This window comes from Proteus sp. G2675, assembly GCF_963886535.1.
GTDB classification, from domain to species: domain Bacteria; phylum Pseudomonadota; class Gammaproteobacteria; order Enterobacterales; family Enterobacteriaceae; genus Proteus; species Proteus mirabilis.
Window position 1 is genome coordinate 1 of the sequence record NZ_CAWPCB010000009.1, and the last position, 57,671, is coordinate 57,671.

General features: G+C 37.7%; 51 protein-coding genes, 1 tRNA gene and 1 pseudogene (1 of these 53 running past the window's edge). 28 read left to right on the top strand and 25 right to left on the bottom strand.

Features of this window, described 5'->3' with window-relative positions:
* Positions 1-481: RNA-guided endonuclease InsQ/TnpB family protein (locus AACQ49_RS01650; RefSeq protein WP_161778855.1), on the top strand; the 481-nt coding region annotated here is incomplete at its 5' end.
* A gap of 13 nt (positions 482-494) precedes the next feature.
* Here the strand turns inward: AACQ49_RS01650 and AACQ49_RS01655 are convergent.
* The 4 genes from AACQ49_RS01655 to acs all read right to left on the bottom strand — a co-directional run bounded on the left by AACQ49_RS01655 (position 495) and on the right by acs (position 6,535).
* The gene (locus AACQ49_RS01655; RefSeq protein WP_012368601.1) at positions 495-2,126 is read right to left on the bottom strand and encodes a phosphoethanolamine transferase; all 1,632 of its coding nucleotides are present in this window, start codon (positions 2,124-2,126) and stop codon (positions 495-497) included.
* A 322-nt stretch (positions 2,127-2,448) separates the two neighbouring features.
* Positions 2,449-4,104 carry a cation acetate symporter gene (locus AACQ49_RS01660; RefSeq protein WP_004246620.1) on the bottom strand — a complete coding sequence of 552 codons (1,656 nt, stop codon included), beginning with the start codon at positions 4,102-4,104 and terminating at the stop codon, positions 2,449-2,451.
* Positions 4,101-4,412, bottom strand: a complete 312-nt coding sequence (locus AACQ49_RS01665) for a DUF485 domain-containing protein (protein WP_004246621.1) — start codon at positions 4,410-4,412, stop codon at positions 4,101-4,103. Before AACQ49_RS01665 ends, AACQ49_RS01660 begins: the two co-directional genes overlap by 4 nt.
* A gap of 164 nt (positions 4,413-4,576) precedes the next feature.
* Entirely contained in the window at positions 4,577-6,535 is a 1,959-nt protein-coding gene (gene acs / locus AACQ49_RS01670; RefSeq protein ID WP_049218761.1) for an acetate--CoA ligase, read from the bottom strand.
* Between the two features lie 367 nt (positions 6,536-6,902).
* Here acs and sodA point away from each other — a divergent pair, with 367 nt between their 5' ends.
* Positions 6,903-7,526: a superoxide dismutase [Mn] gene (gene sodA, locus AACQ49_RS01675; protein ID WP_004249861.1), complete on the top strand. Its 624-nt coding sequence runs from the start codon at positions 6,903-6,905 to the stop codon at positions 7,524-7,526.
* A 117-nt stretch (positions 7,527-7,643) separates the two neighbouring features.
* Positions 7,644-8,318 (top strand): 6-hydroxyaminopurine reductase, encoded by a 675-nt coding sequence (yiiM, locus tag AACQ49_RS01680; RefSeq protein ID WP_004246625.1) that lies wholly within the window; start codon positions 7,644-7,646, stop codon positions 8,316-8,318.
* Positions 8,319-8,358: 40 nt separating this feature from the next.
* On the opposite strand, the gene trpS is transcribed toward yiiM, so the two are convergent.
* From trpS to AACQ49_RS01735, 11 genes are all read right to left on the bottom strand, one after another.
* Positions 8,359-9,387: a tryptophan--tRNA ligase gene (trpS, locus tag AACQ49_RS01685; RefSeq protein ID WP_161778856.1), complete on the bottom strand. Its 1,029-nt coding sequence runs from the start codon at positions 9,385-9,387 to the stop codon at positions 8,359-8,361.
* Between the two features lies 1 nt (position 9,388).
* Entirely contained in the window at positions 9,389-10,099 is a 711-nt protein-coding gene (locus tag AACQ49_RS01690) for a phosphoglycolate phosphatase (RefSeq protein WP_004249859.1), read from the bottom strand.
* Positions 10,096-10,770: a ribulose-phosphate 3-epimerase gene (gene rpe, locus AACQ49_RS01695; RefSeq protein WP_004246629.1), complete on the bottom strand. Its 675-nt coding sequence runs from the start codon at positions 10,768-10,770 to the stop codon at positions 10,096-10,098. Before rpe ends, AACQ49_RS01690 begins: the two co-directional genes overlap by 4 nt.
* Before the next feature lie 44 nt (positions 10,771-10,814).
* Entirely contained in the window at positions 10,815-11,630 is an 816-nt protein-coding gene (gene dam / locus AACQ49_RS01700; protein ID WP_004249858.1) for an adenine-specific DNA-methyltransferase, read from the bottom strand.
* 81 nt (positions 11,631-11,711) lie between these two features.
* Complete coding sequence (locus AACQ49_RS01705) at positions 11,712-12,656, bottom strand: SPOR domain-containing protein (protein WP_004246636.1); 945 nt, start codon at positions 12,654-12,656, stop codon at positions 11,712-11,714.
* A gap of 154 nt (positions 12,657-12,810) precedes the next feature.
* The gene (aroB, locus tag AACQ49_RS01710; protein WP_004249857.1) at positions 12,811-13,905 is read right to left on the bottom strand and encodes a 3-dehydroquinate synthase; all 1,095 of its coding nucleotides are present in this window, start codon (positions 13,903-13,905) and stop codon (positions 12,811-12,813) included.
* 52 nt (positions 13,906-13,957) lie between these two features.
* Positions 13,958-14,479, bottom strand: coding sequence for a shikimate kinase AroK (gene aroK, locus AACQ49_RS01715; protein WP_012368596.1), 522 nt, complete (start codon positions 14,477-14,479; stop codon positions 13,958-13,960).
* Positions 14,480-15,059: 580 nt separating this feature from the next.
* Positions 15,060-16,175 carry a secretin N-terminal domain-containing protein gene (locus AACQ49_RS01720; protein ID WP_004246639.1) on the bottom strand — a complete coding sequence of 372 codons (1,116 nt, stop codon included), beginning with the start codon at positions 16,173-16,175 and terminating at the stop codon, positions 15,060-15,062.
* Positions 16,176-16,181: 6 nt separating this feature from the next.
* A complete protein-coding gene (locus AACQ49_RS01725; protein WP_036919372.1) occupies positions 16,182-16,715 on the bottom strand; it encodes a hypothetical protein in 534 nt (177 codons plus the stop codon).
* A complete protein-coding gene (locus AACQ49_RS01730; RefSeq protein WP_049203841.1) occupies positions 16,699-17,298 on the bottom strand; it encodes a PilN domain-containing protein in 600 nt (199 codons plus the stop codon). The genes AACQ49_RS01725 and AACQ49_RS01730 overlap by 17 nt, the downstream gene beginning before the upstream one ends.
* On the bottom strand, positions 17,286-18,110 hold the full coding sequence (locus tag AACQ49_RS01735; protein ID WP_124725335.1) for a hypothetical protein: 825 nt from the start codon (positions 18,108-18,110) through the stop codon (positions 17,286-17,288). Before AACQ49_RS01735 ends, AACQ49_RS01730 begins: the two co-directional genes overlap by 13 nt.
* A 116-nt stretch (positions 18,111-18,226) precedes the next feature.
* On the opposite strand from AACQ49_RS01735, the gene mrcA reads away from it, so the two are divergent.
* Complete coding sequence (gene mrcA / locus AACQ49_RS01740; protein WP_049210494.1) at positions 18,227-20,761, top strand: peptidoglycan glycosyltransferase/peptidoglycan DD-transpeptidase MrcA; 2,535 nt, start codon at positions 18,227-18,229, stop codon at positions 20,759-20,761.
* Positions 20,762-21,094: 333 nt separating this feature from the next.
* Complete coding sequence (locus tag AACQ49_RS01745; protein WP_135092234.1) at positions 21,095-21,898, top strand: MetQ/NlpA family ABC transporter substrate-binding protein; 804 nt, start codon at positions 21,095-21,097, stop codon at positions 21,896-21,898.
* A gap of 89 nt (positions 21,899-21,987) precedes the next feature.
* On the opposite strand, the gene nudE is transcribed toward AACQ49_RS01745, so the two are convergent.
* Positions 21,988-22,545 (bottom strand): ADP compounds hydrolase NudE, encoded by a 558-nt coding sequence (nudE, locus tag AACQ49_RS01750; protein ID WP_004246647.1) that lies wholly within the window; start codon positions 22,543-22,545, stop codon positions 21,988-21,990.
* 355 nt (positions 22,546-22,900) lie between these two features.
* On the opposite strand from nudE, the gene umoB reads away from it, so the two are divergent.
* From umoB to pckA, 4 genes are all read left to right on the top strand, one after another.
* Positions 22,901-25,009 (top strand): flagellar biogenesis regulator UmoB, encoded by a 2,109-nt coding sequence (umoB, locus tag AACQ49_RS01755; RefSeq protein WP_036970523.1) that lies wholly within the window; start codon positions 22,901-22,903, stop codon positions 25,007-25,009.
* Positions 25,010-25,082: 73 nt separating this feature from the next.
* Positions 25,083-25,496 carry a ribosome-associated heat shock protein Hsp15 gene (gene hslR, locus AACQ49_RS01760; RefSeq protein WP_004246651.1) on the top strand — a complete coding sequence of 138 codons (414 nt, stop codon included), beginning with the start codon at positions 25,083-25,085 and terminating at the stop codon, positions 25,494-25,496.
* A gap of 27 nt (positions 25,497-25,523) precedes the next feature.
* Positions 25,524-26,408, top strand: coding sequence for an Hsp33 family molecular chaperone HslO (gene hslO, locus AACQ49_RS01765; RefSeq protein ID WP_161778857.1), 885 nt, complete (start codon positions 25,524-25,526; stop codon positions 26,406-26,408).
* A 204-nt stretch (positions 26,409-26,612) separates the two neighbouring features.
* Positions 26,613-28,232 carry a phosphoenolpyruvate carboxykinase (ATP) gene (gene pckA / locus AACQ49_RS01770; protein ID WP_004246655.1) on the top strand — a complete coding sequence of 540 codons (1,620 nt, stop codon included), beginning with the start codon at positions 26,613-26,615 and terminating at the stop codon, positions 28,230-28,232.
* Between the two features lie 115 nt (positions 28,233-28,347).
* Here pckA and AACQ49_RS01775 read toward each other — a convergent pair whose 3' ends face one another.
* Both AACQ49_RS01775 and AACQ49_RS01780 read right to left on the bottom strand, forming a co-directional pair.
* Positions 28,348-29,049: a pirin family protein gene (locus AACQ49_RS01775; protein ID WP_004246656.1), complete on the bottom strand. Its 702-nt coding sequence runs from the start codon at positions 29,047-29,049 to the stop codon at positions 28,348-28,350.
* Between the two features lie 412 nt (positions 29,050-29,461).
* Positions 29,462-30,667: an NAD(P)/FAD-dependent oxidoreductase gene (locus AACQ49_RS01780; RefSeq protein ID WP_049237146.1), complete on the bottom strand. Its 1,206-nt coding sequence runs from the start codon at positions 30,665-30,667 to the stop codon at positions 29,462-29,464.
* A gap of 308 nt (positions 30,668-30,975) precedes the next feature.
* On the opposite strand from AACQ49_RS01780, the gene pitA reads away from it, so the two are divergent.
* On the top strand, positions 30,976-32,475 hold the full coding sequence (gene pitA, locus AACQ49_RS01785) for an inorganic phosphate transporter PitA (protein ID WP_004246659.1): 1,500 nt from the start codon (positions 30,976-30,978) through the stop codon (positions 32,473-32,475).
* A 71-nt stretch (positions 32,476-32,546) separates the two neighbouring features.
* On the opposite strand, the gene uspB is transcribed toward pitA, so the two are convergent.
* Positions 32,547-32,879: a universal stress protein UspB gene (gene uspB / locus AACQ49_RS01790; protein ID WP_004246660.1), complete on the bottom strand. Its 333-nt coding sequence runs from the start codon at positions 32,877-32,879 to the stop codon at positions 32,547-32,549.
* 413 nt (positions 32,880-33,292) lie between these two features.
* On the opposite strand from uspB, the gene uspA reads away from it, so the two are divergent.
* The 3 genes from uspA (at position 33,293) to AACQ49_RS01805 (ending at position 36,199) form a co-directional block, all read left to right on the top strand.
* Positions 33,293-33,727, top strand: coding sequence for a universal stress protein UspA (uspA, locus tag AACQ49_RS01795; protein WP_004246661.1), 435 nt, complete (start codon positions 33,293-33,295; stop codon positions 33,725-33,727).
* A gap of 253 nt (positions 33,728-33,980) precedes the next feature.
* On the top strand, positions 33,981-35,321 hold the full coding sequence (gene gdhA / locus AACQ49_RS01800) for an NADP-specific glutamate dehydrogenase (protein ID WP_004246662.1): 1,341 nt from the start codon (positions 33,981-33,983) through the stop codon (positions 35,319-35,321).
* 128 nt (positions 35,322-35,449) lie between these two features.
* Complete coding sequence (locus AACQ49_RS01805; RefSeq protein WP_012368589.1) at positions 35,450-36,199, top strand: SDR family oxidoreductase; 750 nt, start codon at positions 35,450-35,452, stop codon at positions 36,197-36,199.
* Between the two features lie 70 nt (positions 36,200-36,269).
* Here the strand turns inward: AACQ49_RS01805 and rsmJ are convergent, their stop codons facing one another.
* On the bottom strand, positions 36,270-37,016 hold the full coding sequence (gene rsmJ, locus AACQ49_RS01810; protein ID WP_161778858.1) for a 16S rRNA (guanine(1516)-N(2))-methyltransferase RsmJ: 747 nt from the start codon (positions 37,014-37,016) through the stop codon (positions 36,270-36,272).
* A 3-nt stretch (positions 37,017-37,019) separates the two neighbouring features.
* A complete protein-coding gene (gene prlC / locus AACQ49_RS01815; RefSeq protein WP_155290079.1) occupies positions 37,020-39,062 on the bottom strand; it encodes an oligopeptidase A in 2,043 nt (680 codons plus the stop codon).
* 240 nt (positions 39,063-39,302) lie between these two features.
* Between prlC and AACQ49_RS01820 the strand changes: the two genes are divergently transcribed.
* Positions 39,303-39,397 (top strand) — tRNA-Sec (locus AACQ49_RS01820).
* Between the two features lie 152 nt (positions 39,398-39,549).
* Here AACQ49_RS01820 and AACQ49_RS01825 read toward each other — a convergent pair.
* Positions 39,550-40,443, bottom strand: a complete 894-nt coding sequence (locus AACQ49_RS01825) for a hypothetical protein (RefSeq protein ID WP_161778859.1) — start codon at positions 40,441-40,443, stop codon at positions 39,550-39,552.
* A complete protein-coding gene (locus AACQ49_RS01830) occupies positions 40,443-42,134 on the bottom strand; it encodes a zinc ribbon domain-containing protein (protein ID WP_161778860.1) in 1,692 nt (563 codons plus the stop codon). The genes AACQ49_RS01825 and AACQ49_RS01830 overlap by 1 nt, the downstream gene beginning before the upstream one ends.
* Before the next feature lie 78 nt (positions 42,135-42,212).
* Between AACQ49_RS01830 and AACQ49_RS01835 the strand changes: the two genes are divergently transcribed.
* The 10 genes and pseudogenes from AACQ49_RS01835 to AACQ49_RS01880 all read left to right on the top strand — a co-directional run bounded on the left by AACQ49_RS01835 (position 42,213) and on the right by AACQ49_RS01880 (position 52,362).
* Positions 42,213-43,349, top strand: a complete 1,137-nt coding sequence (locus tag AACQ49_RS01835; protein WP_161778861.1) for an N-6 DNA methylase — start codon at positions 42,213-42,215, stop codon at positions 43,347-43,349.
* A gap of 413 nt (positions 43,350-43,762) precedes the next feature.
* Entirely contained in the window at positions 43,763-44,035 is a 273-nt protein-coding gene (locus AACQ49_RS01840) for a transposase (RefSeq protein WP_161778862.1), read from the top strand.
* 73 nt (positions 44,036-44,108) lie between these two features.
* Entirely contained in the window at positions 44,109-44,360 is a 252-nt protein-coding gene (locus AACQ49_RS01845) for an IS3 family transposase (protein ID WP_161778863.1), read from the top strand.
* 229 nt (positions 44,361-44,589) lie between these two features.
* Positions 44,590-44,733 (top strand): annotated as a pseudogene (rhuM, locus tag AACQ49_RS01850) (RhuM family protein); the annotation flags it as partial.
* Positions 44,734-45,596: 863 nt separating this feature from the next.
* Positions 45,597-45,917 carry a helix-turn-helix domain-containing protein gene (locus AACQ49_RS01855; RefSeq protein WP_004246668.1) on the top strand — a complete coding sequence of 107 codons (321 nt, stop codon included), beginning with the start codon at positions 45,597-45,599 and terminating at the stop codon, positions 45,915-45,917.
* 139 nt (positions 45,918-46,056) lie between these two features.
* Positions 46,057-46,680, top strand: coding sequence for a common pilus major fimbrillin subunit EcpA (gene ecpA, locus AACQ49_RS01860; protein ID WP_004246669.1), 624 nt, complete (start codon positions 46,057-46,059; stop codon positions 46,678-46,680).
* A gap of 89 nt (positions 46,681-46,769) precedes the next feature.
* Entirely contained in the window at positions 46,770-47,453 is a 684-nt protein-coding gene (locus tag AACQ49_RS01865; protein ID WP_004246670.1) for an EcpB family pilus assembly chaperone, read from the top strand.
* A gap of 22 nt (positions 47,454-47,475) precedes the next feature.
* Entirely contained in the window at positions 47,476-49,971 is a 2,496-nt protein-coding gene (locus tag AACQ49_RS01870; protein ID WP_113976825.1) for a TcfC E-set like domain-containing protein, read from the top strand.
* 13 nt (positions 49,972-49,984) lie between these two features.
* Complete coding sequence (locus AACQ49_RS01875; RefSeq protein WP_046335148.1) at positions 49,985-51,592, top strand: hypothetical protein; 1,608 nt, start codon at positions 49,985-49,987, stop codon at positions 51,590-51,592.
* A 92-nt stretch (positions 51,593-51,684) separates the two neighbouring features.
* Positions 51,685-52,362, top strand: coding sequence for a hypothetical protein (locus AACQ49_RS01880; RefSeq protein WP_017827148.1), 678 nt, complete (start codon positions 51,685-51,687; stop codon positions 52,360-52,362).
* Positions 52,363-52,760: 398 nt separating this feature from the next.
* Here the strand turns inward: AACQ49_RS01880 and yajD are convergent, their stop codons facing one another.
* Positions 52,761-53,108 carry an HNH nuclease YajD gene (yajD, locus tag AACQ49_RS01885; protein WP_004246674.1) on the bottom strand — a complete coding sequence of 116 codons (348 nt, stop codon included), beginning with the start codon at positions 53,106-53,108 and terminating at the stop codon, positions 52,761-52,763.
* Between the two features lie 224 nt (positions 53,109-53,332).
* Here yajD and AACQ49_RS01890 point away from each other — a divergent pair, with 224 nt between their 5' ends.
* Positions 53,333-53,872 (top strand): DUF2058 domain-containing protein, encoded by a 540-nt coding sequence (locus AACQ49_RS01890; protein ID WP_004246675.1) that lies wholly within the window; start codon positions 53,333-53,335, stop codon positions 53,870-53,872.
* Positions 53,873-53,891: 19 nt separating this feature from the next.
* Here AACQ49_RS01890 and AACQ49_RS01895 read toward each other — a convergent pair whose 3' ends face one another.
* The gene (locus tag AACQ49_RS01895; RefSeq protein ID WP_110229599.1) at positions 53,892-54,590 is read right to left on the bottom strand and encodes an RluA family pseudouridine synthase; all 699 of its coding nucleotides are present in this window, start codon (positions 54,588-54,590) and stop codon (positions 53,892-53,894) included.
* A gap of 186 nt (positions 54,591-54,776) precedes the next feature.
* Between AACQ49_RS01895 and AACQ49_RS01900 the strand changes: the two genes are divergently transcribed.
* The 3 genes from AACQ49_RS01900 to AACQ49_RS01910 form a co-directional block, all read left to right on the top strand.
* Positions 54,777-55,253 carry a cold-shock protein gene (locus AACQ49_RS01900; protein ID WP_004249014.1) on the top strand — a complete coding sequence of 159 codons (477 nt, stop codon included), beginning with the start codon at positions 54,777-54,779 and terminating at the stop codon, positions 55,251-55,253.
* Between the two features lie 131 nt (positions 55,254-55,384).
* Positions 55,385-56,125, top strand: a complete 741-nt coding sequence (locus tag AACQ49_RS01905) for a MurR/RpiR family transcriptional regulator (protein ID WP_004246678.1) — start codon at positions 55,385-55,387, stop codon at positions 56,123-56,125.
* Positions 56,126-56,476: 351 nt separating this feature from the next.
* Positions 56,477-57,671 carry the 5' portion of a PTS transporter subunit EIIC gene (locus AACQ49_RS01910; RefSeq protein WP_004246679.1) on the top strand. 362 nt of this gene lie beyond the right edge of the window, so only the first 1,195 of its 1,557 coding nucleotides appear in the window; its start codon is at positions 56,477-56,479; the stop codon falls past the right edge of the window.

Sequence of the window (57,671 nt, forward strand, 5' to 3'; positions counted from 1 at the left end):
AGTCACCAGTGAAATCAGCAAAAACCACGCAATGATTGTCATTGAGGACTTAAAGGTCAGTAATATGTCTAAATCGGCAAAAGGTACGACAGAACGGCATGGACGGAACGTAAAAGCTAAATCTGGTTTAAACCGCTCAATACTGGAGCAGGGCTGGTATGAAATGCGCCGTCAGCTTGAGTACAAGCAGCTCTGGCGAGGAGGTCAGGTACTGGCAATACCCCCAGCCTACACCAGTCAGAAGTGCGCTTGCTGTGGACATACAGCAAAGGAAAACCGCCAGTCACAAAGTCAATTCGAGTGCCTTGAATGTGGATATACAGCGAATGCTGATATCAACGGGGCACGTAACATTTTAGCGGCAGGACATGCCGTGCTTGCCTGTGGAGGGAGGGTGCAGTCAGACCGCCCGTCGAAGCAGGAACCCGCCGAGGTGATTCCAGACATCAGTCTGAACGCAGTAGGGATCCACGTCCTTTAGGGCGTGGAGGATGTCAATGAGGCGCTTGCTCTTCTGATTCTAATAGTGCGTAGTTTAATAACTTCTTATTACCATCGATGACCATCATTGACGTTTTTGTTTGATAGCATTCGCTTAAAGGTGAGTAACATTTTTTCGCTGAGTTATGTTCAATACCTAGCCATTGGCTTAATAGCCAATAATTATCTGCGGTAGAAAAAGGTTTATTCAAATTTTCTTCATTGATATTTGGTCGCGTTGCAGATGCGCTATACCAAATAAAGAGCGGTATATTATAAGCTTCTTGGCGAGGACTGTTCACGCCATGGTGATAACGTACTTCTCTATTTTTATCTAATCGTTGTAATGCGTGATCTGAAAAATAGAGTATAGATGCGGGTTTATCTTGTATTTTTTCAATAATTTGGCTGATAAGTTTGTCAGTATAAGCGATAGAGCTATCGTAGCAGTTATCATCTTCTTGTTGGGAAAAGGTTTTAAGGTAAGTGCTAGGAAAACGATTACATGCTGGCTCATGACTACCATAAGTATGTAGGACAATGAGCTTTTTATTTGATGAGTTATCATTAAGCGCATTATCTAAAAATGGCAATAATTCTTCATCATAGCCAATAAATTCATTCCATTTTTTATGTTGGGCCATATTGGCAATAACAGAAATCACACTCGTTTTTGGATTTCCTTTACCTTGGTTACTTAACCAATATGTTTTGAAGCCAGCATGATTGGCAAGAGAAATGATATTATCAGCGTAGTGTTTCTTATCATATAACTCTGTTAGGTTGATATTAGAAAGGGATATGGGTACTGATAATATGGTCACAGGCGCAGGAGAATAAGCTTGCTTAAATAATAAAATATTATTTTTTTCTTTCTCTAAATTAGGGGTAGTATCGTACGGATACCCATAAATTCCTAAATGATCACGTCGTACTGATTCACCAATCAAAAGAATATAAATTTCTGTTTTTTGATCCACTTTATCATAGTTAAAATTAACTTTTTCTGATGTGATCTTTTTGATTTGTCTATTTTCGTGGAAAGTCCGCACTAAAGCTGCTGCATTGTAAAAAGGGGTATTAAGTAGATAATACTCAGCAAGTAATTGGGTTTTACTCTCTGATCTTATTGCTAAGTTTTTGTATAGAGAAATAAGAATTATTAATATAAAAATAGCAATTAAACATCTTTTATTAGTTTTGTTATTTAAATAACGGGCGCTAATATGTATTAAATAGAAAAAACTGGTAAATATAACAATATAAAAGAGTACATAATATTTATTATAAGAGAGCATACCAACAGTTTCACTTCCATTAGTATTAATGAAAGTTTCTGCTATTGATGATGAAAAGGGAATATCATGTTCACGATAAAAAAACAGTGAGATGGAGAGGTTTAAAGACCATAAAGCTGCAACAATAAAAGTAATCACTTTTCCTATAGTAAACCGATAGATACCTGCGCAGAGCAACATCAGGAGCCAACCGATAATCACCATAGAGAACTTTTGTTCAATATGCAGGGTTGAACCCGCTAATAGTGCAGGTACTATAGATAAAATAAATAAAAGAGAAAAGTTTATTACTTGAGACATGCTTTTATCATTATCACCTTTTTCCATATAGAATAAAAAGTTAACCATTTAGCATTTCATAATACAAGTCTTGTTTAGCTAAAACGAGTCTGAAATTGATATTTCAGTACTTATCTTATCTTTTATTGACTTATTATACTGTTACTTATAGTTATATTTACACTTTTAATTATTGTTATAATAATTTTAATTAATTGATCTTGCTTGAAATTTTCCAATAGACTTAAAATTAAACCACATTAGTTAATAGTAATTTAAAATATCGTATAGATATGTATTTTTAAACCGATATTAATTTAATTAAGTAAAGAGTAAAAAAAAGTGCCAACATTGTTGGCACTTTAAGAATAAAAAACTATTTTACAGATGTTTAATGAGGTTTACCTTGCTCTGCACCAATACCTATTTGTGAGCGAATAAACTGAGCTTCAAATTTCATACGCTCTTGAGTTGCCAGAGAAGAATTATCGGTAATGGAGAATAACCATGAAACGATAAAGGCAATGATCATAGAGAAAAGAGCAGGGTACTCGTAAGGATAAATAGGTGTATCATGACCAAGAATACTCACCCAGATCGTGGGACCTAAGATCATTAAGGTAACGGCAACAATTAAGCCAGACCAGCCACCAATGACAGCCCCACGTGTTGTTAATCCCTTCCAATACATAGAGAGTAAGATAATAGGGAAATTACAACTTGCAGCGATAGAGAAAGCTAAACCGACCATAAAGGCAATATTCTGTTTCTCAAATAAAATACCTAAACCAATGGCGACAATGCCGAGAATAACAACCGTTATTTTCGAAACTTTTAGCTCTTGTCGTTCATCTGCTTGGCCATTTTTAATTACATTGGCGTATAAATCATGAGAAACGGCAGATGCACCCGCTAAAGTTAATCCTGCAACAACGGCTAAAATAGTGGCAAAAGCGACTGCAGAAATAAAACCAAGGAAGAAATTACCACCAACAGCATCCGCTAAATGAACAGCGGCCATATTGGTGCCACCAATTAAAGCACCAGCGGCATCTTTGAACAGAGGATTAGGGCTAACGAGTAAGATAGCCCCGAAACCAATAATAAAAGTAAGAATATAGAAATAACCGATAAAACCTGTCGCATAGAAAACACTTTTACGAGCCTCTTTTGCATCGCTAACGGTAAAAAAGCGCATGATAATGTGGGGAAGTCCTGCGGTACCAAACATTAAGGCAAGACCTAAGGATAATGCAGAGATAGGATCAGAAACTAATCCTCCTGGACTCATGATAGAAAAGCCTTTTTGATGGACGTTAACAGCTTCTTTAAACAAAGTATTGAAGTTAAAGTCTGCCGCTTTCATTACCATGACCGCCATAAAAGTTGCACCGGCGAGTAATAAAATGGCTTTGATTATTTGTACCCAAGTGGTGGCTAACATGCCGCCAAAAAGGACATAAAGAACCATTAAAATACCGACTAAGATCACCGCAATATGGTAGTTTAAGCCAAAAAGTAGCTCGATTAATTTACCTGCCCCTACCATTTGAGCAATAAGATAGAGGGCAACAACAACTAATGAACCTATTGCAGAAAGTGTTCTAATGGGCTTTGGACTTAAACGGTAAGAGACAACATCAGCAAAAGTATAGCGTCCTAAATTACGCAAACGTTCAGCGATAATAAATAGAATGATTGGCCAGCCGATTAAAAAGCCAATAGAGTAGATAAGTCCATCATAGCCAGAAGTGTATACTAACGCTGAAATTCCTAAAAAGGAGGCGGCAGACATAAAATCACCAGCGATAGCCATACCATTTTGAAATCCGGTAATTTTGCCACCCGCAGTGTAATAATCAGACCGTGATCGTGTTCGTTTAGAGGCCCAGTAAGTAATATACAGTGTTAAGCCAACAAAGATCAGAAACATGATAATGGCTTGGAAGTTAATTGGCTGTTTTTCACCCCCTTCTGTTATCGCTGCGGCTAATACATTGGGGGATAATAACGTTAATAGTGATATGGCGTAGTGTTTATTTTTCATTTTTCTACCTCACCAAGAATTTCTGCCGTTAATTTGTCAAACTCTGTATTTGCTCTAATAACGTAAATCCCTGTTAGTAGAAAAGAGGCGATAATTAAGCCAATACCGATAGGAATACCTCGAGTAATGTAACTGCCTTCATAGAGCGGTGTACCTAACCATTGTGGATAAAAAGCAATCAGCAATATAAATGAGACATACATAACAAGTGTAATAATCGAAAGTCCCCATGAGAAACGACTACGTTTTTTAACCAGTTCTTTAAAGCGAGGGTTATTTTCTATCTCTTGATAAATATTGGGATTCATCAGAGTTCTCCTCAAAATAATTATTTGGTTTATTACATGATTTAGAGGTGTTTATCCCCGCATGTCATGAATTTGTGATAAGAGAGCCCTGCAAAGGCATAAAATGCCTTTGCATAGTAGTATTCCGGTTTTATTGACTGCTGTATTATTTGAGCACTAGCACTTTAAATGGTCAGTGATAGAGACTGTTTTTCTTCTAACAGTTTTTCTACAACGCCTGGATCGGCGAGTGTTGAGGTATCTCCAAGGTTAGTTGTGTCGCCAGAGGCAATTTTACGCAAGATACGACGCATAATTTTCCCAGAGCGTGTTTTAGGTAAGGCATCTGTCCAATGAAGGATATCAGGTGTTGCTATTGGGCCTATCTCTTTACGTACCCAATTGCGCACTTCTGTATAAAGCTCTGCCGTAGGCTCTTCACCATGATTTAGCGTGACATAAGCATAAATAGCTTGTCCTTTTATATTATGGGGAATACCAACAACAGCCGCTTCTGCAATTTTAGGATGGGCGACAAGTGCGGATTCAATTTCGGCGGTACCTAAACGGTGACCAGAGATATTTAAAACATCATCAACACGGCCTGTTATCCAATAATCACCGTCCTCATCACGACGGGCACCGTCACCTGAAAAGTACATGCCTTTAAAGGTCGAAAAGTAAGTCTGTTCAAAACGGTCATGATCGCCAAATAATGTTCTTGCTTGGCCCGGCCATGAATCTACGATCACCAAATTACCTTCACAAACACCGTCTTGTATTTCCCCCATATTGTCAACAATCGCAGGTTGTACACCAAAGAATGGACGAGTCGCTGAGCCTGGTTTTAGATCCATTGCTCCCGGCAATGGGGTTATCATGAAACCTCCTGTTTCTGTTTGCCACCATGTATCAACAATAGGGCATTGGCTACGTCCCATTTTTTGATAAAACCATTCCCAAGCTTCTGGGTTAATAGGCTCTCCTACTGAGCCTAAAATGCGTAAAGAGGTTCGTTGTGTACCTTCAATGGCTTTGTCTCCTTCCGCCATTAATGCGCGGATCGCAGTAGGTGCGGTATAGAGAATATTAACTTGGTGTTTATCAACAATCTGGGCCATACGATTGACGGAGGGGTAATTGGGGACGCCCTCAAACATCACTGTTGTGGCACCATTTGATAGCGGGCCATATAACAAGTAGCTATGGCCAGTTACCCAACCGACATCCGCTGTACACCAATAAATCTCACCATCATGATAGTCAAAGGTGTATTTAAAGGTCATTGAGGCATAAACAAGATAACCGCCAGTGGTGTGCAACACGCCTTTGGGTTTCCCCGTAGAGCCTGATGTGTAGAGAATAAAGAGTGGATCTTCTGCGTTCATGACTTCCACATCACATTCTGTACTGACGCCTTGAACAATTTCATCCCACCATAAATCGCGTCCTTCAATCCATTGTTCTGTTTGCCCTGTTCGACGTAAGACCACAACATGTTCAATAGGCGGGATATCCACATGAGTGAGGGCATCATCAACATTTTTCTTTAAGGGGATTGCTCTACCAGCACGTAAGCCTTCATCGGCAGTGATCACTAATTTTGCTTTAGAGTCAATAATGCGCCCTGCCACTGCTTCTGGTGAGAAACCACCAAAAATAACAGAATGAATAGCCCCAATACGAGTACAAGCCAACATCGCAACAGCCGCTTCAGGAACCATTGGCATATAAATAGCCACCACATCGCCTTTTTTGATACCCAGTTTTTTTAATACATTGGCGAATTGACAAACATCTTGATGAAGTTGGCGATAGGTAATGCTTTTCGATTCATTAGGGGAATCACCTTCCCAAATAATAGCAACTTGATCCGCGCGTTTTTCTAAATGGCGATCAAGACAGTTTTGGCTAATGTTAAGTTGCCCATCTTCAAACCAGCGAATACGGACATGGCCTGGATCAAAGGAGGTATTTTTCACGATAGTATAGGGGGTTATCCAATCAACAATTTTCCCTTTATCTGCCCAAAAGGCCTCAGGGTTTTCGATGGATAATGCATAATCTTTTTGGTATTGCTCTTTATTAATCAGGGCGTGCTTTGCAATGTTTGCGGGAATGTGATGTTGGTTTATTTTTGTCATAATTGTTCTCCTTACTGTTGTTAATACTATGTCAAAAAGTCGTTAACAAAAGAGGGTAAAGAGACATTGTTTCTTTTTTGCGCATAAGATCACGAAATAATGGAAATGCTTTTCATGGCGTGATCAATTAGTGCTAAAGGTTGTTATGTATAATTTATCTACCTTTTGGGTATTTTATGAAATATTAAACCAATAATAAGCTTTTTATTTAAAATAAAATACTGTGAAAATTGATGTCACTGGGTTGGATAAAAAAACCACAAAAATAATATGGATATGATAATGATTTTCATTAACATTTTTTTCACTATAATAAAGAGATAAATCACATGGCGTGATCGAATATAAAACAGCACTGGAGATTAATATGAGCTATACATTACCTGCACTCCCTTATGCTTATGATGCGCTAGAACCTCATTTTGATGAGCGCACAATGGAAATTCACCATACTAAGCATCATCAAACTTATGTGAACAATACCAATACTGCGTTAGAAAAACTGCCTGAATTAGCGGGTTTAGAAATTGATGAACTCGTTAAAAATTTACATAAAGTACCTGCTGATCAACGTACCTTTGTACGTAACAATGCGGGTGGTCATTCTAACCATACTTTCTTCTGGAAAGGATTAAAGCTAGGCACTCAATTACATGGTTCATTAAAAGATGCCATTGAACGTGATTTCGGTAGTGTTGATGCATTTAAAGAGTTGTTTGAAAAAGCCGCAGCTAGCCGTTTTGGTTCAGGTTGGGCATGGTTAGTATTAAAAGATGATGGAAAATTAGCTGTTGTTTCTACCGCAAACCAAGATAGCCCATTAATGGGTGAAGAGTTAGCAGGTGCATCTGGCTATCCAATTATTGGCTTAGATGTATGGGAACATGCGTATTACTTGAAATATCAAAACCGTCGTCCTGATTATATCAAAGCATTCTGGTCTGTAGTTAACTGGGATGAGGCGCAAAAACGCTATCAGAGCAAAGCATAATATCGCTATCATTCTCTTTTCTCTCTATTTATCAATGCCGACAATTATTGTCGGCATTGTTTATTTAGCCTGCTCTCTTTATTATAAAAGGACTTTTTTTCATTGAGGCAATGAGTTATGCGCTATTTCCCCAGTGTTTTTATTGGCAATATCACGACGACTGCAAATGGATTTACCAGTGCGATCACCAAAAGGCTGGTGGATGGGCATATTAAACTAACATCACTGGGCTTAGCAGGTGATGAGCAAGCAGAAAAAGGGTTTCATGGTGGGCCTGATCGTGCTTTGTGCCATTATCCTCAAGAACATTATCATTACTGGTCTGAGCAATTTCCTCAACTGGCTGACTTATTTAATGCTCCTGCGTTTGGTGAAAATATTTCGACTACCGGTCTGACAGAAGAGAATGTTTTTATTGGTGATATATATCAATGGGGTGACGCTTTAATTCAAGTGACCCAGCCTCGTTCACCTTGTTATAAGTTAAACACTGTGACTGATATCAGCGATTTTTCACAACTGATGCAAGATAGCGGTTTTTGTGGCTGGTTATATCGCGTGATAAGTCCCGGCGAAGTAGGCTGTCATCATCCTTTGGTTCTACGCTCAAGAAATAGCGATATCTCGGTCAAAGAAGCAATTGCTATTGCTTTTCATATGCCATTTGATGAGGAGTCGTATCGTCGCTTATTAGCAGCGGCAGGACTATCTGCTAGTTGGTGTAAAACCATGCAGTTAAGATTGCAAAAACAAACTATTGAAAGTTTTGATAGAAGGCTATTTAAGAAATAGTCAGAAAATAGGCCAGCAGTTATCTGGCCTATAATAACGATTATGGGTGAGCAATAAACCCAATAGCCTCATAAACCTTATCTAAGGTTGTTTGAGCGCGCGCTTTCGCCTTATCGGCACCTTCTTTCATGATTTTATTTAATAGTGCTTCATCATTACGGAAGGTGTTAAAGCGTTCTTGAATATTTGTCAGCATATCTGATACAGCCTCAGCAACCGCGCCTTTTAGATGACCGTACATTTTGCCTTCAAATTCAGCTTCGAGTTCAGGGATCGTTTTACCTGTTACACCCGCTAAAATATCTAATAAGTTAGAAACACCAGCTTTGTTTTCTAGATCATACGCAACGCGAGGTGGCTCTTCTGAGTCTGTAACAGCACGTTTTATTTTTTTCGCCGCCGCTTTGGGATCTTCAAGTAAAGCGATAACATTATTGCGGTTATCATCAGATTTAGACATTTTCTTAGAGGGATCTTGTAATGCCATCACGCGTGCGCCACCTTTTGGAATAAAAGGATCGGGTACGGTGAAAATGTCCCCATAGATGGCATTAAAGCGTTGGGCAATATCACGGCTTAATTCAAGATGTTGTTTTTGGTCAATGCCAACTGGTACTTGGTTGGTTTGATAAAGGAGGATATCGGCTGCCATTAAGACGGGATAATCAAATAATCCTGCATTGATATTTTCAGCATGACGAGCTGATTTATCTTTAAATTGGGTCATACGGCTTAATTCACCAAAGTAGGTGTAGCAGTTTAGCGCCCAGCCTAATTGTGCATGTTGTGGAACATGAGATTGTACAAAAATTGTGCTTTTTTCAGGATCAATGCCACAAGCGAGATAAAGAGCCAGTGTATCTAAGGTTCTTTTTCGCAGTTCGGTAGGATCTTGGCGTACAGTGATGGCATGTTGGTCAACGATACAGTAAATGCAATCGTAGTCATCTTGCATTTGTACCCACTGACGTAGTGCTCCCATATAGTTCCCGATAGTTAACTCACCAGAAGGTTGTGCACCACTGAATACAATAGGCTTTTGAGCCTTTTTTTCTACTGAAGTCGTCATGTTAGTTCTGTTCCACTGTTGTCATTGACGTAATATCAAGGATAGAGAGCAAATCAGCAAAATCGTCGAGTATAAAATCGGGTTTGCTATCTGCAATGGGTTCACCGTAGTTATAACCATAAGTTAACCCCACACAAGGGCACTGTGCTGCTTGAGCGGCGATAATATCGTTACGGGAATCTCCGACAAAAAGAAGCTCTTCTTTTTTAACACCAAACGTGCCCATTGTTAAATATAATGGTGCTGGATGGGGTTTTTTTTGTTTTACATCATCACCACCAAGCACCAATGAGAAGTCGTTGTCTATACCTAATTGCTTTAACAGTGGTTGGATAAAAGGAGTGGGTTTATTCGTCACTATGCCTAAGGAGAGAGAATACGAAGCAAGTTTTTCTAGTGTCTCTTTAACGTGTGGAAATAGATTGCTTCCTGTTTTGACAGAGTTTGCATAGCACTCATCAAAGAGATCACGTACCTCTTTTAATAAAGTATCGGTGACATCTTTAACACCACAATGGTGCAGTGCGCGCTTTAATAGCATATCAACACCATTACCAACCCAAATGGTGACATGGTGTTTATCCACTGTTGGGAAGCCTTTTGCTTTTAGTGCATAGTTTGTGGCTTCTGTTAGCCCAACAGCGCTGTCAGTTAGTGTGCCATCAAGATCAAAAGCGATAGCACGAATACCTTTGAGTTTTTTTTCTGTCATTTCGATACCTTATCTAATTCTCGGCGCATATTGTCGATAACCTGTTTATAATCTGGCTGATTGAAAATAGCAGAGCCAGCAACAAACATATCCGCACCTGCTTGAGCAATTTCGGCAATATTATCAACTTTGACACCGCCATCAATTTCTAAACGAATGTCATAGCCACCATCATCAATCATCTTGCGAACTTGACGTAATTTATCGAGTGTCTTTGGTATAAATGATTGACCACCGAAGCCAGGGTTTACTGACATCAGAAGAATAAGATCTAATTTATCCATTACATAATCGAGATAGTTGAGAGGCGTGGCAGGATTAAGGACTAAACCTGCTTTACAGCCACAATCTTTGATTAATTGAATAGTGCGATCAACATGCTCACTGGCTTCGGCATGAAATGAAATATAGGTTGCTCCTGCTTGTGCAAAATCAGGAATAATACGATCAACCGGTTTTACCATTAAGTGGACATCAATAGGTGCTGTGATCCCGTAGTTGCGTAGCGCTTTACAAATTGGTGCACCGAACGTTAAGTTAGGGACATAGTGATTATCCATTACATCAAAATGAACCACATCAGCACCTGCAGCGAGCACTTTCTCCGTATCTTCACCAAGGCGGGCGAAATCTGCAGATAAAATAGAAGGGGCAATCAGAAAATCTTTCATCGCGTTCTCCTGACAACACTCCCATTGTCGGGAAGTGTTAACGATTATTTATATAAGGCTAGTAATTCGTTCACTTTGCTACGACCTAGTGTGTTGCTACTAATTGTTCTTCTGACTTTCACACTATGTAGCTCTTTCGCGTCTACATACCACTCTTTTGTTAACGCAGTTTCATGATTTGATATTAACACGGGTATCTGTCTCTCGTAAGCCAACATTGAGGCAAGTTGAGCTAGATGCTGTTGTTCTTGGAAACTAAAGCTATTTGTATGGTATGAGGTAAAATTTGCCGTCGGTGATAACGGTGCATAAGGTGGATCACAGTATACAACAGAACCTTTGGTGGCATTTGTCATGGTTGATGAATAGCTTTGGCAGACAAATAAGGCTTTTTGCGCTTTTTCTGAAAACCAAATCAATTCGTCTTCTGGAAAATAAGGTTTTTTGTAGCGACCAAAAGGAACATTATATTCACCTTTGGAGTTGTAACGGCATAATCCATTGTAGCAATGACGGTTTAAGTAGAGAAAAAGCACACTGCGTTGGTATGGATCTGTTGATTGATTAAAGTCTTGTCGTAGTTGATAAAACTCTTCTGCATTATTCATCTGAGGGGTGAATAATAGTTGAGCATCCTTCATAAATTTTTCAGGATACAGTTTTACCGTATTATAGAGATGGATGAGATCGCTATTTATATCGGCAAGAATATATGAATCATATTCTGTATTTAAAAATACAGAGCCAGCACCCATAAAAGGTTCAATTAAACAGTTACCTTGAGGTAGATGACGCTTAATGTCATCTACCAAAGGGTATTTACCACCAGCCCATTTTAGGAATGCGCGTTTTTTTTTCATGCCGTCCAAATTTCTCAATCGTTTCAGAGTCGCCGATTGTACTCTGTTTCAGACAGCATATCAGCGGTGAACATCGTTAACTTATTTTTTTAGATCCTGATGAACATGTTTCATAGGTCTAACCCAAGGTTTTTTAGCTTGCACAGCCGCCGGTAATGAAGCCACGGCCTGTTTTGCTTCGCTTATATTACGATAGTTACCATAGATGAGTACATACCAAGGATTACCATTACGCTGGGTTTTATAAATAGCGTAGTTTCCATTAAGATTTTTTTTAGCGAAAGCTTCTAACGTATCTTGGCGACTCGCACCACTTAGCTGCAAAGTATAATTTGTTGCAGGAATGGCTGCTAGGTTATTTGCTGATAAGGCTCCTGATGCAACGGGTTTTGTGGTTGGTTTTGCCACAGGCTTAGTCTGTGTGGTTGCAGGAGGTGTTACCGGCTTGGTTGGTGTAGGTTTGACCTCTGGTTTTTGTGTTGGTGCCGGTTGTGGTTTGGTCACCGGAGTTTGTGGCGTTGTCGGTTGGTTTTGTGTATTTTGCTGTTGTTGATTAACAGCTTGGTTAACACCTGCTTGTTGTTGATTGAGTGAATCAACAATATCTCCTGGGATCTCAACACGTTGACCTTGAGAGTCAATCATTGGGGGGAGATTTTGAGATGGCTGCGTTGTAGGCTGCTGTATTTGTTGACCCGTCAGCTCCTGAGGTGTAGATGTTTGATTGTCTGTTGATGTTACTGAAGGCTGAGACAGTTCAATATTCTTTTCTGTTCCTGTTGTTGAGGCCGTTGTTTCTTTATCACTGTCTGGTGATTTCAGCGCAGAGCTTATCGCAATAATTAAAAGAATGAGAACCAGTACCCCAACACCTATCATCATCTGTTGACGGGATACAGAGAAACGAGCATTTTTTAATGGGTTATTACGAGGTCGATTAGTGCGACGTTCGGGTCTATCCGAAGTATCAGGTTTGAGTGAGTTATCGCCACTCTTAATTTCATTTTCAGGTTTGAACTCGTCCATTATGCCCTCCGTCAGAGCGTCAAAAAGCGAAAGTTAGCCATTACCTCTAGTATAAGGATGAAACGCTTTTTCTGAAACGTCACATTTGAGATTATTAACCAGAATTTTCCTTAAATAGACTTTCCAGTTTATCTCTCGTTAGGTGATGGTATGCTTAATTTGCATTAATGCATGATGTTATCGCTTTATACACTTGTTCGCGAGAGATATCCGCACGTAGTTCTGATTGACCGATACCTTTTGGTAATACAAGGTGCAATTTACCCGCGGAAACTTTTTTATCTCGCATCATATGAGGTAAATAGTCTTCAGGTTGCATCTCATCAGGGCCATTGACGGGAAGATTTGCTTTTTTAAGTAATTGGATCACTCGCTGAGTTTCTGCTTGAGTAAATTGACCCAAATCTTGTGCGGTTTTAGCCGCCATAACCATACCCGCAGCGACAGCTTCACCATGTAGCCACACACCATATCCCATATGTGCTTCAATTGCGTGACCATAAGTATGACCTAAATTAAGTAAAGCTCGTAGACCACTCGTCTCTTTTTCGTCTGCTGCGACTACTTGTGCCTTAAGTTCACAGCAACGGCGAATACAGTAAGCCATGGCTTTAGGTTCAAGCGCTATCAGTTTATCAATATTGTTTTCAAGCCAGATAAAGAAGTCTTTATCTAAAATAATGCCATATTTAATCACCTCCGCTAAGCCTGATGACAACTCACGAGGAGGAAGCGTTGCAAGACAATCGAGATCGATAACAACAGATGCCGGCTGATAGAAAGCACCAATCATATTCTTACCCAGTGGATGGTTAACTGCTGTTTTTCCACCGACAGAAGAATCGACCTGTGATAATAACGTAGTAGGAACTTGAATAAAACGTACACCACGTTGATAACTTGCAGCCGCAAAGCCTGTTAAGTCACCAATAACACCACCCCCTAGTGCAAGCAGTGTTGTATCTCGATTGTGATTTTTTTCTAATAATGCAGTAAAGACATCATTCATTACCGTCAGGGATTTATACTGTTCCCCATCAGGTAAAATCACGCTATCAACCAAAACACCTTGTTGTTCTAAGGTGTTTGTTACCTTGTCTAGATAGAGCGGCGCAAGTGTCACATTTGTGACAATCATCACTTGTTGCCCTTTTTTTAAAGGTAAAAAGGTTTCAGGCTGGTGAAAAAGGCCAGAAGCAATGGTAATGGGATAGCTTCTTTCACCTAAAGTCACAGTGATTTTTTCCATAGCAACGGCCTTCTTCAAGTAGTCTTTACTTTCATCTCATCTAAAGAATTTATTAGTTTTTCTCTAATAATTCAATAATTTGATTTGCAACGATTTTTGCACTCTGATCATCAGTATGAATGGTGATATCAGCAATCTCTTCGTAAAGAGGATTACGCTCTTCTGCGAGGGTTTCCAGTACATCACGTACGGGTTCAACACCTTGCAATAAAGGACGTTTTTTATCTCGCTGAGTACGAGCAAGTTGTTTTTCAATGTTGGTTTCTAAATAAACAACAACACCGCGTGCTGATAGTCGGTTACGGGTTTCTCTTGATTTCACCGAACCACCACCTGTTGCCAGTACAATGCCTTGCTTTTCAGTAAGTTCGTTGATTATTTTTTCTTCACGTTGACGGAAGCCTTCTTCGCCTTCTACATCAAATACCCAACCTACATCTGCACCTGTACGTCGCTCAATTTCCTGATCGGAATCATAAAATTCCATACTAAGTTGTTGAGCTAACTGACGACCAATAGTGCTTTTGCCGGCACCCATAGGCCCAACCAGAAAGATATTACGTTTCTCTGCCATGTTTTTGGTATTACTAAGATATTCGTTAATGATAACCCGCCCCGCCAAATTCATTCAGCGACGGGACCTAAACTGAAATTTATGAGTGTTTATTTCATTCACGCCTGATAACGTGTGTATCTACTCTCATATTAAAACTGAGTTTTTTCAGTAGAACGCTATTAAATAACCACGTGTTGTCGCAAGCGACAACACAGGATAAAAATCCCTTTGCCTACAGTACATAACAAGATATGACCTATAAAAATTATATTATCTTTGTTGGCAATGCGGAGATTCTAACACAATTTAGCCGGAAAACCGCATCTGATCACTTTGTCTTTTCTGTCATCAGTTGATCAATATTACATATAAAAAGCCCTACCTCCAAGAAAGAGGAAGTGCATAAAATGTATCCGTATTATCGTTGTGATGTTTCAGGCCCACTCAATTAGCTAACCCTTGTAAGCTAAATCGTCCTCAGCGTCAAATCTATAAATAGAGATTATAAGAAAAAACAATGAATAACTTACAGTTTTATCTTGGCAGAAATAAGGTAATTGTTTGTATTATAATAAAAAAATAAATCACACTAAGAAAATTAGATTAATTTGGGTGTAATAAAAATAACCAATTCATGACGACTATGTTGGTCACGCTTATGGCTAAAAAGTATCCCTAGTAATGGCAGTGAAGATAAAAAAGGAATTTTTGCTGCATGCTGTTGCTGCTTTTGTTGAAATATTCCTCCTAACATCAGAGTCTCACCATCATGAATAGTAACTTCTGTCATTATTTCTTGTTTATCTATTGAAAGATGTTCACTACCTCCTTGTACTAAGGCAATACCTGGTGTGTTTTGACTAATTTTTAATAGCAATCTAATTTTATTGCTTCTTTGAATGATCGGCGTTACCTCCATCCCCAAAACAGCCTCTTTAAATTCAACTCGGATGGTGTCGTTATCTCTGCTGACATAGGGAATTTCGGTTCCTTGCTTGATAGATGCCGTTTTTTCATGTGCAGCCGTTAATCGAGGACTGGCAATGATGGCGAGTTGTTTCTCTTGTTCTAAGGCGCTTAGTTCTAATTCTAAAAGACGACTATTAATTCTGGCGATATTAAAGGCTATGTAATGTAAGGGGTTTTTTGTTTTTTGATGCAGTGCCAATGCGGCAAGAGAAGGTGCTGTGAGCGGTGCTGATGCTATGTTATGAGGTGTTGTAGTATTGTTTGATGTACCTTCTAAATTTGCCGATTTCATATTGAGTAATCCCCACTGCGTTCCTAACTCATTTAACGCATCCTGACTGCTACTGATGATATGTGCGGTAATATGCACCTGTTGCTGTGGTGTTTCTTTAATTTTTAACCAATCAGAAATTTCAGTATGTGCTTTTTCTGTATCAATAATGGATAAGCTATTTGAATCTTTATCTATGGCTATTCGTCCATGATCACTGAGTAATGAAATTCCATAGTTCGTTAACTGCTGTGCCACGGTGGTTACATCAGCATACTGTAGTGGGTAGATACGATGGTGTAATGTGCTGTTTTGGTGTTGAAGAGTTTCACTATTATCTGTTTTATCAATGAAATGGTGAGTGTTATTACTATCAATAGGTTGTTCTGGATAAAAAGGATCTCTGGATTGAGCAAAACCAGCAAAGCACAAAATAGATAGTAGTAACAGCAAATAAAAAAAGACGCTTTTCATAATATTTCACTCTGACTTCAAAGGCGCTAGAACATTTGGGGTCGTTATGTCGACTAAATTCAATTCAACTGAGAGTAAATCAGGGGGGATAGGCGAAATGAGCAGTGCAGAAAGAGCGCAACCTGCTTGATGTAGATGCGCTAATAACGTTAGTAATTGTGAGTAAGAGAGTGAAAAACGTAGCTTAAAACTATTATCGACACTATGTTGCCAACTATGAGGTATCAAGTGATGGTTATCGATTATCTGTTGTAAACGCTGATAGGCTGAGCCTGTTTGTGGTGGAAGTTTATAGTCATTTTGTAACGTTTTTAATAAGGCTATAGCAGGAGACGAATGCAATATAGACTGCAGTTGTTGTATCTGCGTTTGGTGTTGGCTAATAAGCTGTTGTTGCGCGGTTATGTCCTGCTGATAGCCCGAAAAGCTGAATAAATAACATAACAAACTCACTATTATAGAAGGGGCTAAACTTAAGAGTGCCTTTTGCCAAAAAGGTAAAAGGGCGAAATAAATTACCCAATTAGTCTTTATTTTCATTGTTATCGACATCCTGTTCGCTATGTCTATGTTGAGATACTTGATATTGCCAACTCTGCCACTTACCAGAAAACCTTATTTCGCTGTAACGGGGATCTTGTTTGCTCTGTTGAAAAGAGGAGAGTGTTAATGATGTCAGGTTGGGGTGTTGGTTAACTTTAGATATAAAAGTAAGTGCCTGCTCACAAGGGAGCCGCACCTGAAGCGAAAATGTTGCATCATTTTCAGAAAACTGCGCGATATAACCTTCCATAGGGAGCAGTGTTTCTAGTGCTTGAAAGAAAGCGAGGTAACTTAAATAGTGAAGCCAATGTTGATAATAATGCCAATAACGCTGTTGATATAAGCGGGTGATTTTCTGTTCATGTTGGTCATTGTGATATTGCTTTTGTAGTGAGTACTCACGTTTTTGATATTGTGATTGTAAAAGTGAGAGTGTTTTTACTTGTTGTACTAAATAATAAGCGTAGTAACCGCAAGCACTGAATGTAATAACAACGAGTATCATGCTCCAATAAAGCCACCGTTGTGCTTGATGTCGATATAAGGCTTGACGCCAAGGAAGAAAATTTATTTGATACATGCTGTCTCCCAAGGACGCAAAGCTAAACCAATGGCAATTAGAGGTAGCGTCTTTTTGGGCGGTATAGACATAAATAGCCGCTCTTTTTGGGTTGGCCAAATAGGCATTTGTTGGCGAAAGTATTCTGCATTGTCACCTGAGAAATAACATTGCTCCTGTGGCCAATGATGCTTGATGAGTAATTGCTGTAATTGTTTTTCTTGCTCTTGGTGGTCTTGATAAGAAAGAGTACCGTAATGGGGCATCTCTTTATCTGCACAAACCCAAAGCATTTGATTATTTTGACAAAAAATTAATATGTTGTGAGGCGATATGTTGAGATGTGTGGCAACATAACGCAACGCACAAGCTGGAATATCAATCGCAGTGATGGTTAAGTTTATTTTGGCGAATAAGGCAATATAAGTCTCTATCAGTGTCTTGTTATGTAAATGGATGGCGAGATGTTGGTTATGTTGCCGATAATCGAATTGTACCGCTTGTTTGGTGACTTGTTGATGAGATGTGGCTCGGAGTTGTGCTAATCGATAATAGGCTGCTGGTGTCAGGGAAATCAGGTTAGATAAGGCAATGGTATGATAACTTGCCACTGTATCGGGTAATGCCAATGCAATACGGTTGATTGGCGGTAGAGATTGTTGCCATCGTTTTAAGATAGTTCTTAAATTTATATCATCTATATTATCATTAAGAGGTAAAGGGAATTGCCAAAATGCATTGATCTTCCATTGCTTATTCTGCTGAAATACTAAAACGGCATTGATATGATTGATATTAATTTCAATACCAATCTGATAATTATCTGTTTTCATAAATGATATCCATATCTATTGAATGTGTAATAGCCTATTTTCCAAGAGGCGTTACCTTTATACTACGCACTGTTTGTTTATAAACTGCCCAATTCACATTACATGGGAAATTTAAGGTGAAGTTCTTAAAATATTTTTTCATCTTCGTTTTTGCTTGCATAATTTTGGGAGCAGCCTCGATATATGGCATGTATAAATATGTCGAGCCTCAACTACCCGATGTCGCGACATTAAAAGATGTTCGTTTACAAACTCCTATGCAGGTCTTTAGCGCAGACGGAGAGTTAATGGCGCAATATGGCGAAAAACGTCGTTTGCCTCTTACCTTGCAGGAGATGCCTCCGCAATTAATTAATGCCTTTATTGCCACTGAAGATACGCGTTTTCGTGAACATCATGGTATTGACCCTATTGGCATCTCTCGTGCTGTTGTTGTTGCGTTAACATCGGGGCAAGCATCGCAAGGTGCCAGTACCATCACGCAACAATTAGCGCGTAATTTCTTCTTAACACCTGAGAAGAAATTAATGCGTAAAATCAAAGAAGCCTTTTTGGCTATCCGTATTGAGAAAGAGCTTACTAAAGATGAGATCTTGGCACTTTATCTCAATAAAATTTATCTAGGAAATCGCGCTTATGGTGTGGGTGCTGCTGCATATGTTTACTTTGGTAAAAGTGTGCATGATCTTAGCTTAAGTGAGATGGCTGTTATTGCAGGTTTACCTAAAGCCCCTTCGACACTAAACCCACTTTATTCGTATGATCGTGCCTTAAAACGCCGTAATTTAGTGTTACAACGCATGTTGGAAGAGAACTATATTACCCGCGAAGAGTATGACAGTGCTAAAGCTGAGCCTATTGTGGCTAAATATCACGCCCCACAAATTGATTTTTCAGCGCCTTATTTGACTGAAATGGTCAGAATGGAGATGTATCAGCGCTATGGCGAAAATGCCTATACGGATGGTTATAAAATTTACACTACAGTTATCCGCAAAGATCAATTAGCCGCTGAACAAGCGCTACGTAATAATGTTATTGATTATGATATGCGCCATGGCTATCGCGGTGCTCAAGAGGTGCTGTGGCATGCAGGGCAAGCTCCTTGGGATGATAAAGCCATTAACGATAAGCTAAAGGGTATACAGACTTATGGCCCATTAATCCCCGCTGTGGTGTTATCCGCTGATGCTAAAGAAGCTCAGGTGGTATTAAAAAATGGCGATAAAATAACACTCGATTTAAAAGCGGTTCGTTGGGCGCGTAAATTTATTTCTGATACGGCTCAAGGGGCCACGCCGAGCAAAGTTGATGCTGTTGTACATGCTGGTGAGCAAATTTGGGTACGACAAAATAGTGAAAACGATTGGTTATTAGCACAGCTTCCTGAGGTTAATGCAGCTTTTGTCGCATTAGATCCACTTAATGGCGGTATTATTGCGCTGGTGGGAGGTTTTGATTTTGAATTGAGTAAGTTTAATCGCGTATCTCAATCGTTACGTCAAGTTGGTTCAAATATCAAACCTTTCTTATATGCGGCGGCATTAGATAAAGGGTTAACATTATCGACATTACTAAATGACTTACCTATTAGTCGTTGGGATGCGGGAGCTGGAACTGATTGGCGCCCTAAAAACTCACCACCTACTTACGCAGGGCCTATTCGTTTACGTCAAGGTTTAGGTCAATCTAAAAACGTAGTTATGGTGCGCGCTATGCGGGCGATGGGGGTTGATTACGCTGCAGATTATCTATTGCGTTTTGGTTTTCCTAATCAAAATATAGATAGAACAGAGTCATTAGCTTTAGGCTCACCTTCATTTACACCAATGCAAATGGCTCGAGGTTTTGCGGTAATGGCAAATGGTGGGTATCTCATTGAGCCATATTTTATTCAGCGTATTGAAAATGCTGATGGTGAAGTGATCTTTACTGCTGAGCCGAAAGTCGCTTGTCCTGAATGTACCGATATCCCCGTGATTTATGGTGATACTACGCGCTCTATTGCATTATCTGATGATTATATGGAAAACGTCGCGCAATCTCAGCAAGCGCAACCGGCAGAAACGGCGCCTGATATTGAGTTAGAGCAAGCTCCTCTTGCTGAAACAGTCAAAGAAAGCCCATATGCTCCTCATGTGATAAGTACGCCACTGGCGTTTCTAATGCATGATGCGTTAAGAACCAATCTCGTTGGTGAGCCGGGATGGTCTGGTACAGGATGGCGTGCATTGCGAGATTTAAAACGTCAAGATATCGGTGGTAAGACAGGAACGACCAATAGCTCTAAAGATGCTTGGTTCTCTGGATATGGTGCTAATATTGTGGCGACTGCATGGATTGGTTTTGATGATAGTAGTCGCAATTTAGGGCGAACTGCCGCAACGGGTGGTGAAGCGGGTGCCAAAACGGCACAACCTATTTGGAATGACTTTATGAAAGTTGCTTTAGAAGGTGTTCCGGTACAAATGATGCCGATGCCAAAAGGCGTTGTTGCTGTTCAAATCGATCGCAATACCGGTAAGTTGGCGGGAGATGGACCATCAATGAAAGAGTATTTTATTGAAGGCACTCAGCCAACAGAAAAAGCAAAAAGTGAAGTGGGTACACGGATCTTTGAGGATAATGGCGAATCGAACGAGCTATTTTGATTAATATAATAAACAAAAAGTTAGATTAAATAGCGATCTAACGAATAACTAAAGCGGGATAACAGATTGTTTTTCCCGCTTTTTGTTATCTAATAAATAGATATAGATACATCTCATCTTCCAACATGAAAATATTTCATGTTTTGTGTGTAAATCTATTTTGATCTCTCCACTCTTTCCCGTTATAAATAACTATCTAAACGTCTAGATGTCTAAATACATGTTGGCATATAGTATAAGTATTCCCCTTGATAGCATAATAAAAACATTAAACTTAATAATAACAATAAGTTATAAATAGTAAGAGTGATATGGTCGATTATTGGAGAGAAGATGAGAAAATTATTATTAGTGGTGCTTTTGGCCTGTACTTCATTGGTTTTAACCGCTTGCTCACCAGATGAAGGTGATAAACCGTTAAAAGTGGCAATAAATACAGGGCCAGATCAGCAAATTTGGGATGAAGTTGTTAAGCTGGCAAAAGAAAAGCAGGGATTAGATATCAAGGTGATCACCTTTAATGACTACGTATTACCTAATGAAGCTTTGCGTAATAATGATGTTGATGTGAATGCTTTCCAAACCGTACCCTACTATGAAGCTCAAAGCAAAGAGCGTGGTTATCAATTTGAAATCATAGGTAAAACCTTTATTTTTCCTATTGCAGCTTATTCAAATAAAATCAAAAATATAGAGGCGCTTCCTGATGGTGCTACCGTCGCCATTTCTAATGAAGCAACCACCCTAGGTCGTAGTTTATTATTACTGCAGGCTCAAGGATTGATTAAATTAAAAGATGGGGTGGGGTATTTACCAACGACACTTGATATTATTGAAAACCCTAAGAAACTTAAATTTGCAGAAATTGATACACCACAACTAACTCGTACGTTAAGTGATCCTAATATTTACCTTTCCATCATCAATAATAACTTCTCTTCACAAGTGGGATTATTAGCCAAACGAGATGGTTTATTTATGGAAAATACCGATTCTCCTTATGTTAATTTGATTGTTGCCAGAGCCATAGACAAAGATAACGAACGATTAAAAAAACTCGTCGCGGTTTTCCAAAGTGATGAAATTTTGCAAAAAGCGCAAGAAGTTTATAAAGGTGATGCGGTGAAAGCGTGGTAACGCGCTATTTTCTAATAAAAAGAGACGATAGATATCAAGGCCTCCCTATTTGGTGGCCTTAATTTTATCTGGATATCGCGAGCCAATTATTATTTTGGACAAACTTGTTGCAAATAACGTTGTGCTAAAAAGAGTGCACTGACATTACGAGCTTCGGTAAAGTCGGGATGATCTAATAAGTCCATCATCTTGGCGATAGGCCAACGTATTTGAACTAACGGCTCAGGCTCATCGCCTTCTAATTGTTCAGGATAGAGATCTTGAGCAATAACAATGTTCATTTTGCTGGAAAAATAGGAGGGCGCCATAGACAGTTTAGCTATCTCGGTTAAAGAGCCGGCACCGTAGCCAATTTCTTCTTTTAATTCACGATTGGCCGCTTGTAATGGGGTTTCACCCGCATCAATAGCCCCTTTGGGAAAGCCAAAGTCATAATTTTCGATGCCAACAGCATATTCACGAATAAGGATCAGGTCATCATTGATGATAGGGACTATCATTACCGCTTCCCGGTTAGCGGGTTTCATTCGTTCATAAATACGTTTTTCGCCGTTGCTAAATTCCAGATTAACGGATTGGATCTGAAATAACCGAGAACGGGCAATGTTATCAATATTGAGTATATTCGGTTTTTTTAGTTCTTTCATAACAGCCCCTGATAGGAATAGAGATTAACCTGAATTTAACACATTAATGATAAAATAAATCCAACAATTAGATTTAGCTTTTTAGTGAAAATTGAGTACACTCCGCTACTAAACCCAGTTATTGATTGATTTTTTGGGAGTATTATTATTTATTGATGCGCTATTTTATCTGAAAATGGCATGGTTGGCGGATATAAAATTGATAATATATATAAATTATAACGCAACAACACAAATATAATTCATTGTATTTTAATAAAAAAATAGAACTAAAGAATAGGAATTGCCTTATGTTAGGTGGCATTTCAAATTTGTTATTGTTACTAAGCAACACCAGCATGAGTATGGGGAAAAAATGAGATTATCAGTCATTATATTGGCTATCTTCATGATTAGCCTATTTATAATGGCCGCCTTTCTATTCTTTAAAAGAAGGCGGCTTGATGGCTCATATCATCTTCCATCCCTCGCCAAACCGACTTACCGTAAACTAACACAAGATGATTATGGGGTAATTAGTGACTATTTGTCCTATTTTGGCACCTCTAAGTTTTCTTCTGGGTATTCGTTACAAAACTTTCCTGAAATACCCACTAAAGGTGAAGTCGTTACGACACTGCGTAATATTGTTAACCGGTTTGCGGGATCATCAGAGGGGCTCAATCATTGGCGCTATTACATTGATGCGGTAGAGATCCATATTCCTCCATTACTGGTGCCTTATCTGCAACAAGAAAATGTCCTCGATGTCGTTTGTACTCCTTCTATCCCCATTGTCATTGGTGTGAATGGCCATTTTCTTAAAGATGAAAAATCACATTTTTCTGCGTTAAGTTTAAAACAACTTTCTGAACCCATACTGTCAAATGGCACTTCCACTATCCAGAAAAATGAAGGTGATGCGGCGCATTTATTACATATTCGCCAAGAAACCAACGAAGAGTATCGGTTACATCATTCTTCAGGTTTTTGGAATGGCTCGTTAATTTGCTTAGGGTTAATCTTATGGTTAACGGCATTAATGATGCCACAAGTCTTTCTCCCTTGGATAATGGCTGCGGGAGGGACTTTTCTTGCTTTAGGCTTGTTTCTTATTTATCGACCCATCATCAAATCACGAAAACAAGAAGTACACTGTTTTAAAGGGCGTTTAAAACGCTGGGGACTGTTTGGTAATTTTGATCATGGGCAGGTAAAAAATATTTCGTTGGGGGGAATTGATTTAGTTTATCCTCCACATTGGGAACCTTATATTCAAAATGATATTGATAAGGTGACCTATTTAGAAATGTATCCTAATCATCATGTTATCAAGCAAGGGCCTTATTTATCATTGCATGATGAAGAAAAAAACTATCCGTATAAGCGTTACATTAAAAATATTATCTTTGTTGTTTGTAGCCTATTTATTATAGGTATGCTGTATCTCTATCAACCGTTATCATTATCAATGAAGTTAACTTTTTCATGGATAAAAGAGAGTGAACCTCATTTAGTGACTAACTTTACGGAGTTAGAAACGGCCAAGCTGCATGTAGGGGATATTATTCAGGCCAAAGGTGTCGGAATGTGTTATATGCCTCCAAACCTTTCCAGTAAGAATAATAAAACAATATTTGCACCTTTTGATTGTTCGGGGATTTATTGGAACAACAGCAACCCAATGCCAATGCCTGAATCTAGTACGATTGAAAAAGCGGCAGCATTATTATATTTGGTTGAAGAGCAGCTACACCCCGTTTCTAACAACCGTGTAAACCCAAGCTTAGGTCAAGCTATTACTAAATCTGGCATGAATCTTTTGGATAATTTTGATGGCATTATCTTGAAAACACAAGATTTATGCCCGAGAGAAAATGAATGTATTCGGCTTAAAATGGCCTTGGTAAACCTAAGTAATGTCAATGATTGGCCATCATTAGTTCAACGTGCAGAAAGTGGCAAATTAACAGGAACCAATGTTTTATTACGTGCTGTTAGTGCTGAGGCCTTGGAAAAGCTCGTTGACACCACCACATCATCTTTTATCTACCGAGAAATAGATAAGGCCGCAATACTGTTAAATAGTCCACCACCGGGTGGTGTGCTTTTAATCAGTGATGAAAGAAAACAGCTCGTTGATTATGCTTCAAATACCAATTCTGTATTTGAACCTACACCATTAGAGCAATGGCGAGAATTACAGCGATTATCTGATATTTTATTACACACACCTTTTAATACTGGAGGTGTAATAACGGGGATGGTAATTGATGCGAATGGCACGTTACAAATCTTTTTGCATAGCATGCCTGACTCAATGACCCTGTTATATTATATCGGTAATACGTTATTATTATTCTTTGCTATTGGATTTTTGATCCTGAATTTATTTTTTATCATCCGGCGCCGGCGACAAAATAATCAACGCATGCATAAAATCAGTCAATATTACGAGCACTGTTTTTATCGCCCTCCTCAGTAAGTTCCTTGTTGTGGAAGGCAATGTGTTTACTCTATCGCCTTCATGAAGAAGTTGAAGTTAAGGAGAGAAAGGGATGAGTCAACCATCGCAAGAAAGCGCTGTCCGTTTAGATAAATGGCTTTGGGCTGCACGTTTTTATAAAACGCGTGCCATTGCTCGCACTATGATTGAAGGGGGTAAAGTCCATTACAATGGTGTGCGAGGCAAGCCAAGTAAAAATGTTGAAGTTGGGGCTGAAATACGCTTACGACAAGGTAATGATGAACGGACAGTTACAGTCTTAATGGTGAGTGCACAGCGCCTAGGGGCGGCCCAAGCACAATTGCTCTATTGTGAAACACCAGAGAGTATTGCCAAGAGAGAAAAAATCGCTCTAGCAAGAAAAATGAATGCGTTAACGATGCCTCATCCCGAACGTCGACCTGATAAAAAGGAAAGACGCACCTTACTTCGCTTGAAACAGACAAATTTACCAGGATCGGATTAAACCGCTCCCCAGCAATGAGAGAAGATTATGTCTAAAAAAGACGCTTTATCACGCTTTTTATTTGAAAAAAGTGCGGTACGTGGTGAATTAGTTACCGTAACGGAAACCTATCAATCAATACTTGAAAATCATCATTATCCTGAGCCAGTTCAACACCTGTTAGGTGATTTATTGGTCGCGACAAGTTTGTTAACAGCTACGCTGAAATTTGATGGTGATATTACCGTTCAATTACAAGGTGATGGCCCAGTACGATTAGTGGTTATTAACGGCAATAATGAACAACAGATGCGCGGTGTTGCACGTTTTAGTGATGATGTTAAAGCCGGTAGCAGCTTAAAAGAGATGATGGGCAATGGCTTTATGGTTATTACCATCACACCTAAAAAAGGTGAGCGTTACCAAGGTATTGTAGCGTTGGATGGTGAAACGATAGAAGCTTGTATTGATAACTACTTTAATCAATCAGAGCAGTTACCTACCCGTGTCTTTATCCGCACAGGTCTGCAAGATGGAAAAGCGGCGGGTGCAGGTATGTTATTACAAGCCTTACCTGCGAGTGCAGAACATAGTGCTGATGAGACAGCAGAACACTTTGAGCTATTAACACAACTTACGCACACCATTAAGGCTCAAGAGCTGTTTACACTTGATACTAAAGAGATTTTACATCGCTTATATCATGAAGAAAATGTGACATTATATGATCCACAGCCGATAGCGTTCCATTGCACGTGCTCTCGTAAACGTTGTGAAGATACATTAGTAACATTATCTAAAGAAGATGTAGCTCATCTGTTACAAGAACAGGGTAAAATTGATATGGAGTGTGAATATTGCGGTGCTCATTATATCTTCACTGAAGAAGATATTAATAATATCAATAAATTATCTAGCTCTAATTTGCACTGATTCGATTTAGCAACGTAAATCACCCTAAAGGACGCTATTTTGCGTCCTTTTTTATTCAACAATTTTTCTGTAGATTTGTGCATTAGTTCTCGTTATTAACATAAAAAAAATATAAATTTTCAAAATATTGATAACAATCGCTGTTAATTAGTTGTAACACCTTAATAATGCTCATAGAAAAGCCTATTTATCAGGAGCAAAACTATGAACGTTAAAGGTCTTACCCCTAAGGATCTCGAGCAGTACGGTATTCATGACATTAGTGAAGTCATTTATAACCCTAGCTATGACTTATTATTTGAAGAAGAAACTAAGCCAGGATTAACAGGTTATGAGAAAGGCACATTAACCTCGTTAGGCGCTATTGCTGTTGATACGGGGATTTTTACTGGACGTTCTCCGAAAGATAAATACATTGTTCGTGATGATGTTACTCGTGATACTGTGTGGTGGGCTGATCAGGGCAAAGGTAAAAATGATAATAAACCACTCTCACCGCAAGTATGGGCTGATTTAAAATCATTAGTTACTGAGCAGCTATCAGGCAAACGTTTGTTTGTCGTTGATGCCTTTTGTGGTGCTAATGCAGATACGCGATTAAAAGTGCGTTTTATCACCGAAGTGGCTTGGCAGGCGCATTTTGTTAAGAATATGTTTATTCGCCCTACGCAAGAAGAGTTAGAAAATTTTACACCTGATTTTATTGTGATGAACGGTGCTAAATGTACCAATCCAAATTGGAAAGCGCAGGGATTAAACTCTGAAAATTTCGTTGCTTTCAACTTAACTGAACGCATTCAGTTAATTGGTGGTACTTGGTATGGCGGAGAGATGAAAAAAGGTATGTTCTCTATGATGAACTACTTCCTGCCATTAAAAGGTATTGCTTCTATGCACTGTTCGGCAAACGTTGGCGAAAGTGGTGATGTAGCCATTTTCTTTGGTTTGTCAGGGACAGGTAAAACGACATTATCAACAGATCCTAAGCGTAAACTGATTGGTGATGATGAACATGGCTGGGATGATGATGGTGTATTCAACTTTGAAGGAGGTTGTTACGCTAAAACTATCCATCTATCAAAAGAAGCTGAGCCAGATATTTACGGTGCCATTAAACGTGATGCCTTATTAGAAAATGTCGTGGTATTAGCAGATGGTAGTGTTGATTTTGATGACGGCTCAAAAACAGAAAATACCCGTGTATCTTATCCAATCTATCATATTGATAATATTGTCAAACCGGTATCGAAAGCGGGTCATGCTAAAAAAGTTATTTTCTTAACCGCCGATGCCTTTGGGGTGCTACCTCCGGTAGCTCGTTTAACACCCGAGCAAACTCAATATCACTTCTTATCAGGCTTTACTGCGAAACTTGCTGGAACAGAGCGTGGTGTGACAGAGCCAACACCGACGTTCTCTGCGTGTTTTGGGGCAGCATTTTTATCACTCCATCCAACACAATATGCTCAAGTGCTAGTAAAACGTATGCAGGCTTGTGGAGCACAAGCTTACTTAGTGAATACGGGCTGGAATGGTACGGGCAAACGTATTTCAATTAAAGATACTCGAGCGATAATTGATGCCATTTTAAATGGTGATATTGATAAAGCGGAGACTCAAACTCTGCCTGTATTTAATTTGGCGATCCCAACAGCGCTTCCTGGCGTTAATAGCGAAATTTTAGATCCTCGAGACACCTATGCGGATAAAGCACAATGGGATGTTAAAGCGGACGATCTTGCTGATCGCTTTGTGAAAAACTTTGATAAATATACTGATACGCCAGTAGGGCAAGCGTTAACAAAAGTGGGCCCTAAACGCTAGTTATTGGTTTTATTGATAAAAAATTCCCTGAGATGAAAGACATCTCAGGGAGTTAACAAGAAAACAAAGTGAAATAAATTGTTTGAGAAAAAGTGGCTTTAGGTTGGTAGCCCAACTATGCTGTTACAGGAGGTAAGTCAAACAGCAAGACTTCACTGTCTTCATCACCAACGAAATAGATAATATCTTCATTCGCGATGGCGATGCCATCACTGGTGGTCGCAATAATGTCATTAATTGCTATCTTTCCTTTAACGACTTGCAACCAAACATTTCTTCCTGCTTCTGGCTGATATTGTGCCTCTTCTCCTTTTTTTAGGTTCCAACGCCACAGCGTCATATCTTGGAACACTTTTAACGAGCCATCACGTGCATCTGGTGACAAAATAAGCTGTTTACTCTCTGTGGTATTAAAACGACGTTGATCGTAACGTGGTGTAATACCGGTGGTATCAGGCATGATCCAAATTTGATAAAAATGCAGGCCTTTATCACTATTTGGGTTGTACTCGGAATGAGTGATACCTGTACCTGCGCTCATTATTTGAAATTCACCGGCGGGTACATTTTCTTTATTACCCATACTATCTTTATGCTCAATATTACCTTCAAGCACATAGGTTAAAATTTCCATATCTTTATGAGGATGGGTACCAAAACCCTCACCGGGCATCACTCTATCTTCATTAATGACGCGTAAGGCGGAAAATCCCATAAAGTTAGCATCGTAATAGCTTGCGAAAGAGAAGGTATGCCAGCTATCTAGCCAACCATGATTAGCGTGGCCTCTTTCATTTGCTTTGCGTAAATAAATCATAATGTGTTTCCTTCTCTGAAGTTGTTGAACACAGTTTACGCAATTAAGCTAAGTAAAAAAGCGGAGGAATTTAATCTGAGGATCCAAATAATTTGAATAAGAAAAAATAAAACAATCGAACAAACGCTAGAAAAGAAAAAGCCAGCACCCGGCTGGCTAAAGTAAAACACTGGAAGCAATGTGAGCAATGTCGTTCTTTCATATGACCCTGAAGGTGGTGCATCTGAAAGTGACTTAATGATAATGGTTCTCACTATCATTTGTAAAGTGTTTTTTTTAATCAAAACAGAAAAAATAATGCCAATTTCGTTAACTCACTGATTAACGAGTTATTTTATTTTGTTTTTAAAAAAATTATTATAACCAATAAGTTAGCCTATACTTTGTGTGGTTATTTATAAAAATAACGCGCCTACTTAGTCATGTGTCGAGAGATCAATGCTTGGGCACAGGCATAAGCAGAGCTCCATGCCCATTGGAAGTTATATCCTCCTAACCAACCTGTGACATCAACCACTTCACCAATAAAATAGAGACCTGTTATCTTTGTCGCTTCCATCGTTTTAGAGGAGAGATTACGGGTATCAACACCACCTAGGGTGACTTCTGCAGTGCGATAACCTTCTGTACCATTAGGTAAAACAAGCCATGCTTGTAGCAACGTCGTTATTTGTGTAATACGTTCATTGCTAAGTTGAGCCAGTGAGGTATCAGGCAGTTGATTATTTTCAATCATTATCTCTATAAAACGCTTCGGTAGTAGGCGAGAAAGTGTATTTTTTAATAATTGATTTGGCTGTGCTTGTCGTTTTTCTTGTAAATAGCCTTCCAAATCCGTGTCAGGAAGTAAGTTAATGCTCACATTCTCTCCCGGATGCCAATAACTAGAGATTTGTAAAATAGCAGGACCGGAAAGCCCACGATGAGTAAAAAGAATATTCTCTTTAAATTGGGTGCCATTTTCAGCGGTGACAATAGCAGGGATCGCCACACCAGAGAGCGGGCTGAGTTGTTCAAGTTGTGGCTTGTGTAATGTAAAAGGGACTAAGCCTGCACGAGTGGGCAATACATTAAGGCCAAATTGTTGCGCAATTTTATAGCCAAAAGGGGTGGCACCTAAACCGGGCATTGAAAGTCCTCCGCTGGCAATCACTACAGAGGAGGCGGTTATTGTTTTCTCTCCTACCAAAAGAGTAAAGCCTTCGGCGGTTTTCTCTATTTGAGTCACCTCACTACGTAAGCGAATACTTACTTTTCCTTCATGGCACTCTGCGAGTAATAAATCAACAATTTGCTGGGCAGAATCATCACAAAATAATTGCCCTAACGTCTTTTCGTGGTAAGCAATATGGTGCTTTTGTACTAACTCGATAAAATCCCATTGTGTATAGCGAGCAAGTGCTGACTTACAAAAATGAGGATTATCGGATAAGTAAGCTGATGGCTCGATATACATATTGGTAAAATTGCAACGTCCACCACCAGACATTAAAATTTTTCTGCCGGCTTTTTTGCCATTATCTAAAACTAAAACAGATAATCCCGCTTGTCCTGCTAAAGAGGCACAAAAAAGCCCAGCGGCCCCTGCACCTATAATAACTGTATCGAATGATCCCACAATGATGTCTCGTTCTTGGTTGTCTCTGACTACTTAATCAGTGATCTTCGTGTAAAATCAGAGTATTTTGTAAAATTATATGGAGAAATCTGTATTTTTCACCTAAATTCGTATTTGCAAGCAAAAAATTTATCAGAAATTTACTTTTTTTTTATGTTTATTAATTAAATGATATATAAGGAATTATCTTAAAAACCCGTCATTTTCCTTGGTTATCAAATCAAAAAAAGGTTAAATTTCGCTTCCACCGTTCGCATTTGTCGCTGATAATGCGCCGCGTTCATGTCCAACTAACTGGCTTAACGTCTATGCTACATTTGTTTACTGACCTGGAATTTCATACAGGTTTAATGTTGGTTTTAGCACTGATTTTCGTGCTATTTTATGAAGCCATTAATGGCTTTCATGATACCGCAAATGCGGTAGCAACTGTTATTTATACTCGTGCTATGCGTGCGCAATTTGCGGTCGTGATGGCGGGTGTATTTAACTTCCTTGGAGTTTTGCTCGGTGGATTGAGCGTGGCTTACGCTATTGTTCACTTATTACCGACAGATCTTCTGCTAAATGTGAGCTCGGCTCATGGCCTTGCCATGGTTTTTTCGTTGCTGTTAGCTGCCATTATCTGGAACTTAGGTACATGGTATTTCGGTATTCCAGCATCCAGTTCACATACGCTGATAGGTGCTATCATTGGTATTGGTTTAACAAATGCTATCGTGACAGACTCGTCAATCGTTGATGCATTAAACATACCTAAAATGATCAGTATCTTCCTTTCTCTTATCCTTTCCCCAATTATTGGCTTGGTGATTGCTGGCGCGATGATTTTCTTGTTACGTCGCTATTGGAGTGGCACGAAAAAACGTCGTCGTATCCACCTAACCCCTGCCGAACGTGAGAAAAAAGATGGTAAACGCAAACCACCATTTTGGACTCGTACCGCGCTGATTTTATCTGCGGTAGGGGTGAGTTTCTCACATGGTGCGAATGATGGTCAGAAAGGTATTGGTCTTATCATGTTAGTTTTAATTGGTGTCGCCCCAGCAGGGTTTGTCGTCAATATGAATGCTAGCGGATACGATATCACTAAAACTCATGATGCCGTTGTACACTTACAACAGTATTATGAGAAGCATCAACCAGCTCTACAACATGCGATTGAAAATACCCCGGTAGTATCAGCACAAGCTGATCCTAACGACACGGATTTTCATTGTAATAGCGCAAGAACGCCAATTGTTCTCAATCAAACAGAACAAATGTTGTCTGGTATTAGCTCTTATGATGAGCTGAGTGCAGACCAGCGTGCTCAAATGCGTCGCTTACTGATGTGTATTGCTGATACAGCTACGGAAGTTGCTAAACTACCAGAAACTAGCGCCCAAGATGCACGGTTCTTAAAAACATTGAGTCGTGACCTGCTAAATACAGTGGAATATGCACCAATTTGGATCATTATCTCTGTGGCTTTAGCGCTCTCTATCGGGACAATGGTAGGTTGGAAACGCGTTGCGGTAACTATCGGTGAGAAGATTGGTAAAAAAGGTATGACTTATGCGCAAGGTGTTTCTGCTCAGGTAACTGCTGCAGTTTCTATCGGTGTAGCAAGTTATACAGGTATGCCAGTATCAACAACACAAGTGTTATCATCTGCGGTTGCAGGTACGATGATTGTTGATGGTGGTGGGGTGCAGACCAAAACCGTGAAAAATATTGCGCTGGCCTGGATCTTAACATTACCAGTGAGTATTGCTTTATCCGGTGTGCTTTATTGGATTTCACTTTCACTGCTGGTGAATAGCTGATAATAATAAGCATCCTAATAGTATTGAGAAACGGTGACTAACTCGTCACCGTTTTTTTATCCCTATAAAACCTACCAAATAATCATGGCGATCAAGCTTGCTACAGCAAGAATACAAAAGCGACTTACTAGGTAGAATTGTCGATAAATCCGTTCACAACGCATAATCACTTCAGGATCATGGTGGTTAGTATATTGGCGTTGATTTATATATCGAATAAGTCTTAACTGTTTTGAAAATTGACCATGCATAGTGAAAAATCCATTCCCATCGACAGATTGGTAAAGTAATGGATCAGATTGGCGCAATATGGTGAGTAATACCCGAATTGATGAGAAATAACGCATCATATTAATCAGGCAAAGAATACACAACGCCCAAAAGATAACAATGACACTAAACATAATCCCCTCCCTAGAATAGCTGATTCTGAGATGAGAAAACCTTTTGCATTTACATGGAAAGGTTAATTTTTCTCTTATTTAAGTCTAGGTGATATTAAGCAAGAAATAAAAGCGAGTTGTTCAAGTTGTTCGCTTTTTCAAAAAAATGATTAAAAAATAACTCTAATAGGGTGTTTTTATTGTGCTTTGTGCATTATTCACATTAATATGTGGATATTGTCGAAGAACGACTCCTCACTTATTTAAAATGGTGTATATTGTTGTTACCGATAGATGCTTTCTTTGATGGTATTTGCACTAAGTTGTGATCAAGGCAACATCTAACTTTCATCATAAAACGTTATATTTAATGTAAAGGATATAGGCGTAATAGCCTTTCCGACCGATTAATCAGCTTATGGAAGGAGTTTACGATGGCTTATAAGCATATTCTAGTTGCAGTTGATTTATCCCCTGAGAGCAACGTCTTGGTGCAGAAAGCTGTATCTATGGCAAAACCCTATAATGCCAAAGTTTCCTTAATTCACGTTGATGTTAACTACTCTGATCTGTATACCGGTTTAATTGATGTTAACCTTGGTGATATGCAACAACGCATCACTGATGAAACACGTAATGCACTAAAAGATCTCTCTGATAACTCAGGTTATGAGATCCAAGAAACACTCAGTGGTAGCGGGGATTTAGGCCAAGTTCTTGTTGATGCGATTAAAAAATACGATATGGACTTAGTGGTTTGTGGTCATCACCAAGATTTCTGGAGCAAATTGATGTCATCAGCACGTCAACTAATTAATACCGTTCATGTTGATATGTTAATTGTTCCTCTGAAAGATGATGAAGAGTAATCAACTGATTATTTAAGCAAAAAAAATGCCTGCTTATGCAGGTATTTTTTTGTCCAAAAATCCTGATTTTATTAGCCTTTAGTGAGGTCAAGCTTTTTTTTTTGTCTAATTATAAAAAAAATGTCTTGAAGTAGGAATGCATTTTAATGATATATTCAATAGGCAAAACAATATCAACCTCACATAAATCCCAAAAATATTCCGAATAAATGAGGTTATGCCAACATCACATTACATAAAAAGGAATAGCTGAATGAATAGATCTGGCTCATTATCTTCGTTTTTAGAAGAGGTAGAAAAATATAACGCTCATCAACCTGAATACCATCAGGCGGTACGTGAAGTTTTTACCACTCTGTGGCCTTTTTTAGAGAAAAATCCACAATATCGTGAACAATCATTACTTGAGCGCTTAGTTGAGCCTGAACGTATTATTCAGTTTCGCGTCTGTTGGTTAGATGATAAAGGACAAGTTCAAGTTAATCGCGCATGGCGAGTACAATTTAACTCTGCTATTGGTCCCTACAAAGGTGGAATGCGTTTTCATCCATCGGTAAACCTCTCTATTCTAAAATTTTTAGGTTTTGAACAAACCTTTAAAAATGCACTGACAACACTGCCGATGGGAGGCGCTAAAGGGGGATCTGATTTTAATCCCAAGGGGAGAAGCCACGCAGAGGTGATGCGTTTTTGTCAGGCGTTAATGACTGAGCTCTATCGTCATTTAGGGGCTGATACTGATGTCCCCGCGGGAGATATTGGTGTGGGAGCAAGGGAAGTTGGCTTTATGGCTGGAATGATGAAAAAGCTCTCGAATAGCAATGAATGTGTCTTTACGGGTAAAGGTTTATCATTTGGTGGCAGTTTGATCCGTCCAGAAGCCACAGGGTACGGTTTAGTCTATTTTACTAACGCAATGCTTAAACGTCACGGTATGTCCCTTGAGGGAATGCGTGTAGCCGTTTCTGGTGCTGGCAATGTGGCACAATTTACCATTGAAAAATGCCTTGAGCTGGGGGCGAAAGTGGTCACGGCTTCAGATTCTGGCGGAACCGTGGTGGACGAAGCTGGATTTACAACCGAAAAACTGGCTCGCTTAACTGAAATTAAAAATAATTATGGTCGTATTGAAGAGTACGCCAAAGAGTTTGGTTTAACTTATCTTGAAGGGCAACAGCCTTGGGCTGTCGCTGTTGATATTGCACTACCTTGTGCTACACAAAATGAATTAGATTTAGACGCCGCAAAAGTGTTAATTAAAAACGGTGTTAAAGCTGTTGCCGAAGGCGCAAATATGCCAACGACCATTGCGGCAACCGATGCTTTTATTGAGGCGGGAGTCTTGTTTGCACCGGGTAAAGCCGCTAACGCTGGAGGGGTAGCAACTTCGGGGTTAGAAATGGCGCAAAATGCAGCACGCTTGAGTTGGAAAGCTGAGAAAGTTGATGCTCGCTTACATCATATTATGCTGGATATTCATCACGCTTGTGTAAACTATGGCGGTGAGGGTAAACAAACTAATTATATTCAAGGGGCCAATATTGCAGGTTTTGTTAAAGTTGCTGATGCAATGTTAGCGCAAGGCGTGCTGTAATTCTTTAAGTTAGTGCGAGTGCATAGCGCTCGCTCTGACCGTTTCAATCATTTTCTCTTCCCCCTTAGGCCTAATTTTCATCTGCTATGCTTAAAAGAGTGACTATTTATTTTTAAGCTGGAGGTTATATGGCTACGCAAATTGATTTTACTCTCTCGAATAAAGTGGCTGTTATTACTGGTGGTGCGGCTGGAATTGGCTTATCTATCGCACAGATGTTTATCGAAAAAGGGGCTAAAGTCGCTTTGTTGGATAGATCAGAGCAGGTTGAGCAAGTGGCGCATCGTTTAAATAGTGCGGTGGGGATCTGGTGTGATGTTTCAAGTGAAGAGTCCGTAAAACAAGCGGTACATTCAGTCATTGAAGAGTTTGATCGCATTGATATTCTTGTTAATTGTGCGGGTATTGTCGCTTTAGCTCCCGCCGAATCGTTATCTCTTGAAGATTGGAATAAAACCTTATCAGTTAATTTAACGGGGACTTTTTTACTGTGTCAGCAAGTGGGGCAGCATATGCTACAACGCGGGCAAGGTAAGATAATTAATCTCGCCTCTCAAGCAGGTATTATCGCTTTACCAGAACATATTGCCTATTGTGCAAGTAAAGCCGCCATTATCAATATGACAAAGGTGATGGCGTTAGAGTGGGGACCCAAAGGCCTACAAATCAATGCGATATCCCCTACTATTGTGATGACCGATTTAGGTAAAAAGGCTTGGGAAGGTGAAAAAGGTGAACAGATGAAAGCGCAAATACCTGCAAGGCGATTTGCTGAGCCAGAAGAGATTGCTGCCGCGGCTGTATTTTTAGCAAGCGCTGCAGCGGATATGATCAATGGCCATAATCTGGTGATTGATGGTGGATATACTATTCAATAGATAGCGATATTATAATTAAAAAGTTACGGGAAAAGAGGGGGAGACACGCCCCTCTATGGGGTATCTATGGTTAGATACAAGGATAGATATCAAAACGGTGATTTTTGGTGGTGACACTTGCATGTGCGGGTTGATTATTTAACGGTTCAGCATAATCAGGACGCTTAACAACCACTCGTTTTTTAGCCAGTGCCATGGCTGGTGCTAATAATGCATCAGCATCTTCATCCGCACCGACAAGAGATTGGAATACCCGCATCTCTTTTTTCACTAATGCGCTTTTGGTTTTATGGGGATACATAGGATCAAGATAGACCACATCGGGTGCAGGGCTGATTTGCGTGAGTGCCTGTGCAGATGAAGCATAAATGAGCTTCATACGCTGTTGCATCCACTCACCAATATCCGCATCGAGATAAGCGCGTTTCAAGCCATCTTCAAGTAATGCAGCCACCACAGGATGACGTTCAACCATTCTTACGTTACAACCAATAGAGGCTAATACAAAGGCATCACGGCCTAATCCTGCTGTTGCATCAACCACATCGGGTAGATAATCCTTTTTAATACCTACTGCTTTTGCTACCGCTTCACCACGACCACCGCCAAATTTACGACGATGAGCCATAGTACCCGCGACAAAATCCACGTAGATCCCATCAAGTTTAGGCTCATCTTGTTTACGCAATTCAAGGTGAGTGGGCGTTAAGACTAACGCCATAGTTTGTGTGGCGTCGTGAATTAATCCCCAACGTTGCGCTAAAGCAGATAAGGCGCTGTTATCAGCGCCTTCTTTACAAAGTAAACAGATATTCACATATCATCCTTTAATGCCGTAGCCTTTGAGCATAGCATCAAGTTTCGGCTCACGACCACGGAAGCGTTTGAACAGCTCCATTGGCTCTTCTGAACCACCACGGGTTAAAATATTATCAAGGAATGATTGACCTGTTTGGCGATTAAAAATGCCCTCTTCAGAGAAGCGAGAGAAGGCATCAGCTGCCAGTACATCAGCCCATAAATAGCTGTAATAACCTGCTGCATAACCACCGGCAAAAATATGGCTAAAGGCATGAGGGAATCGCGCCCAAGGTGTTGCAGGTACTACCGAGACTTTCTCTTTTACGCTATTTAGTATTTCCATGATACGAGCACCTTTAGCCGGATCATATTCAGCGTGTAGGCGGAAATCAAACAGACCAAATTCTAGTTGGCGTAATACAAACATCGCAGACTGATAATTTTTTGCTTTGAGCATATTATCAAGCATAGCCTGCGGTAATGGCTCGCCAGTTTCATAATGGCCAGAAATAAAGGCTAACGCTTCTGGCTCCCAGCACCAGTTTTCCATAAATTGGCTTGGTAACTCAACCGCATCCCATGGTACGCCATTAATACCTGATACATCAGCGGTATCAATTTGCGTTAGCATGTGGTGTAAACCATGACCAAACTCATGGAATAGCGTGGTTACTTCGTTATGGGTGAAGAGTGCGGGTTTATCACCTACTGGTTTATTAAAGTTGCAGGTAAGATAGGCGACAGGATTTTGTAGTGTGCCATCAGCATGACGCATTCTACCAATGCAATCATCCATCCAAGCACCACCGCGTTTATGTTCACGAGCGTATAAATCAAGATAGAAGCTACCGCGCAATGTGTTGCTTTCATCATATAATTCAAAGAAACGTACATCATCGTGCCAAGTGTCGATATCATGACGCTCTTTAGCCGTTAAACCATAGATACGGTGAACCACTTCGAATAAGCCACTTAATGCACGGTGCTCTGGGAAGTAAGGACGTAACTGTTCGTCATCAATGGAGAATAGATGTTGTTTTTGTTTTTCGCTGTAGTAAGCCAGATCCCAAGGCTCTAGTTTCTCCACACCATAATGTGTTTTGGCAAAGTGCGTTAATTCAGCCAGCTCTTTTTCACCTTGAGGATGAGCTCGAGAGGCTAAATCAGTTAAGAAATTAAGTACTTGTTCTGGTGATTCTGCCATCTTAGTGGCAAGTGATTTTTCGGCATAATTTTTAAAACGGAGCAACTGAGCTAACTCATGGCGTAATGCTAAAATTTCCGCCATCACTTCACTATTATCCCATTGACCTGCATTAGGGCCTTGATCAGAGGCGCGAGTGCTATAAGCAATACTCATCTCTTTTCTAAGCTCACGATTATCAGCATAGGTCATAACAGGTAGATAGCTTGGCATATCGAGCGTTAATAGATAACCTTGTTGCTCTTTTGCTTGTGCCATTGCTTTGGCTGCATCAATGGCGCTTTGTGGCATACCGGCAAGTTCACTTTCATCGGTGATAAGTTTAGACCACCCCATGGTCGCATCTAACACATTATTACCAAATTTGGCGCTCAGTTCTGATAGGCGTGCACTGATTTCACCAAAACGCTGTTGTTTCTCTTTTGGTAAACCGATACCGGATAATTCAAAGTCACGTAACGCATTCTCAACGGCTTTTTTTTGAGGTTGAGTCAGTAAGGCAAAATCAGCGCTTTCTTTGATAGATTTATAGGCTTGATATAATCCTTCGTGCTGACCCATCCAAGTACTGAACTCAGACAGTAAAGGTAAGCTTTGCTCGTAAGCTTCGCGTAATTCAGCGCTATTTTTAACGGAGTTTAAATGGCTAACAGGAGACCAAACACGAGAAAGTTTATCACCTGCTTCGGCTAACGGTTGGCAAAGATTATCCCAACTAAAAGCGGTGTTGTCAGCGAGAAGTTTTTCTACGATTGCACGATAATTAGCTAAAACTTCTTTAACGGCAGGTACAACGTGTTTTGGTTCTATCTGGGAAAATGCAGGTAATCCCGTTGTGCTAAGTAATGGATTTGACATAAAAAACATCCTGTATCTGGGTTTACAGTGACATGGCATACATCACTGAGTTTATTCGTCATAGGTAATAAGATGAGGATGAAAGTGCATAAGTTCAATAGTATCGCGTTAATTATCAGTTTTTTTTACTCAAAAGCGGGATTATTTTCTTTGAAAGAGGTTTTATTGATTTAGTGCACTTGGGAATGATTTTATTTCAGCGTATAATCATCACGTTATTTCATACAAATAATCCTATATGGAAGATCATCGTCCCCGGTGGGGCGGCTGGACTTCAAATCCAGATGGGGCCGCCAGCGGTCCTTGGCAGGTTCGACTCCTGTGATCTTCCGCCACTTAAGTTCAATACACCTCCCAAAACTCAATCAATCCCTTAATGATCAGTTATTAAGCCACTTTCCAGTCTCTTGATATCAACCGAAGTCCAGACTTTCATAACTATGCCATCTTTATGTGTATAAAGATGGCAATTATCGCAAAAACTATTTCATACTTTTATATCATGGCAAGAGATAAAGTCATAATAGCATGAGCGAAGAATGTTGGGTGTGTTAGTTAAGGAGGGGGAGAATAAATCAAAATATGGTTTAAATAGGTTTTTATCTTTCCTTAAGTCACCGCTCCAATCAAATTTTTTTACCGTTCTCGATATAATCTCTAGAAACAGCTTGTCATTAATTTCTTTCACTAATGTATCACATACCACCGCAATCTCTTGAATGCCATGAAAATCAACAGATATTGGTTTCTCCAAAAATTTACAATATTCATCTAATCCTAGAGAAAGAGCATTATTAGACCCTAAATGCCCAGAACGATGGACAACACAATGACGTAGATTGCAGACTGTGTCATAATCAATGAAAGCTGAATTAAGAGAAGGTATTTTGCTATACCCCCCTAAATTAATATCTAAAAAGGTATTTAGGCTTTTTACTATATTAGTTGATGATGTGAATGATGCATTCTCTAGTAAAGCTTCTGGAAGAAGAGTTTTTTGGTGATGTAGTGCTGCACCATAAGTTACAGTTGATGAATAGCTATGTCGTTTAGAATGCTCATCTATGATGAGTAATTTTCTAATAACACTTCTAAAGTATGTTTCCACGCTCGATACTAGCCCTAAGATGACTAAGTTTGCTAGTTGGTACCATTCACTATTTAACGATGTTGCGAGTGGAAAAAATTGTTGTGTTTCAGTAGAAAATAACCCTGCCCCCAGTAATTTTATATTACTAGTTTTCTTATCATGGAATATATCAATTGGTGATTTTTCTGGTTCTGAATAAGAGTCATCAAAAAAAGTTAATGACTTAATACTTGATGTAGCTCTAACACCAGAGATATTAAATTTAAAAATTTTTTTTATTTTCTTAGTCATTAGTATAGAAACTCATTTGTCCATTCATTGATCTTCATAATAATTTTAGCTGCGTATTTGTCACCTACACCTTTAACCTTTCTTAATTCAACAGCAGAATTATCGGATGTTAAAACATCTTCAATTGTTTGGTATCTTGTTTTTCCTATAACTCGTTTTTGGAAATCAGTGAATGGTAATTCAATAAGTTTAGTTGACATACAATTTTTGAATGTGGAACTTTCAACCAATTGCATTCCACAGATATGGCAGTATCTTTGCCCTTCTGCAATTCTTGGGGCTTTACAGTTATCGCAAGGAGGTAAGTCTAAAGAAATATTATTTATTTTATTTTCATTTAGAAGTTTAGTAAATTTTTTCCTGACAGGATGTTTTTCTGATGGGCCTTTTAATATATTTAGTAATGTACTGGCATTAAATCCTTTGCTTTTGGTAAATACCCTCTCTTTTATTAGTAACGCAAGATGAGGGATAAATCGCTTAATTTTTCGATCTGTACCATGAGAAATATCTTCTTCAGAGTAAAGAATACCTGCTTCAATAAGAAATTTAATCATGCGCTCTGCTTTTATATCAATATCTTCGATTCCAATAACTATATTTTTTTTATAATTATTAGGGGATTCATCAATTTTTTTATGATTAAATAATTTAATTGTCTTTACAATTTCAGAAATCATTTCATCGCCAGTTTCAATAATTCTATTGTACTGAGGCATTTTTTTTGCAATAGAGCGATATTCATTTAGTATATTGGTGCACTTCTCTGAAAGAATAGAGTTAAACTTTGATTGTAGGCTTTTTCTATCAGAATCGATATATGACCTTAAGTACATGATATATGTACGAGGTATACCAAAAGCTGCATACATAAGCAACTCTCTAATATCCTTGTCAATATCTAAACTATTACCAAATCTAGTTGCAACAATTGCATCCATAAACTGTAAATAATCTTGATCTTCAACATTCATCCAAATATCAACTCGTTCCGCGTCTTGCCCAACATGAAAACGAGGACCATATTGTGTTGTTCCTGGATATACAGATGCTTTAGGTGATATTTTTATAGTTTTTAGACTTCTAAATATGTCAAAGAATTCTATCATATAGTCATTTGTAAATGTTAAAGCGGCATCATCTAAAAAAACAACAGCCCTTTTTCTGTCATTTTCTTCAATTGCACTTTCAATCAGTTCTTGCACTAAAGTGATACTTAATTCAGATAAGATAACTGAGTATGACTCATTATATTTCTGTTTTTCTACATCAGAAATGAATCTTTCTAAAAAATCCAAATCAAAAGATATGTTATTTATATGTATATTATACTCTTTAGAACAGGATACTATTATTTTTGCTAAAACCCAAGAATGAAAAATATCAATGGCATTCGAGTTATCATGTAGATATGTTTCTAATCTTAAGTAATGATTGAATGATACATATAAAGGTAGTGGGCGAGAGGAATCTTTTCTGCATTTAAAATAAGCACATCTCATTTGGTGGGTTTTGCCTGCTCCTCTAGGCCCCACAATTAGCTTGGCTCCAACTTGAATTAATTTTTTTTGTATATTGTCAAAATGCTTACTTGTTGCCGTCCATTTAATAAGATTATCTTTTTCAATATAATCTGCTCGTTCCTCATATTCAGCTTCATCAAAAAGGCTTAGATTTAAAGTATCAGACATTTGAGGTGGCTCCTTTACCTTTTAGGGAAAATACAGTAAAATACTGTAGGTTTGTACACATGAAGCTTATAAAAACACGTGACCGATTTTAACCAATACTATACTAGTAAAAGCATTAGTGATCTACTCTCAAGATTTATCACGCTATCGGAGCCTAGGACTTGCTTAGAGCTTAGTGCAGGAGAAGGAGCTCTACTGGTTGCACTAAAAGCGAGATGGCCTTCGATTCTCTGTACAACTATAGATATTGATCCTACAAATCATTCATTACTAAAAAAAAATTTTCCTCAAGACAAGCATTATTGTATAGATGCTACAAGTCAAGAGTGTAGCAATCTTCTGAATGGTCAGAAGTTCGATTTAGCTGTATGCAATCCACCATTTCAGATAATCAAAACAACTAAAAATATTAATAACTATATTTCTAATATATTTGGAAAGGAATTTTCAACTAAAGAAAAAATTCGTGCAGAGTTGTTTTTTTTAGCCATTAATATGTTTCATATAAAAAATGATGGTATTTTAGCTATTATTGTTCCTGAGCTTATTGTAAAAGGAATTAGATATCAAAAAATAAGAAAGTCTTTGTTTCATAATTTTAAACTTCAATATTTGATTGAATGTAAACATAAGTCGTTCAGACAAACTGAGGCAAAAGCTTTTATTCTTATTTTAAAGAAGGAAGCTGTTAATGAAGTATATAAGTATTACCATGTGAAAATTGATTCACAATCAATAATTGATTCGGAATACTTTAGTAATATCGATAATTTATATGAAAATAAAAAAAAATCATATAATAAAAAAATTATTAATAGTTTTGAAATTATTAGAGGAAATTTGTCTGGAAAGTTGTGTAGAAGCTTAAGTTGTAATTATATTCATACTACAAATATGAATTCTGATATGAATAAGATAACTTTCGATGAGTCAGAAATTTCGAAAAATTACCGTTTTGGAATAGCTGGTGATATTATCATATCTCGAGTAGGCACACGAGTTTTAGGAAAAACAAACTATCTCTTTCAGGGGAGTGCTGTTATTTCGGATTGTGTTTTTGCTATTAGATTTAAAAGAAAAAATGATAGAGAAAAATTTATTAAATATTGGTCAAAACACCGTAGTGACTGGATAAATGAAAATGCTACAGGGACATGTGCAAAACATATTACTAAGTCTAGTTTAGTTGATCTAATTATTTCTATTATTTGTTGATTATGGTTTATCTTTGTGTTTTAAATATATTCTTTTTAAGAAAAATAGATGTTCATTTTTGGGAATAACATTATAGACTTGCCAATGGAGTTGGTGAGTTAGTTAAATTTTTGAGTACATAATGCTATTCAATGGAAATTTTTTTTCATGCTAGTTACGTTATTTCCCTAGAATTGTTTCTACCATATAAATAAATTTACGGGTGAAATAAGGTGTTTTTTGATAAAAATTCACTCATTAAAATATTTAATTTTTCAATTCTATAGATGACATCACTATAAGTTAAGTAATGCTTGCTATCATTATATTCATTCTGGCAAAGAACACAAAATCAGCTTGTGATTGGCATTGATCTGCTTTAATCAAACAGGGCACTTTAATAATGGAATATAATCCAATTATTGAGATGTTAAATGAAAAAACACACAAACAGAGTTTATACTACTGAGTTTAAGCAAGAAGCGGTCGCATTAGTTATCGAACAAGGTTATAGCGTCTCAAAAGCGGCAGCTGCTTTAGGGATCACCAATAAATTACTTTATAACTGGAAAGCAAAATTCGACGCTGAACAATCAGGTAGCAGCTTGAATGCTGATGAGAGAGCCGAGCTATTAAGGCTTCGAAAAGAAAATAAAGAACTTAGGATGGAGAAAGAGATCCTAAAAAAGCCAGCGTCCCCCTGCTAAAGGAAACCAAGTAACGTTTAAAACGATTAAGAAATTATCTTCACTGTTTCCCGTGCTGAAGCTCTGTAAGTTAATGAAAATCAGTCGTTCTGCCTACTACGCTTGGCTTAAACACCAAGCAAAATTGATCTCCGCAGAACAACTTAGCCTGTACCGCAGAGCCAAAGCTATCTTTGAGCAGAGTCGAAATAGCTTAGGTTATAGAACGTCAACTAAACGCTTATGCAAAGAGGACTTCAGCATGAGTGCTTATGGCGTTCAAAATCTAATGGCTCAGCTTGGTCTAGTCGTCGCATGTTACTTACAAAGTTACCACAAAGCCTAAATACAGTGATGCCGTAGCCGATAATTTGCTCAATCAAAATTTTAATTCTCACGCGCCTACCTAAGTATATGGGGGATGTGACCTAAAACGAATGACGGCAGATTTAGTCAGTAAAGCCTTGATAAAAGCGTATAACTTACACCAGTCCAAAAAAGCTTAGTCTTTCATAGTGATAGGGAAGTAGACACTATTAGGTAGAAATACGAAAAGTAAGCATACTCGTACATGTTCGTATAAGTCGGATGAAGTTCGTAACACTGCGAAGAATTATCTACGTGAAAATGAGCTGAAAGAATTAAACCGTATCGTCAATATGTGGCTGGATTTTGCTGAAGACCAAGCGCTGCGCTGTAAGCAAGTTTTTTTACAAGATTAGGATACTAAGCTAGATCAGTTTTTAAGTTTCTCAGAAAAAAGATAATGCATCTTTCGATAAATGGTATCGATATATTGATAAACTTCTTGCCATATTATTAATGCAAAGAAAAATATTTTTGCATAATTATATATATTATTTTTATTAAAATAACTTCTTAGGCATTTAATTACCGTTAAAGATTAATAAAAATATAATAACAGAATGCTATTATTGATCTAAATCAATAATCTAATCAATCTGTAATTATAATTACTTATTAAAATTGATCTCTATTTTCATTAAAATGTGTTTTTACACTTTATATTAGTATTAATAGAATTAAAAAAGATATTTAAAATCATGTGATTACTTTACAAATATATTGATACTAATTCTTTGATTAAGTGCTATTTTTGGGTTTAAGTGTTCTTTATGAATATGATTACAGGATATTCAACCAGAAATGCGCTTTTATCAGAGTATTATAGTACTCTAATTATTAGTACTTAAATCGCTATTTGATGAATTATGTAACAAATTGTAAATGTATATGATCAAATATATCAATTAGGCTATATCAATAATGCATTATTCTTTATTTTTCTGCAATTCTATAAAAAATATATTTTTTAAATTATTTTTTAATTAAAGACTTAATTTATTTAATTATCATATAATTAATAAAAATCTTTTCTTTTAAATACAAATTATTTGCGTAAGCTAATAAATTAAATCGATCAATAACCAATATTTGATAGGTTATAGCTATTAAGTTAACTAACTTCGATCGGTATAAACGTTTTTACTCTTATTTTTATATATTTATGATTGATTTAAATGAAATGTTTAGTTAACAATTTTCTATTGGAGTGTAATTAATGAAATCTAATATGATTAGTGGTCATGTTGGTATTTTTTTAAGAAAAGCACGTAAAGAAAAAAATATGACAGGAAAGCAGTTGGCAAGATTAATGAATGTTAGCCAACAACAAATTTCACGATATGAAATAGGAGCTACTGCAATTACCGTTGATCAATTAGCAAATTTTTTATTAATTTTAGATAAAAAATGGGTAGATGTATTTAAATATCTTGAAAATGAATTTTCCGATGAGAGAGAAATAAACAAAGTCGATAATAAAAAGAAATATATTTTATGGAAAGGTTGTCAAACAAAAAACTTCATAAATAACTTTTAATCACATTAAAAATTAATAAATCACATAAAATAATTATCATTGCAATTATTTTATTAATTATATTTTATAAAAAGCACAATTAAAGGTGTTTTTTATACTATGTAATTGTTTTTTATAAATCAAAATTAGAGAGAATAATATGTTAAATAAAAAAATAGCATCGGTGATGCTATCAACAATTATTGCTGCTTCTTTTGCTACGGCTGCTAATGCAGATACTCGTGTTGCACAAGCAACCGCGACTTGGCAAGCAACTGCAATTAAAGATACAACCAGTATGTTAGTTGTCACTCCATTAAAAAGTCTGACTTTTAATTATGCTGAAGGCCAAAAATCATTTAACCAACAAAATGGTGCATTTGATATTGCTATTCAAGGCCAATCTGGCGCAACCGATTTTAAATTATCATCAAAACTGATTGCTAATACGTTAGCAAGAACAACTGATGATTCAACATTAACAGTTGGTGTTAAATGGAATGGGGAAGACCTTTCTAAAACAACTGATGTCGTGTTAATTGATACATCAAAAGGGTTAACCTCAGGTTTAGATAATTTAGCTGCTGATGGTATTTACAATGGCTCTGAGCGCGCTACAGATCGTGGTGAATTCACTTTTGTAATTGCCAGTGCACAAGCAGCAGGAGCAACAGCCGATTTTAAATCACTGGCTGATGGTGTCTGGGATGGTGATGTAAAAGTGCAATTTACTGCCACTTGGGATGGTGACTTTTCTACCGTTAAACCTAATCCAGAACCTTAATTCTCCTTTATTGGCTAATTGATATTACGATAAAGATACTATAGGGAAGTAATATCTTTATCGTTATTTATTTTTAGAAACTGACTATTATGAATAAGATAAAATTAATCCTTTTTTTATTATTGTGGTTTCCATTAAAAAATAGTTTTGCAGTAAATGTAGGTAATATAACAGAGATAATATCTTCTGATGAAAGTACTCTTGCTAAAGAAATTGAAAATACAGTAAATACGGCAAGATTAGTCAATTTGACAATAGAAAAATTAGACTCACCACTTGAAAATGGGAAAGTTATTCCGGTTACTGATCCCAATGAAATTTTATCAACACCGGCTAATCTGATTCTTCCCGGTCATGCAAGTGATGTATTTAAAATTATTTATCAAGGGCCTAAGGATGATAAAGAGCGTTATTATCGATTAAATTGGAAAGATGATCCTATTGCTGAAAATGGTATAACACAAAGCTCAAAATCAGCGACAGCAACAACATCTGCAACTATTAGTACAATTTTAGTGGTTGCACCCAGAATTGAGAATTTTAATTATCAGTATCATGATAATAAAGTTTCTAATATCGGTAATAGTTCATTTCGTGTTGTGGCTTCAGGCCCTTGTCTAGCAGAAAAACAACAATATGGTGTGGAGGGGATGTGTCGCGAGCGTTATTACCTTATGCCACATTTAGCCGTTAAATTACAACTTGTCGATCTCACAAATAAAAAATCTAGCGTAGGCATTTGGCACAAAGGAGAGTTCATTGTTGTCAAATAAAAAATAAAGAATGGGCTAAATCATGCGTAAGAGTATTATCGCTTTATCAATATTAGGTATTATTTTTTCGAATACGATTAATGCTAATGAAATAAAAAGAATTAAAGTAGGCGGATATATTATTCCTCCGGCATTTGTTAATGCTTTAGAGGAAGGTATGTCGGTGCCCGTTTTCTTACGACTTAATGATGCAAATAAACAAAACCAAAGTGAAAAGAAAATTGCAGATGCGATTATTGTTATCGATAATGATAAAATAAAACTATCAAGTATTCAATTAATCGAAAATAATCAAGGCGCAACACTAAATCAGTTATTAGTTGATAAAATTGAAAATAAAAAAAATGCTATCTTTAATGAAAATAATAGTATAACTATTGATAGTAATGCTGCTCTTCAATTAAATGTCTCTTCATTTAATTTATCATTAGATGTTGATAAGTCAGCTTTTGCACCCAAAGAACATGCTAGACAATCCATATTAGGAAATTCATCTGTTAATTCATTTTCTGCTGTGGCCAACTATGATTTGGGCGTCTTTCAAAGTCGTGTTAAAAACGCCCAAGATTCATCCAGTAGCTACTTTAATTTAGACACGTTATTAGCTAAAGCTGAACACCATTTTAATATTAATGCATCTGCCTACAGTATAGGTAAATCCAATTCTAATATTGAACTCTATAGAGCAATGTATGAACGTGATTTTAATGGATTGCGTTTTGCTATCGGGTTAATGAGCACTTGGAATTTACAGTCCTTAGCCAGCTTAACAGTATTGAGCAGCAGTAAAATTTATGCAGCATCAATCGGGAATAATTCATCAAGTAGGGTGGTGAATAAACAGCAATCATTAACTCCGATTTATGCTTTTTTAAATAGTCCAGGTGAAGTTCGTATTTATCGCCAAGGTAAATTATTAAATATTCAAAATTTCCCGATGGGTAATTTTGAAGTTGATACCAGCATGTTGCCTTATGGTATTTATGAAGTAACGATTGAAACCGTTATTGATGGCAAGGTAGTGACAACACAACATCAAACCATTAATAAGTCTTTTGGCACCGCTAACGGTAATTTTGACCAATTAAATTGGGAAATTTATGGTGGCTATATTGATTTTGATAAACGTCATTATATCAAAGAGGGTGGCGCTTATAACCAAACTCCCGAAAAAAGTTATTTAATCGGTAGCTCTTTTGCTTATAACTTTCCTGTGTTATCCGGTATTCGTTTTCAAATGTCTAACTATGGATTTGATAAATTTATTGTACAGGAGACGAATATCAGTGTAGCGGTAAATAACTATCTTTCTATTGCTTGGCAAGGAATGTTAGAGAATCATGGTAGTCACCGTAATATTAGTACGCTTTCTATTAATATCCCAGAAGGCTATGGTTCATTATGGGCATCTAAAGAGAAAACTATCGTAAGAGGTGATTTACCGCTATATGAGGCTGACAGTTACTCTTATGGAGGAACTATTAATTTCGATAAGATAATGGATAGAACGGGTTCATTTACTATCAGCAATACCAAAGATAAGCGAGTTGGTAGTGATTCTATTAATTATGAATATGCAAATACATTATTTTCGGGACGTTATGGCACGGTAGGATTAAGAGCTGGGGTTCAGCGTTATCATTATGATAATCAAAATAGCACTAATGAAAAATTTATTAATCTTGATTTCTCTTTACCTCTTTCAACGTGGTTAAGTACTGGGATCTCTTCAACCAATGGCAATGTAAAAGCCAATATTTATGTGAATAAGAATTTTGAAAACTCCGTGATCACTAATGCGGGCGTTTCTGTTTCTAAGTTAGTACATGATAAAGATAATGGTGAATCTGACTTCTCAACACTAGGTTACGCTTCTTATGATACGAAGTATAATTCTGGTACGGTGACCATTAATCGCCCTGATAATAAACGACTCAATGGTAATTTAACTTCTCGTGGCTCTATAGCTTATAGTGAAGGGATGATCACACCCAGTGGTCAACAAGGTAAATCTGGCATTATTATCAATTCAGACATTAAAGGTAGTAGCAGTATGCTCGCTAAAGTTAACGGGCAAAATTACCCGATTAGTGGAAAAAATACCTTTATTCCATTATCTCCTTATTCAGATTATGACATCCAATTAATGAATGATGGCAAATCGAAAGACAGCTTTGACATTATTTCTGGCCGAAATAAATCCGTCACATTGTATCCAGGAAATATTGCCTTTTATCAACCGGAAGTGAGGCAATTAGTCACGGTTTTCGGACGTCTGAAATCCCCTAATGGTGAACTTTTAAAATATGCTTCAATTCGAAACCATATTGGTCGAACTAAAACAGATCAAAATGGTGAGTTTTCAATGGATGTAGATGTCCGTTATCCGGTGATCTCGTTACTACAAGAAGATCAGCAAACAATCTGTGAAGCAGACTTAGATCTTAAAGGGGCACAAGGAGCAATGTGGGTCGGAGAGGTAACTTGTCAACCTCAGTCTAGTTTCGTAAAAAGATAACGAGAACTTTATTATGAATAGCAAAATATTTTTTTTACTCGTAGCACCTTGTCTTTTAAATTTATCGCTGTCTACAACCAGTCAAGCCGCTACGGTAACTAATAGTTACGTTTTTATTGAGAATAATGTAGATAATGAATATTTTATTACCCCAAGAACAACCGATCCGCGTTTTTCGGGTGCCAATAAATATACGCGTTATTCAAAATCTTCACAGCTCAGTTTAGGTTATATGGGGTATACCAATACATCCATTCAGGCCAATCAATATGTCGATATTTGGCTAGAAAATTCTCAAATAGATAAGCCATTTGTGGGTAACCGATGTATGAGGCGTTATTGTACAGATGATAGTGGCTATTGGCCTGCGCAATATATAGGTAAAGACGGGGCTTATAAAATAGTACAGACGAATACTAACGGTGAATCGGCTTATGCTCGGGGAATATTTAGTGATTCGGCATACCTGTATTTTCGCCAATTACCTGTAGGCACTATAGAGACATATAGTTATAGAGCCTGTATGACAAAAACAGACTATGATCCAAGCAAAGGCGAATCTTGCCAAAGTATCGGCGGCAGAATGCTTGCATCACATGAATTCAATATCACTAAGTCAGGGCATATCACGTTAACTTCAACAGGTGCTTTACAAGAAATATTTATTGATAGTAACGGTAATCCCACGATTGGCTTAGGCTCTCAGTTTTGCCGAGTGGGTATTGTATCAAACCAAAATGGTATTATTTGTCAGGTGATTGATCATGAAACTACTGGGGATATATTTACCAATATTAGGCTTAATTTAAAAATTAATAATACACTGATCCCTTTTACGCCAGCGGCAAATACAATAAAAATTGGCCCCGATGATGGCAGTAATAACTGGTATAATTATAATACAACATACCCCGCTAATTATTATTTTAAAGTTAATAATAAAAATGTTTCTATCTTTTTATCTAATACCTTTTTAAAAAGACTCGTCTCTAGTAATGTCGACTTTAAAAATAGCCAAGACTTTTTTACCTTTTCATTTACCAATACAGCAGTGCCTCAATCTGGGTATTATGAGTTCACCCCCTCAAATACACTTATTCTGAAACCGAGAGATTATGGCATAAGCATTATTCCTGCTGATTTTAACCCTCATCAATCTAAAACGGGAAAAGTGGGTAATGAAGAGCCACCCATTGAGTTTAATTATATTGTTACCACCAGTGGCCCTAGACAAGCAGACTCTATTACTGCATCTGTAGAAGGACCACAAACAACATTAAAAGGGCAATCCTATTGTTTATTCTCCTCCAGTGATAACCGACTTAATGTGCCTTTTCCGGCTTATCTCTCATTTAAAAATAGTGATGGCACGGATGCAAAATATAGAGCGAGTTGTGATAGTCATGAAATTTCATTAAAAAATGCGTTATGGACAGAAACACCATGGGATAGACCTGATGAAGACTTAGGCTCTTTTTATAGAACGAACCTAGATTTATCTTTTCCAATGAATGATGCTAACTCATTTTTCACTTTGGATGGTATTGATTGGCTAGGAACAGTCTCAGCCAGTGGAACGGTAACGGTTAAGGCTATATGGACTGGGCCTGATATTAACTAAAGTTGATTATTTTTATGTTATGGCGACTGATAAGAACGTACTGGTTTTTTATTTAAGTCGCTTTCTATTATAACGAATACTGAAATTTTAATATGAAACTAATATCTTGGTTTAAAATACTTTGCGGGATGTTGTTAGTCTTCTTTTATCACCATGCATATGCACTTTATATTAGTGCAGATATTTCCTCTATGGAGTCGGGGGAACCCTTCTTTTCTAAGCCCTATATTAATGATACTAAAAAAACCAATTTATATACATTTAGTGTTTACCAAATTGATAGGCCGGGTTATCAAGAGCAGGGCACACCTATTCAGAATGGAGAAATTCTTTTTACTCCCCTTAAAAAAATTCTATTACCCGGGGAGCAGGAATTTTTTAAAATTTTCTATCGAGGAGAGGCGGATGAGAAAGAACGTTATTATAAAATTATTATTAGTGAAACGCCACTTGATATAAGAAATGATGAAGGGCAAAAAAAACAACCACTGTTCTACCCCACAGTAAGTTTAGAAACCTATTTTGTTGTTAGACCTAAAGATCCAGATTTCAAATATGATTTAAATATTAACCAAGGAATATTAAAAAATACAGGCAATACTTATTTTAGGGTTTTGTTACATCAAAATTGTGATGGTGATGATGACTCAGAGCCTTATGTATTTTATTTATTACCCAATCAACAAATTAAAGATCTGCGCATAAGTCAAAAAAGTCGTAAGTATATTGTTATCTTTGATAAATATTACTCTATAGGGAATTGTGAGTAATGATATGACTTTAAAGCGTATTGGCCATGATGATCATGGCCAGTGTCCGAGTCACCTATAAGAATGATTGTGGGTATGATATTAGCTATATAACAGGAATAAATTTCTATTTATGATTTTGCATTAAGTGAAGCTCTTTTCTTAGCTATCTCCTCCTCAATCGATAAAACGCATCGGCGTTGTTACCTCTAGATTGACTTGATAATACCAATATATAAATTTAAACAATTTCAACATTTCTGATAGCGCGATAGTCAGTTATCGATAAGATAAAAATAATAGTTTTACTAATATATAGAGTAGCGGGGGATATGAATTATTGGCAGTGTATTAACGTTCTATAATAGATTAACACACTGCAGTATCTGATTTATTTCTCAGTCGTGATAACGATTAGATCACTTTTTCTTATTCAGCATCGCTTTTAAATCAGCAAAAGGGTTATAGGTTGCTTGCCCAACATCATCTTGGGCATCTTCCCCTGCAACAACGGTAGAGCCATACTCTTCTGCTTCTGTGTATTTTGAGTGCTCATGATCATGACAATACAGACACAGTAACTCCCAGTTACTGCCATCTTCGGGATTATTGGTGTGGTCGTGATCAATATGATGAACGGTTAATTCACGCAGATTTGAATAGACAAATTCACGAGCACAACGTCCACAAACCCAAGGGTAGAGTTTTAGCGCCTTTTCGCGGTAACCGCTTTCTAGTTTTGCATAGTTTTTGGGGATCACAGCCATGGTTTATTTTGCCTGTTATAAATGATAGAGAAAGTTTTTTGGTTACTTCTCAATATACCCTAATGCATTAAGGGAGCCAATGTGATTAACACAACGCTTACTCAGCAAATAACATCGATATGGTTATGAGTGTTATTATGATAATTTGCGTTGTTGTAACGAGATGCAGTCTTAAAAATTACAGGTATAATTTCGGGCATTATTGAGCAAAATTAGGCATAAAAATGGCAAAACTTACCTTACAAGAGCAGATGCTAAAAGCGGGATTAGTGACAAATAAGAAAATGGCTAAAGTACAAAGAACGGCGAAAAAATCGCGGGTTCAGGCCAGAGAAGCGAAAGAGGCTGTAGAAGAAAAGAAACGTTTACAGCTTGAGCGTGATAAACAACTCAGTGAACAGCAAAAACAAGCAACCTTATTAAAAGAGTATAAAGCGCAAGTTAAACAACTTATTGAGATGAATAGAATTACCCCTGCTAAGGGCGATATTGATTTTAAATTTACCGATAATAATGTGATTAAAACGCTTGAGGTGGATAAAGTAACACAATCTCAATTAATTAATGGTCGTTTAGCTATTGCACGTTTAGTGATTGATAGCGCCGGAAACAGTGAATATGCCATTATTCCTGCGAGTGTGGCAGATAAAATCATGCAAAGAGATGCAGATTGTATCTTATTAAACAACACATTAAGCCAAGCAGAACAAGACGAAGATGATCCTTATGCTGATTTTAAAGTGCCAGACGATTTAATGTGGTGATTTTAAGGGTGGCTTGATATTAAAACGGTGAAGGTAGATAAATATCCATCGGTTGCTCACTAACAGGGTGAATAAAATGTAACTCACAGGCATGCAACATTAGCCGTGGGGTATGCTCTGTTCCTGATAATAATAGGCCACCATACAAATCACACCCTAAAATAGGGTGCCCTATATATTGGCAATGGATACGCAATTGATGTGTTCTGCCTGTTTCCGGCGTGAGTCGCACGCGCGTTAAAGGTAATCGAGTGCCATCAGCCAGAGTCTGATAAAACCGTTCGATAACTTGATAGTAAGAGCGCGCAGCTTTGCCTTGTGTGGTGCTAATCGACATACGTGGAAAGTGTTGTGGATCTTTCGCGATAGCCGCTTCTATAACACCACTATCATGTTGCAAATGACCACATAATAGGGCGTCATAAGCTTTAGTGACGGTGCGCTGGCTAAATTGTTGACAAAGTGCACGGTTAATCGCTTTATTCAGGGCAATAACCATCACCCCCGATGTGCCAAAGTCTAAACGATGAACTAAGGTGCACTCGGGAAACAATGGTACTAAGCGATAATGAACAGAATCGATATTTTGCGGGTTTTTACCTGAAAGGCTTAGTAAACCTGATGGTTTGTTTATTACCAGTAGATGTTCATCTTGATAAAGATATTCAATCTTGTCATGGCAAATGGGGGCAATAAAGGTATCAATAATCGTCGACATCAAATTATCCTGATCACAAAAGTGCACTGATCATAGCTAAATTTCAGCCGATTGGCGACTCAAACCATAATATGCTTATTTACTCAATTTAAAGACTAATAGGCAAAGGCATAGTCTGAATGCAGATTGTGCTTTATACTGCATAGAGAAAATTGAGTAATAATGATCATGTAGGCGGTAATGGCAATGAATGGAACAATCACAAAATGGTTTGAAGATAAAGGTTTTGGATTTATCAAAGATGAAAATGGGGATAATCGCTATTTTCATGTGATTAAGGTTGCCAACCCTGATCTTATTAAAAAAGATGCAATAGTCACGTTTGAACCCACGACCAATATGAAAGGGTTATCAGCCTATGCAGTAAAAGTGATCCCAGACAGTAAATATATCTTTATTGCCGGAGAGCGCGTTAAGTTAACGTCAATTAAGTCTTATCGTGTTTATAGCGAACAAGTACCCGTTAAAACGCATATTGATAAAGAAAATACAATATTATCGGTTGGTATGCTAATGAACAGTATTAAGCCTAAATCTGAGTCGGCAGCAGATCAAACGCGTACTTTGAAAAAAATTGATATCATTACTTATCACGGCAAAGTATTAACCTTTACTGATGATGAAGTCGATATTGATGCAACAGTCAAAGTGATTAAGGCTTAATTGAGATAATGCGCATCTGTTTTTAACTCAATAGTGCAATGGATCACCTTTGTGATTAAGCATATTATGCAGTAGAGTGTAATATGCTTAACTGATTGTTTTATCATGATTATTAATTGATTAGGTGAGATATGCTGGATTTTTTAAAAAATTATGACAATTTAACCGTCAGTGAAAAGAAAGTATTAAAGTATCTTACCGATAATATCGCCGATATCCCCTATTTAAATATTAATGATTTAGTCGCTAAAACCTTTGTATCAAAAACGGTAATTATTAATTTATCGCAGAAGTTAGGTTTTAGTGGCTTTAAAGAGCTAAAGTTTCAAATTAATAATTATATTCTTTCGCGTAATAAAATAGAAAAGAGTGATCACTCATCTTATAAAAAACAACTAGAGAAGAATATTAATAAAAGCTTTACCCTCATCAATGAAGAGCAAATTAAAGAGTGTGCTAAAACCCTGCGCCATTCTCGTAATATTTTTATTGTGGCAAGGGGAACAAGTAAAGCAGTCGGTTATTATCTTGAACACTTATTGTTTGCACTGGGCCTGCATTGCTTTTTTATTAATGATTATAACTTATCAGATTCATTTACACGTTTAGTGAATGAAGATGACACGGTTATTTTTATCTCTCTTTCAGGGGGAACTAAAAAGATCATTGAAACGGCAAAAATTGTGCAGTTAAAAGAGGCAAACATTATCAGTATGACAGCCTTTAATACCAATGAGTTAACCAGTTATGCGACGCATACGCTATTTTGTTTCGCGGATAATCATGATACGAAAAAAGATGATACCAAGTCACGAATTGGTTTTTTTATTTTGGTTGATTTGTTAATAAATGAAATAGAAAATTTACTTTAAACATTATTTTTTAGTCTCAGAATTATCTCTTCAAGATTAACTTTTTCACGGCCTTATTCTTTACTATATTAATAAATTTAATGTGTTTTAAGCTAAAATAACAATTTATTTTAAAAACACTTTTATTTTCAATTTGTTCAATATCTCTTTAATGGGCTATTTATTAATAATAGAACATTCTATCTTCAAAAATTTATTATTTATTAAATTATTTTTTAATTTAAAAGACCTAGGTCATAATAAATGACCTAAGATAATATTTAAAACTAGCCCGCCATTCATTTTATAGATAACTCAATGCTAGAGTACTTTTGTCATTTTTCTATATTCGAGAAGTCATAAGGAAAAAATATGGCCAAGAAAAAATTCAGCGAATCCATACAGCGCTTTGGTAGGACCCTACTCCTGCCAATCGGTGTTTTAGCGCCTATCGGTATGATACTGGGTATCAGTGGCGCTTTAGTTCAGTCTTATATGATTGCACGCTTTCCTTTCCTGGGGAATGAAACAGTCAATGCATTATTAGTGAGCATCCGCTCTATTGCAGGGGTCGTGTTTGATAATATTCCACTGCTATTTGCTATGGGGGTGGCTTATGGTATGAGCCATAAAGACAAGGGGATCGCCGTGTTTGCCTCCGTTGTCGGCTATTTAACCTTGATTAGCACCATTAATATTTGGCTCGTTTTGACGGGGAAACTCGCTGATCCTGCCGTAATGACTCAAGTGGGGCAGATCAAGGTGTTAGGTATTCAAACCATGAATATCAGTGCCGCAGGGGGGATTATCACCGGATTAATTGCCGCTTGGGCGACAGATAAATTCTATAACCTTGAACTTCCTACCGCTTTTGCCTTCTTCTCCGGTAAAAAATCCGTTGCCATTATTATGGTGGGATTAATGATTGGCGTAGGGGCATTACTACCCTTTATCTGGGAAGTCTTGGTGATGGGATTAACAAAACTTTCCGCAGTCTTCCTGAGTCCTGTCGGGCCATTCTTTACAGCAGGGGGAGAGCGACTGTTTATTCCATTTGGTTTACACCATGTATGGAACGTGTTGTTTAGATTTACCGAAGCAGGTGGCTCTTACGTTATTGATGGACAAACCTATGTGGGTGTTGTTCCTGCCATGACAGAAGTGCTGTTTAACCAAGGGCCAAGTAGTGAATATTGGTCAATGATGCCAAGCTTAACGCGTTTTATGGCACAACAACAAATGCTGGTCACTCTGTTCTTATTCCCAGCAATTGCCTTAGCAATTTATAGAACGTCGAAAAAAGAGAATCGCGCAGAAGTTAAATCTATGTTGGTGACCATGGTATTAACCGCCATGTTAGGTAACGTCACTGAGCCACTTGAATTTACCTTTGTGTTTATTGCGCCACTTTTATATCTGATTTACGCCATTATTGTTGGTATTGGTGCGGTTTTACTCTCTTTTGCTGGCGTGGCGATTGGCTATATCCGAGGTACGGTATTTGACTTCACCATCTTTGGTCTGCTCTATGAACATACCAACTGGATCTACTTAGTGATTATTGGTT

Excerpts from the sequence above, each read along its gene's own strand:
- AACQ49_RS01655 (WP_012368601.1), bottom strand. The coding sequence starts at position 2,126 with ATGGTTAACTTTTTATTCTATATGGAAAAAGGTGATAATGATAAAAGC.
- AACQ49_RS01660 (WP_004246620.1), bottom strand. The coding sequence starts at position 4,104 with ATGAAAAATAAACACTACGCCATATCACTATTAACGTTATTATCCCCC.
- AACQ49_RS01665 (WP_004246621.1), bottom strand. The coding sequence starts at position 4,412 with ATGAATCCCAATATTTATCAAGAGATAGAAAATAACCCTCGCTTTAAA.
- acs (WP_049218761.1), bottom strand. The coding sequence starts at position 6,535 with ATGACAAAAATAAACCAACATCACATTCCCGCAAACATTGCAAAGCAC.
- sodA (WP_004249861.1), top strand. The coding sequence starts at position 6,903 with ATGAGCTATACATTACCTGCACTCCCTTATGCTTATGATGCGCTAGAA.
- yiiM (WP_004246625.1), top strand. The coding sequence starts at position 7,644 with ATGCGCTATTTCCCCAGTGTTTTTATTGGCAATATCACGACGACTGCA.
- trpS (WP_161778856.1), bottom strand. The coding sequence starts at position 9,387 with ATGACGACTTCAGTAGAAAAAAAGGCTCAAAAGCCTATTGTATTCAGT.
- AACQ49_RS01690 (WP_004249859.1), bottom strand. The coding sequence starts at position 10,099 with ATGACAGAAAAAAAACTCAAAGGTATTCGTGCTATCGCTTTTGATCTT.
- rpe (WP_004246629.1), bottom strand. The coding sequence starts at position 10,770 with ATGAAAGATTTTCTGATTGCCCCTTCTATTTTATCTGCAGATTTCGCC.
- dam (WP_004249858.1), bottom strand. The coding sequence starts at position 11,630 with ATGAAAAAAAAACGCGCATTCCTAAAATGGGCTGGTGGTAAATACCCT.
- AACQ49_RS01705 (WP_004246636.1), bottom strand. The coding sequence starts at position 12,656 with ATGGACGAGTTCAAACCTGAAAATGAAATTAAGAGTGGCGATAACTCA.
- aroB (WP_004249857.1), bottom strand. The coding sequence starts at position 13,905 with ATGGAAAAAATCACTGTGACTTTAGGTGAAAGAAGCTATCCCATTACC.
- aroK (WP_012368596.1), bottom strand. The coding sequence starts at position 14,479 with ATGGCAGAGAAACGTAATATCTTTCTGGTTGGGCCTATGGGTGCCGGC.
- AACQ49_RS01720 (WP_004246639.1), bottom strand. The coding sequence starts at position 16,175 with ATGAAAAGCGTCTTTTTTTATTTGCTGTTACTACTATCTATTTTGTGC.
- AACQ49_RS01725 (WP_036919372.1), bottom strand. The coding sequence starts at position 16,715 with ATGAAAATAAAGACTAATTGGGTAATTTATTTCGCCCTTTTACCTTTT.
- AACQ49_RS01730 (WP_049203841.1), bottom strand. The coding sequence starts at position 17,298 with ATGTATCAAATAAATTTTCTTCCTTGGCGTCAAGCCTTATATCGACAT.
- AACQ49_RS01735 (WP_124725335.1), bottom strand. The coding sequence starts at position 18,110 with ATGAAAACAGATAATTATCAGATTGGTATTGAAATTAATATCAATCAT.
- AACQ49_RS01745 (WP_135092234.1), top strand. The coding sequence starts at position 21,095 with ATGAGAAAATTATTATTAGTGGTGCTTTTGGCCTGTACTTCATTGGTT.
- nudE (WP_004246647.1), bottom strand. The coding sequence starts at position 22,545 with ATGAAAGAACTAAAAAAACCGAATATACTCAATATTGATAACATTGCC.
- umoB (WP_036970523.1), top strand. The coding sequence starts at position 22,901 with ATGAGATTATCAGTCATTATATTGGCTATCTTCATGATTAGCCTATTT.
- hslR (WP_004246651.1), top strand. The coding sequence starts at position 25,083 with ATGAGTCAACCATCGCAAGAAAGCGCTGTCCGTTTAGATAAATGGCTT.
- hslO (WP_161778857.1), top strand. The coding sequence starts at position 25,524 with ATGTCTAAAAAAGACGCTTTATCACGCTTTTTATTTGAAAAAAGTGCG.
- pckA (WP_004246655.1), top strand. The coding sequence starts at position 26,613 with ATGAACGTTAAAGGTCTTACCCCTAAGGATCTCGAGCAGTACGGTATT.
- AACQ49_RS01775 (WP_004246656.1), bottom strand. The coding sequence starts at position 29,049 with ATGATTTATTTACGCAAAGCAAATGAAAGAGGCCACGCTAATCATGGT.
- pitA (WP_004246659.1), top strand. The coding sequence starts at position 30,976 with ATGCTACATTTGTTTACTGACCTGGAATTTCATACAGGTTTAATGTTG.
- uspB (WP_004246660.1), bottom strand. The coding sequence starts at position 32,879 with ATGTTTAGTGTCATTGTTATCTTTTGGGCGTTGTGTATTCTTTGCCTG.
- uspA (WP_004246661.1), top strand. The coding sequence starts at position 33,293 with ATGGCTTATAAGCATATTCTAGTTGCAGTTGATTTATCCCCTGAGAGC.
- gdhA (WP_004246662.1), top strand. The coding sequence starts at position 33,981 with ATGAATAGATCTGGCTCATTATCTTCGTTTTTAGAAGAGGTAGAAAAA.
- AACQ49_RS01805 (WP_012368589.1), top strand. The coding sequence starts at position 35,450 with ATGGCTACGCAAATTGATTTTACTCTCTCGAATAAAGTGGCTGTTATT.
- prlC (WP_155290079.1), bottom strand. The coding sequence starts at position 39,062 with ATGTCAAATCCATTACTTAGCACAACGGGATTACCTGCATTTTCCCAG.
- AACQ49_RS01825 (WP_161778859.1), bottom strand. The coding sequence starts at position 40,443 with ATGACTAAGAAAATAAAAAAAATTTTTAAATTTAATATCTCTGGTGTT.
- AACQ49_RS01830 (WP_161778860.1), bottom strand. The coding sequence starts at position 42,134 with ATGTCTGATACTTTAAATCTAAGCCTTTTTGATGAAGCTGAATATGAG.
- AACQ49_RS01840 (WP_161778862.1), top strand. The coding sequence starts at position 43,763 with ATGAAAAAACACACAAACAGAGTTTATACTACTGAGTTTAAGCAAGAA.
- AACQ49_RS01845 (WP_161778863.1), top strand. The coding sequence starts at position 44,109 with ATGAAAATCAGTCGTTCTGCCTACTACGCTTGGCTTAAACACCAAGCA.
- AACQ49_RS01855 (WP_004246668.1), top strand. The coding sequence starts at position 45,597 with ATGAAATCTAATATGATTAGTGGTCATGTTGGTATTTTTTTAAGAAAA.
- ecpA (WP_004246669.1), top strand. The coding sequence starts at position 46,057 with ATGTTAAATAAAAAAATAGCATCGGTGATGCTATCAACAATTATTGCT.
- AACQ49_RS01865 (WP_004246670.1), top strand. The coding sequence starts at position 46,770 with ATGAATAAGATAAAATTAATCCTTTTTTTATTATTGTGGTTTCCATTA.
- AACQ49_RS01870 (WP_113976825.1), top strand. The coding sequence starts at position 47,476 with ATGCGTAAGAGTATTATCGCTTTATCAATATTAGGTATTATTTTTTCG.
- AACQ49_RS01875 (WP_046335148.1), top strand. The coding sequence starts at position 49,985 with ATGAATAGCAAAATATTTTTTTTACTCGTAGCACCTTGTCTTTTAAAT.
- AACQ49_RS01880 (WP_017827148.1), top strand. The coding sequence starts at position 51,685 with ATGAAACTAATATCTTGGTTTAAAATACTTTGCGGGATGTTGTTAGTC.
- yajD (WP_004246674.1), bottom strand. The coding sequence starts at position 53,108 with ATGGCTGTGATCCCCAAAAACTATGCAAAACTAGAAAGCGGTTACCGC.
- AACQ49_RS01890 (WP_004246675.1), top strand. The coding sequence starts at position 53,333 with ATGGCAAAACTTACCTTACAAGAGCAGATGCTAAAAGCGGGATTAGTG.
- AACQ49_RS01895 (WP_110229599.1), bottom strand. The coding sequence starts at position 54,590 with ATGTCGACGATTATTGATACCTTTATTGCCCCCATTTGCCATGACAAG.
- AACQ49_RS01900 (WP_004249014.1), top strand. The coding sequence starts at position 54,777 with ATGAATGGAACAATCACAAAATGGTTTGAAGATAAAGGTTTTGGATTT.
- AACQ49_RS01905 (WP_004246678.1), top strand. The coding sequence starts at position 55,385 with ATGCTGGATTTTTTAAAAAATTATGACAATTTAACCGTCAGTGAAAAG.